At 55.4% G+C, this 56,526-nt stretch carries 56 protein-coding genes (2 of these 56 running past the window's edge); 34 read left to right on the top strand and 22 right to left on the bottom strand.

The window, feature by feature from the left end:
* The 3 genes in view from ulaD to araD are tightly spaced (at most 2 nt apart) and all read left to right on the top strand, a layout consistent with a single transcriptional unit that may run on beyond the window.
* Positions 1–37, top strand: partial view of a 3-keto-L-gulonate-6-phosphate decarboxylase UlaD gene (gene ulaD, locus AC2TE5_RS00810; RefSeq protein ID WP_484612495.1) — the end only. Its footprint begins 617 nt before the window's first position; the window shows 37 of its 654 coding nt (coding positions 618–654); its start codon lies beyond the left edge, outside the window; its stop codon occupies positions 35–37.
* A 2-nt stretch (positions 38–39) separates the two neighbouring features.
* A complete protein-coding gene (locus AC2TE5_RS00805; RefSeq protein ID WP_484612494.1) occupies positions 40–900 on the top strand; it encodes an L-ribulose-5-phosphate 3-epimerase in 861 nt (286 codons plus the stop codon).
* Complete coding sequence (gene araD, locus AC2TE5_RS00800) at positions 894–1,589, top strand: L-ribulose-5-phosphate 4-epimerase (protein ID WP_063145485.1); 696 nt, start codon at positions 894–896, stop codon at positions 1,587–1,589. Before AC2TE5_RS00805 ends, araD begins: the two co-directional genes overlap by 7 nt.
* Here araD and AC2TE5_RS00795 read toward each other — a convergent pair whose 3' ends face one another.
* Positions 1,590–2,399, bottom strand: a complete 810-nt coding sequence (locus tag AC2TE5_RS00795) for an AraC family transcriptional regulator (protein ID WP_032643746.1) — start codon at positions 2,397–2,399, stop codon at positions 1,590–1,592.
* Between the two features lie 225 nt (positions 2,400–2,624).
* Here AC2TE5_RS00795 and AC2TE5_RS00790 point away from each other — a divergent pair, with 225 nt between their 5' ends.
* Positions 2,625–4,025 (top strand): MFS transporter, encoded by a 1,401-nt coding sequence (locus AC2TE5_RS00790; protein ID WP_238460707.1) that lies wholly within the window; start codon positions 2,625–2,627, stop codon positions 4,023–4,025.
* Positions 4,026–4,035: 10 nt separating this feature from the next.
* On the top strand, positions 4,036–5,985 hold the full coding sequence (locus AC2TE5_RS00785) for a glycoside hydrolase family 127 protein (protein WP_484612493.1): 1,950 nt from the start codon (positions 4,036–4,038) through the stop codon (positions 5,983–5,985).
* Positions 5,986–6,040: 55 nt separating this feature from the next.
* On the opposite strand, the gene AC2TE5_RS00780 is transcribed toward AC2TE5_RS00785, so the two are convergent.
* Both AC2TE5_RS00780 and AC2TE5_RS00775 read right to left on the bottom strand, forming a co-directional pair.
* Positions 6,041–6,445 (bottom strand): type II toxin-antitoxin system HicB family antitoxin, encoded by a 405-nt coding sequence (locus tag AC2TE5_RS00780; protein WP_484612492.1) that lies wholly within the window; start codon positions 6,443–6,445, stop codon positions 6,041–6,043.
* Between the two features lie 291 nt (positions 6,446–6,736).
* The gene (locus tag AC2TE5_RS00775) at positions 6,737–7,477 is read right to left on the bottom strand and encodes a MipA/OmpV family protein (protein WP_159515264.1); all 741 of its coding nucleotides are present in this window, start codon (positions 7,475–7,477) and stop codon (positions 6,737–6,739) included.
* Between the two features lie 117 nt (positions 7,478–7,594).
* Here AC2TE5_RS00775 and AC2TE5_RS00770 point away from each other — a divergent pair, with 117 nt between their 5' ends.
* On the top strand, positions 7,595–8,560 hold the full coding sequence (locus tag AC2TE5_RS00770) for a LysR family transcriptional regulator (protein ID WP_484612491.1): 966 nt from the start codon (positions 7,595–7,597) through the stop codon (positions 8,558–8,560).
* Here the strand turns inward: AC2TE5_RS00770 and aldB are convergent.
* From aldB to AC2TE5_RS00740, 6 genes are all read right to left on the bottom strand, one after another.
* Positions 8,557–10,095, bottom strand: a complete 1,539-nt coding sequence (gene aldB, locus AC2TE5_RS00765; protein WP_023309928.1) for an aldehyde dehydrogenase AldB — start codon at positions 10,093–10,095, stop codon at positions 8,557–8,559. The two genes, AC2TE5_RS00770 and aldB, sit on opposite strands and share 4 nt — an antisense overlap.
* Before the next feature lie 86 nt (positions 10,096–10,181).
* Positions 10,182–12,029 (bottom strand): selenocysteine-specific translation elongation factor, encoded by a 1,848-nt coding sequence (gene selB, locus AC2TE5_RS00760; protein ID WP_484612490.1) that lies wholly within the window; start codon positions 12,027–12,029, stop codon positions 10,182–10,184.
* On the bottom strand, positions 12,026–13,411 hold the full coding sequence (gene selA, locus AC2TE5_RS00755; RefSeq protein ID WP_484612489.1) for an L-seryl-tRNA(Sec) selenium transferase: 1,386 nt from the start codon (positions 13,409–13,411) through the stop codon (positions 12,026–12,028). Before selA ends, selB begins: the two co-directional genes overlap by 4 nt.
* Positions 13,412–13,514: 103 nt before the next feature.
* Positions 13,515–14,123, bottom strand: a complete 609-nt coding sequence (locus tag AC2TE5_RS00750) for a glutathione S-transferase (RefSeq protein WP_032661863.1) — start codon at positions 14,121–14,123, stop codon at positions 13,515–13,517.
* Positions 14,124–14,213: 90 nt separating this feature from the next.
* Positions 14,214–15,350, bottom strand: coding sequence for an HlyD family secretion protein (locus tag AC2TE5_RS00745; RefSeq protein ID WP_213330135.1), 1,137 nt, complete (start codon positions 15,348–15,350; stop codon positions 14,214–14,216).
* Positions 15,351–15,352: 2 nt separating this feature from the next.
* Entirely contained in the window at positions 15,353–15,709 is a 357-nt protein-coding gene (locus AC2TE5_RS00740; protein ID WP_024906600.1) for a DUF3302 domain-containing protein, read from the bottom strand.
* A 656-nt stretch (positions 15,710–16,365) separates the two neighbouring features.
* Here AC2TE5_RS00740 and AC2TE5_RS00735 point away from each other — a divergent pair.
* The 9 genes from AC2TE5_RS00735 (at position 16,366) to trmL (ending at position 26,452) form a co-directional block, all read left to right on the top strand.
* The gene (locus AC2TE5_RS00735) at positions 16,366–18,273 is read left to right on the top strand and encodes a PTS mannitol transporter subunit IICBA (RefSeq protein WP_213330133.1); all 1,908 of its coding nucleotides are present in this window, start codon (positions 16,366–16,368) and stop codon (positions 18,271–18,273) included.
* Positions 18,274–18,373: 100 nt separating this feature from the next.
* Positions 18,374–19,522, top strand: a complete 1,149-nt coding sequence (mtlD, locus tag AC2TE5_RS00730) for a mannitol-1-phosphate 5-dehydrogenase (protein ID WP_395305077.1) — start codon at positions 18,374–18,376, stop codon at positions 19,520–19,522.
* On the top strand, positions 19,519–20,109 hold the full coding sequence (gene mtlR, locus AC2TE5_RS00725; protein WP_038417732.1) for a mannitol operon repressor MtlR: 591 nt from the start codon (positions 19,519–19,521) through the stop codon (positions 20,107–20,109). Before mtlD ends, mtlR begins: the two co-directional genes overlap by 4 nt.
* Before the next feature lie 58 nt (positions 20,110–20,167).
* Positions 20,168–20,530 (top strand): YibL family ribosome-associated protein, encoded by a 363-nt coding sequence (locus tag AC2TE5_RS00720; RefSeq protein WP_063145475.1) that lies wholly within the window; start codon positions 20,168–20,170, stop codon positions 20,528–20,530.
* 271 nt (positions 20,531–20,801) lie between these two features.
* Positions 20,802–22,457: an L-lactate permease gene (gene lldP / locus AC2TE5_RS00715; protein WP_484612488.1), complete on the top strand. Its 1,656-nt coding sequence runs from the start codon at positions 20,802–20,804 to the stop codon at positions 22,455–22,457.
* Complete coding sequence (lldR, locus tag AC2TE5_RS00710) at positions 22,454–23,227, top strand: transcriptional regulator LldR (protein ID WP_121426006.1); 774 nt, start codon at positions 22,454–22,456, stop codon at positions 23,225–23,227. The genes lldP and lldR overlap by 4 nt, the downstream gene beginning before the upstream one ends.
* Positions 23,224–24,411: a quinone-dependent L-lactate dehydrogenase gene (gene lldD / locus AC2TE5_RS00705; RefSeq protein ID WP_045328547.1), complete on the top strand. Its 1,188-nt coding sequence runs from the start codon at positions 23,224–23,226 to the stop codon at positions 24,409–24,411. Before lldR ends, lldD begins: the two co-directional genes overlap by 4 nt.
* A gap of 181 nt (positions 24,412–24,592) precedes the next feature.
* Positions 24,593–25,933 carry an MFS transporter gene (locus AC2TE5_RS00700; protein WP_484612487.1) on the top strand — a complete coding sequence of 447 codons (1,341 nt, stop codon included), beginning with the start codon at positions 24,593–24,595 and terminating at the stop codon, positions 25,931–25,933.
* 45 nt (positions 25,934–25,978) lie between these two features.
* A complete protein-coding gene (trmL, locus tag AC2TE5_RS00695; RefSeq protein ID WP_033147028.1) occupies positions 25,979–26,452 on the top strand; it encodes a tRNA (uridine(34)/cytosine(34)/5-carboxymethylaminomethyluridine(34)-2'-O)-methyltransferase TrmL in 474 nt (157 codons plus the stop codon).
* On the opposite strand, the gene cysE is transcribed toward trmL, so the two are convergent.
* The 5 genes from cysE to AC2TE5_RS00670 form a co-directional block, all read right to left on the bottom strand.
* Entirely contained in the window at positions 26,449–27,270 is an 822-nt protein-coding gene (gene cysE / locus AC2TE5_RS00690) for a serine O-acetyltransferase (RefSeq protein ID WP_008502718.1), read from the bottom strand. The genes trmL and cysE overlap by 4 nt on opposite strands.
* 74 nt (positions 27,271–27,344) lie before the next feature.
* The gene (gene gpsA, locus AC2TE5_RS00685) at positions 27,345–28,364 is read right to left on the bottom strand and encodes an NAD(P)H-dependent glycerol-3-phosphate dehydrogenase (RefSeq protein WP_023309915.1); all 1,020 of its coding nucleotides are present in this window, start codon (positions 28,362–28,364) and stop codon (positions 27,345–27,347) included.
* On the bottom strand, positions 28,364–28,831 hold the full coding sequence (gene secB / locus AC2TE5_RS00680; protein WP_003860835.1) for a protein-export chaperone SecB: 468 nt from the start codon (positions 28,829–28,831) through the stop codon (positions 28,364–28,366). Before secB ends, gpsA begins: the two co-directional genes overlap by 1 nt.
* Positions 28,832–28,863: 32 nt before the next feature.
* A complete protein-coding gene (gene grxC, locus AC2TE5_RS00675; protein ID WP_023309914.1) occupies positions 28,864–29,115 on the bottom strand; it encodes a glutaredoxin 3 in 252 nt (83 codons plus the stop codon).
* 11 nt (positions 29,116–29,126) lie between these two features.
* Positions 29,127–29,558: a rhodanese-like domain-containing protein gene (locus AC2TE5_RS00670; protein WP_023309913.1), complete on the bottom strand. Its 432-nt coding sequence runs from the start codon at positions 29,556–29,558 to the stop codon at positions 29,127–29,129.
* 247 nt (positions 29,559–29,805) lie between these two features.
* Here AC2TE5_RS00670 and gpmM point away from each other — a divergent pair, with 247 nt between their 5' ends.
* Genes gpmM through AC2TE5_RS00655 form a run of 3 tightly spaced genes read left to right on the top strand, consistent with a single transcriptional unit; the run spans position 29,806 to position 33,579 of the window.
* Positions 29,806–31,350 carry a 2,3-bisphosphoglycerate-independent phosphoglycerate mutase gene (gene gpmM / locus AC2TE5_RS00665; RefSeq protein ID WP_213330129.1) on the top strand — a complete coding sequence of 515 codons (1,545 nt, stop codon included), beginning with the start codon at positions 29,806–29,808 and terminating at the stop codon, positions 31,348–31,350.
* A gap of 33 nt (positions 31,351–31,383) precedes the next feature.
* Positions 31,384–32,643, top strand: coding sequence for a murein hydrolase activator EnvC (gene envC, locus AC2TE5_RS00660; RefSeq protein ID WP_229231479.1), 1,260 nt, complete (start codon positions 31,384–31,386; stop codon positions 32,641–32,643).
* A gap of 3 nt (positions 32,644–32,646) precedes the next feature.
* The gene (locus tag AC2TE5_RS00655) at positions 32,647–33,579 is read left to right on the top strand and encodes a divergent polysaccharide deacetylase family protein (protein WP_484612486.1); all 933 of its coding nucleotides are present in this window, start codon (positions 32,647–32,649) and stop codon (positions 33,577–33,579) included.
* A gap of 3 nt (positions 33,580–33,582) precedes the next feature.
* On the opposite strand, the gene AC2TE5_RS00650 is transcribed toward AC2TE5_RS00655, so the two are convergent.
* Positions 33,583–34,383, bottom strand: a complete 801-nt coding sequence (locus AC2TE5_RS00650; protein WP_484612485.1) for a glycosyltransferase family 2 protein — start codon at positions 34,381–34,383, stop codon at positions 33,583–33,585.
* A gap of 205 nt (positions 34,384–34,588) precedes the next feature.
* Between AC2TE5_RS00650 and AC2TE5_RS00645 the strand changes: the two genes are divergently transcribed.
* Both AC2TE5_RS00645 and AC2TE5_RS00640 read left to right on the top strand, forming a co-directional pair.
* The gene (locus AC2TE5_RS00645) at positions 34,589–35,794 is read left to right on the top strand and encodes a glycosyltransferase (protein WP_484612484.1); all 1,206 of its coding nucleotides are present in this window, start codon (positions 34,589–34,591) and stop codon (positions 35,792–35,794) included.
* A gap of 15 nt (positions 35,795–35,809) precedes the next feature.
* Positions 35,810–36,724, top strand: coding sequence for a hypothetical protein (locus tag AC2TE5_RS00640; protein WP_213330121.1), 915 nt, complete (start codon positions 35,810–35,812; stop codon positions 36,722–36,724).
* Positions 36,725–36,751: 27 nt separating this feature from the next.
* On the opposite strand, the gene tdh is transcribed toward AC2TE5_RS00640, so the two are convergent.
* Together tdh and kbl are read right to left on the bottom strand one after the other, a co-directional pair.
* A complete protein-coding gene (tdh, locus tag AC2TE5_RS00635) occupies positions 36,752–37,780 on the bottom strand; it encodes an L-threonine 3-dehydrogenase (protein WP_032650737.1) in 1,029 nt (342 codons plus the stop codon).
* A gap of 9 nt (positions 37,781–37,789) precedes the next feature.
* Entirely contained in the window at positions 37,790–38,986 is a 1,197-nt protein-coding gene (gene kbl / locus AC2TE5_RS00630) for a glycine C-acetyltransferase (protein WP_484612483.1), read from the bottom strand.
* Positions 38,987–39,201: 215 nt separating this feature from the next.
* Here kbl and rfaD point away from each other — a divergent pair, with 215 nt between their 5' ends.
* The 6 genes from rfaD to AC2TE5_RS00600 are packed head-to-tail and all read left to right on the top strand — an operon-like array spanning position 39,202 to position 45,319.
* Complete coding sequence (rfaD, locus tag AC2TE5_RS00625; RefSeq protein WP_219322142.1) at positions 39,202–40,134, top strand: ADP-glyceromanno-heptose 6-epimerase; 933 nt, start codon at positions 39,202–39,204, stop codon at positions 40,132–40,134.
* A gap of 2 nt (positions 40,135–40,136) precedes the next feature.
* On the top strand, positions 40,137–41,183 hold the full coding sequence (rfaF, locus tag AC2TE5_RS00620) for an ADP-heptose--LPS heptosyltransferase RfaF (RefSeq protein WP_032661897.1): 1,047 nt from the start codon (positions 40,137–40,139) through the stop codon (positions 41,181–41,183).
* 3 nt (positions 41,184–41,186) lie between these two features.
* Positions 41,187–42,170, top strand: a complete 984-nt coding sequence (gene rfaC / locus AC2TE5_RS00615) for a lipopolysaccharide heptosyltransferase RfaC (protein WP_213330120.1) — start codon at positions 41,187–41,189, stop codon at positions 42,168–42,170.
* 3 nt (positions 42,171–42,173) lie between these two features.
* On the top strand, positions 42,174–43,262 hold the full coding sequence (locus tag AC2TE5_RS00610) for a glycosyltransferase family 9 protein (protein ID WP_213330118.1): 1,089 nt from the start codon (positions 42,174–42,176) through the stop codon (positions 43,260–43,262).
* A 49-nt stretch (positions 43,263–43,311) separates the two neighbouring features.
* Positions 43,312–44,169 (top strand): sugar glycosyltransferase, encoded by an 858-nt coding sequence (locus tag AC2TE5_RS00605; protein WP_249665973.1) that lies wholly within the window; start codon positions 43,312–43,314, stop codon positions 44,167–44,169.
* A complete protein-coding gene (locus AC2TE5_RS00600) occupies positions 44,156–45,319 on the top strand; it encodes an O-antigen ligase family protein (RefSeq protein WP_484612482.1) in 1,164 nt (387 codons plus the stop codon). The genes AC2TE5_RS00605 and AC2TE5_RS00600 overlap by 14 nt, the downstream gene beginning before the upstream one ends.
* A 15-nt stretch (positions 45,320–45,334) precedes the next feature.
* On the opposite strand, the gene AC2TE5_RS00595 is transcribed toward AC2TE5_RS00600, so the two are convergent.
* A complete protein-coding gene (locus AC2TE5_RS00595; RefSeq protein ID WP_484612481.1) occupies positions 45,335–46,297 on the bottom strand; it encodes a polysaccharide deacetylase family protein in 963 nt (320 codons plus the stop codon).
* Between the two features lie 150 nt (positions 46,298–46,447).
* On the opposite strand from AC2TE5_RS00595, the gene rfaQ reads away from it, so the two are divergent.
* The 7 genes from rfaQ (at position 46,448) to coaD (ending at position 53,340) form a co-directional block, all read left to right on the top strand.
* Positions 46,448–47,518, top strand: coding sequence for a putative lipopolysaccharide heptosyltransferase III (gene rfaQ / locus AC2TE5_RS00590; protein ID WP_484612480.1), 1,071 nt, complete (start codon positions 46,448–46,450; stop codon positions 47,516–47,518).
* The gene (locus AC2TE5_RS00585) at positions 47,515–48,642 is read left to right on the top strand and encodes a glycosyltransferase family 4 protein (protein WP_484612479.1); all 1,128 of its coding nucleotides are present in this window, start codon (positions 47,515–47,517) and stop codon (positions 48,640–48,642) included. The genes rfaQ and AC2TE5_RS00585 overlap by 4 nt, the downstream gene beginning before the upstream one ends.
* Before the next feature lie 2 nt (positions 48,643–48,644).
* A complete protein-coding gene (locus AC2TE5_RS00580) occupies positions 48,645–49,745 on the top strand; it encodes a glycosyltransferase (protein ID WP_121426023.1) in 1,101 nt (366 codons plus the stop codon).
* Positions 49,746–49,756: 11 nt separating this feature from the next.
* Positions 49,757–50,746, top strand: coding sequence for a glycosyltransferase (locus AC2TE5_RS00575; protein ID WP_484612478.1), 990 nt, complete (start codon positions 49,757–49,759; stop codon positions 50,744–50,746).
* 66 nt (positions 50,747–50,812) lie between these two features.
* Positions 50,813–52,087, top strand: a complete 1,275-nt coding sequence (waaA, locus tag AC2TE5_RS00570; RefSeq protein WP_159515243.1) for a lipid IV(A) 3-deoxy-D-manno-octulosonic acid transferase — start codon at positions 50,813–50,815, stop codon at positions 52,085–52,087.
* Positions 52,087–52,857, top strand: coding sequence for a glycosyltransferase family 2 protein (locus tag AC2TE5_RS00565; RefSeq protein WP_484612477.1), 771 nt, complete (start codon positions 52,087–52,089; stop codon positions 52,855–52,857). The genes waaA and AC2TE5_RS00565 overlap by 1 nt, the downstream gene beginning before the upstream one ends.
* 3 nt (positions 52,858–52,860) lie before the next feature.
* On the top strand, positions 52,861–53,340 hold the full coding sequence (gene coaD / locus AC2TE5_RS00560; RefSeq protein ID WP_032661930.1) for a pantetheine-phosphate adenylyltransferase: 480 nt from the start codon (positions 52,861–52,863) through the stop codon (positions 53,338–53,340).
* A gap of 2 nt (positions 53,341–53,342) precedes the next feature.
* Here the strand turns inward: coaD and mutM are convergent, their stop codons facing one another.
* The 4 genes from mutM to radC all read right to left on the bottom strand — a co-directional run bounded on the left by mutM (position 53,343) and on the right by radC (position 55,538).
* Positions 53,343–54,152, bottom strand: a complete 810-nt coding sequence (mutM, locus tag AC2TE5_RS00555) for a bifunctional DNA-formamidopyrimidine glycosylase/DNA-(apurinic or apyrimidinic site) lyase (protein WP_023309890.1) — start codon at positions 54,150–54,152, stop codon at positions 53,343–53,345.
* Positions 54,153–54,224: 72 nt separating this feature from the next.
* Positions 54,225–54,392: a 50S ribosomal protein L33 gene (gene rpmG, locus AC2TE5_RS00550; protein WP_003024094.1), complete on the bottom strand. Its 168-nt coding sequence runs from the start codon at positions 54,390–54,392 to the stop codon at positions 54,225–54,227.
* 22 nt (positions 54,393–54,414) lie between these two features.
* Positions 54,415–54,651, bottom strand: a complete 237-nt coding sequence (gene rpmB, locus AC2TE5_RS00545) for a 50S ribosomal protein L28 (protein ID WP_002436699.1) — start codon at positions 54,649–54,651, stop codon at positions 54,415–54,417.
* A gap of 218 nt (positions 54,652–54,869) precedes the next feature.
* Entirely contained in the window at positions 54,870–55,538 is a 669-nt protein-coding gene (gene radC / locus AC2TE5_RS00540) for a RadC family protein (protein ID WP_213330103.1), read from the bottom strand.
* 172 nt (positions 55,539–55,710) lie between these two features.
* Between radC and coaBC the strand changes: the two genes are divergently transcribed.
* Positions 55,711–56,526, top strand: partial view of a bifunctional phosphopantothenoylcysteine decarboxylase/phosphopantothenate--cysteine ligase CoaBC gene (coaBC, locus tag AC2TE5_RS00535; protein ID WP_484613378.1) — the 5' portion only. The gene runs 396 nt beyond the window's last position; 816 of the gene's 1,212 nt are visible here — the first part of the coding sequence; its start codon is at positions 55,711–55,713; the stop codon falls past the right edge of the window.

The following is a 56,526-nucleotide window of genomic DNA, read 5'->3' as shown; positions in this document are numbered from 1 at the left end:
ATTCCACTCGCAAATTCGCGACATCTGGGGAGCGTAACTATGCGTCAGCATCCGTTAGGGATTTACGAAAAAGCACTGCCAAAAGATCTCTCCTGGCCGGAACGCCTGGTACTGGCGAAAAGCTGCGGGTTCGATTTTGTTGAGATGTCGGTTGATGAAACCGACGAGCGCCTATCACGCCTCGACTGGAGCACCACGCAGCGCGCTTCGCTGGTTGAAGCGATGCTGGAAACCGGGGTGTCTATCCCGTCCATGTGCTTGTCTGCCCACCGTCGCTTCCCGTTTGGCAGCCGCAATGAAACCGTGCGCGAACGCGCCCGCGAGATCATGACCAAAGCCATCAGGCTGGCGCGCGATCTGGGCATTCGCACCATCCAGCTTGCCGGGTATGACGTCTATTACGAAGAGCACGATGAGGGGACGCAGCAGCGCTTTGCCGAAGGGCTGGCGTGGGCGGTAGAGCAGGCCGCCGCCGCGCAGGTGATGCTGGCGGTGGAGATCATGGATACCGCGTTTATGAACTCCATCAGCAAATGGAAAAAGTGGGACGATATGCTCGCCTCGCCGTGGTTCAGCGTTTACCCGGACGTTGGCAACCTGAGCGCGTGGGGCAACGACGTCACCGCCGAGCTGACGCTGGGCATTGACCGCATTGCGGCTATTCACCTGAAAGATACCCAACCCGTCACCGCGCAAAGTCCCGGGCAGTTCCGCGACGTGCCGTTTGGCGAAGGCTGCGTGGATTTTGTCGGTGTGTTTAACACGCTGAATAAGCTGAACTATCGCGGCGCGTTTCTGATTGAAATGTGGACTGAAAAAGCAAAAGAGCCGGTGCTGGAAATCATCCAGGCGCGCCGCTGGATTGAAGCCCGTATGCAGGAAGGAGGCATGACATGTTAGAACAACTCAAAGCCGAGGTGCTGGCAGCAAACCTGGCGCTGCCCGCCCACCAGTTGGTGACCTTCACCTGGGGCAACGTCAGCGCGGTTGACCGTGAAAGCGGCCTGATGGTGATCAAGCCCTCCGGCGTGGAGTACGACGTGATGACGGCGGAAGATATGGTGGTGGTGAATATCGCCACGGGCCAGGTTGTCGAGGGTAATAAAAAACCCTCTTCAGACACGCCCACCCATCTTGCGCTGTACCGTCGTTACCCGGAGATTGGCGGCATCGTGCATACGCATTCTCGCCACGCTACCATCTGGTCACAGGCGGGGCAGGATTTACCCGCCTGGGGCACAACGCACGCGGACTATTTCTACGGAACCATTCCCTGCACGCGCCTGATGACCACGGCAGAGATTGCCGGGGAATACGAATACCAGACGGGTGAAGTGATCATCAAAACCTTCGAGGAGCGCGATCTCAGCCCGATGCAGATCCCGGCTGTGCTGGTCCACTCCCACGGCCCGTTCGCCTGGGGTAAAGACGCTGCCGATGCGGTCCACAATGCCGTAGTTCTGGAAGAGTGCGCGTACATGGGTCTGTTCTCACGCCAGCTCGCACCGCAGCTACCGGTTATGCAGCAGGAGCTGCTCGACAAGCATTATCTGCGCAAGCACGGGGCGAATGCCTATTACGGCCAGTGATCAGCCGGAATTGATATGCTCTTTACAGTACCGCCGTTTCCAGACGGCGGGGGTTAGCCCGGTATGCTTTGAAAAGATCTGCCGAAAATACCCCACGTCATTAAAGCCGCAGCGGGTTGCCACTTCGGTGAGCGAGGCAGAGCCATCCAGCAACAGCTTTTCTGCCGCCCTGACGCGCTGGCGATGTATCGCCTCCGTCAGGGTTAAATGGAAAGTCCGGCGAAATACGCGCCCGAGATAATCGGCATTGCAGTGCAACGCTTTTGCCAGCTGCGAGGTTGAAAGCGGTAAATGAAACTGCGTGCGAATGAGCTGCTTCGCCTTCCACGCCATCGCCGCACCGGCTTCATCAGCATTATCTTCATATCCTGATGAAATGGAAATTTGCTGTAAAATCAGTAATAAAATGATTTCCAGCGCCACGCTTCGCTGTAATTTTTCCTGCTCACTCAGGAACTGGCGAAAAAGAGAAATCACATACTGTGCATCCCTCACTCGGCAATGTTGTTCTATTGCCAAATTTGGCAACCGGGGCGGGTGATGCTCAACCTCAAAATGCAGCCAGTAAAATTTAAGATCGGCCGGAAAGTCGCCCACGCCCACATGGCGTCGGTCTGGCCAAAGCAGCAAACTCTCTCCTGCTTTTACCTCAAATAACGTGCTTTCTTCCTGGATCGTTAATGTCCCTTTTTCGACAAAAATAATCTCCCACGACGTTAATTTTCGCGCAGGATGGCGGCCCACTCCCCGGGAGATAAATAACCCGCCATTTTGGACCTTAATCGGAAGCGCTATGGATAATTCAAGCATGGATATTCACCATTCCGCTTTTATTGCCATTAGTATTCAACTTACGCTTTGATTATTAATCAATATTCGAATAACTGTCCGATCGGAATCACATTTTTATCATCAGGTCGGAATCGTCATCTTTTTATACTTTTCCCTTCCCTTGTTGGCCTTTCCGTTCGGTGCAGAATAAATGAGTACCTTGCACAAATACGATAATAAATTCGATTACTGAGGAGTTACTTCATGACTTCCACACCGATTACAGAATCAGACGTGACACAAGGGGCAACAGATAGCCACTTGTCCGTCCGCGAAAAAATTGGCTACGGCCTGGGTGATGCGGGCGGGACGGTGATTACCTGCCTGATCATGAATTTTCTGACCTTCTTCTATACCGATATTTTTGGTCTGACGCCTGCGCTCGTTGGCACGCTCTTTATTGCCTTGCGCGTATTTGACGCCATTTCCGATCCGGTAATGGGTATTATTGCCGACCGCACGCAAAGCCGCTGGGGGCGCTTTCGCCCGTGGCAGCTGTGGGTCGCCTTCCCGATCGGAATTATCGGCGTGCTGACTTTCACCGTTCCGGAAGCCAGCATGGGCGTGAAAATCGCCTGGGCGTTCGGTACCTATTTGCTGTTGTCTGTGGGCTATACGGCCATCAACGTTCCCTACTGCGCGCTGATCAACACCATGACCACCCGTCACAATGAGGTGATCTCCTGCCAGTCATGGCGCTTTGTACTCTGCGGCGTTGCGGGTTTCCTGGTCTCAGTGGGTCTGCCGTGGCTCGTCGAGGCGCTGGGTCAGGGCAATGCCGCAAAAGGTTACCAGCTTGGCGTTGGGGTGCTGTGCGCTGTCGCCGTGGTGATGTTCCTGTGCTGCTTCTTCTGGGTGCGGGAGCGCGTCCCGCTGGCGCTGATGGGCAAATTCACCCTGCGCGAGCATCTGGCCGGGTTGCGTAAAAACGATCAGCTGCTGCTGATGCTGGTGATGTCGTTCCTGCTGATCAATGTCTTCAACATTCGCGGCGGCGGGTATATGTACTTCATCACCTACGTGCTGCAGGGCAGTACCGCGTATACCTCGCTGTTTTTCACCATGGTGACCTTTGCCGCCATTCTGGGCGCGGTGATCGTTAGCCCGCTGTCGCGCCGTATTGATACCGTCAAACTCTACTATTACACCAACCTGGTGCTCGCCGCGCTCGCAGTGGGAATGTGGTTCCTGCCAGGCGGCCCGGCACACCAGACGCTCTGGCTGATCGTTATTTTGAGCAACGGCGTCATTCTCGGGTTTACCCTGCCGCTGCACTTCTCGCTGATGGCGTTTGCCGACGACTATGGCGAGTGGAAAACCGGCGTGCGTTCGTCGGGGATGAACTTCGCCTTCAACCTGTTTTTCATCAAGCTCGCGTGGGCGTCTAGCGCCGGGATCATTAGCCTGGTGTTTATTGCCGTGGCCTATCAGCCAGGTGCGGGCAACCAGACACCTGCTTCGCTGCAGGGCATCACCGCCATGGAGACGCTGCTCCCCGCCCTTTTCCATCTGCTGCTGGCCGTCTCTATCCGCTGGTGCAGACTCAACAACCCTATGATGTCGCGCATTGCCACCGACCTGCGCCAGCGTCACGTACCCTCCTGAGGAGAACACGATGTCTATTATGGAAGCCGATCTGCATAAACTGAAAATTAACGACCCGTTTCTCGGGCAGTATCAACGGCTGGTACGTGAGGTAGTGATCCCCTACCAGTGGGATGCGCTAAACGATCGTGTGACGGAAGCCGAACCCAGCCACGCCATCACCAACTTCCGCATTGCGGCGGGCCTGGAGCAAGGTGAATTCTACGGCATGGTGTTCCAGGACAGTGACGTGGCGAAATGGCTGGAAGCTGTGGCGTGGTCGCTGTGCCAGAAACCGGATGCTGAACTGGAAAAAACCGCCGACGAGGTCATTGAACTGATTGCCGCAGCGCAGTGTGAAGATGGCTATCTCAACACGTACTTTACGGTGAAAGCCCCCGAGGAGCGCTGGACGAATCTGGCCGAATGTCACGAGCTGTACTGCGCCGGACATATGATTGAGGCTGGCGTGGCATATTTTCAGGGAACCGGAAAACGCCGTCTGCTGGAGGTGGTGTGCAGGCTGGCGGACCATATCGACAGCGTGTTTGGCCCTGGTGAGAACCAGCTATACGGCTATCCGGGCCATCCGGAAATCGAGCTGGCGCTGATGCGGCTTTACGACATCACGCAGGAGCCCCGCTATCTCACTCTGGTGAAATATTTCATCGAACAACGCGGCGTGCAGCCTCACTTCTACGATATCGAATACGAGAAGCGCGGCAGAACGTCATACTGGAACACCTATGGCCCGGCCTGGATGGTCAAGGACAAAGCCTACAGCCAGGCGCATGAGCCACTTGCTGAACAACAAACGGCCATTGGACACGCGGTGCGTTTTGTCTACCTGATGGCGGGCATGGCGCATCTGGCGCGCCTGAGTCATGACGAGGGTAAACGGCAGGACTGTCTGCGGCTGTGGACAAATATGGCGCAGCGCCAGCTGTATATTACCGGTGGAATCGGGTCGCAAAGCAGCGGCGAGGCGTTCAGCAGTGATTACGATCTGCCCAACGATACGGTCTATGCTGAAAGTTGTGCCTCCATCGGTCTGATGATGTTTGCCCGCAGGATGCTGGAAATGGAGGCCGACGGCCACTACGCCGACGTGATGGAGCGCGCATTATACAACACGGTACTGGGCGGGATGGCGCTGGACGGTAAGCATTTCTTTTATGTGAATCCGCTGGAAGTGCACCCGAAAACGCTGGCGTTCAACCATATCTACGATCACGTGAAACCCGTCCGCCAGCGCTGGTTTGGCTGCGCCTGTTGCCCACCGAATATCGCCCGCGTGCTGACGTCGCTGGGGCATTATATTTATACCGTCCGCCAGGATGCGCTTTTTATTAACCTTTACGTGGGCAACGATGTCGCCATACCGGTTGGCGACGAAACCCTGGCGCTGCGAATTAGCGGTAACTATCCGTGGCAGGAAGAGGTGAACATTGAGATCGTCTCGCCTGTGCCGGTGAGGCACACCCTGGCCCTGCGGCTCCCGGACTGGTGCGCGGCACCTGGCATGTCGTTGAACGGTGAAGCGGTTGCGGGTGAAATCTCCCGGGGATATATCTACCTGATCCGTACCTGGCAAGAAGGGGATGTCGTCACGCTGACGCTACCGATGCCAGTTCGGCGCGTGTATGGGAACCCGCAGGTACGCCAACAGGCGGGCAAAGTCGCCCTGCAGCGTGGCCCGCTGGTCTACTGCCTGGAAGAGGCCGATAACGGTGCGAACTTACATAACCTCTCCCTGCCTGCTGACAGCGAGTTTCGGGTCTTTGAAGGGCGCGGGATTTTCGCGCACAAGATGCTGATACAGGCAGAGGGGATTGGGTGTCACGTGAAGGACACGGATGCGCTGTGGCAATACGACCGCTCGCCGGTACAACGTCAGCCCCAGACGCTGACCTTTATACCCTGGTTTAGCTGGGCTAACCGGGGAGAAGGGGAAATGCGGATATGGGTGGATGAAGGCTGAATATCTGCGGTCTGTTGCCCTCACCCCAACCCTCTCCCACGGGAGAGGGAGAACGTTAAGGCAGCACGCGACGTGCTGCCTCGGCCAGAAATGCGCTTCGATTACCGAACTGAGGATGCTCGCTGACAAAGGAATCAATTTTTACCAGCAAACGTCGAGGCATCGTGATGTTGATACGCTCGGCCCTGCCGTCGAACTGTTTCATATTAATATCTACCAACAGCCATTGCCCGCCTGTGAAATCCTCAGGACGATTTTCCAGATGCGCTTCCACATTACCCGGAAGAGGCAGTGCATTATCCATTTCAAATAGCGCTTCGAAGTGTGCTGTGAGCGCATCACGCGCATCCTGAAAAGCGTCGTCCAGGGAATCACCTGCAAAAAAACAGCCTGGAACGTCAGGGAAAAAGCCGCTGGCGCTACCGTCGGAGTCAGAATGAATGTAAGCCGGATAAAACATAACTACTCCTGATATCAGTGTTTAATTCCCGCCTGTCGCCAGATCTGGGCGAGAGTGCCCGGTTTAATTTTCTTTTAATAATTATACACATGATACACACTTTTATTGATGGCGCGGATCACATTAGCGTATCAGGAATATTAATGGGGAGGTCATTACGGGAAAGGAAAACGGGAGATCGGTACTATCAAAAAATGCCCGGCGGCGCTTCGCTTGCACGGGCCTACGTAAATCTGCGATGGCAGTCCATGTAGGCCGGGTAAGGCGAAGCCGCCACCCGGCTTTACCGCATCAGAAACGCCAGGTCAGGCCGGTCATCAGCGCGAAGCTGTCGTCGCGGTCGATCATCGGGCTGTTCTTCACGTCGTCAGGCAACACGGTGTAGACCGCGCTGGCGTTGAGGTACAGCTTCTGGGTTAACTGATATTTAGCCGCCAGGCCAACGTATGGCGTCCAGCTGTCACCGGCGGTGTATTGCTCCAGACCTGAGCGGCGAGACTCGCTGCCGGATACGCCGTAGTAGTAGTCGTTATAGCTTTCGTCGCTGTAGAACACACCAACAGAAGGCGTCAGGGTCAGGCGCTCCATTCGGATCGGACGGAAGTACGATACCTCGCCCACTACGCCACCACTTTCATCCATCGCATCACCCGAGACCGCCACCTTCAGCGAACCCCAGCTTTCATGGCGGTAGTACGCGCCGCCGAGGAAGGCTGACGCTTTACGCTCATCAAGCTGCTTCATCTGATGGTCGTCGTTGTCATCAGGATCGAAGTGCAGCGGCATCCATGACGCGGTCAGGCTGAATTCATTTTTTGGGTCTTTCCACAGGATCCATCCTCCGGTGGTCTGGCGAACGTAAAAGCGATCGCCTTCGTAGCTAATTAACGGTACTGCGGTCGTATTTTCGTTATAGCCTTTGTAAGGAGACTCATTAAATACAGCCCCCGCTCCAAGTGAAAAGTCTCCGGCCATTGCTGAGGATGTTGCAAATAACGTGGCAGCGATGAGTAAATTGTATTTAATAGTCATTACATGTAATCCATTAAAATGCCAAACAAGCGAGGCGCATAATAATGGTTACAAATTTGCCAATGCAACGCTGCGGTTTATATAATATTATATATAAAATCATATAGATGGGTGTGCATGATGAATAAATTACAGCTAAAGCCACGCGAATTAAAAATTATATCCGTCATCGCAGCCACCCACAGCATTGGTGATGCCGCCGCCCTGCTCGGCATGGCGCAGGCCAACGTCAGTAAATATCTGTCTGATTTTGAAACGCGGGTTGGACTGAAGGTTTTTGAGCGCACCACGCGCCAGCTGGCCCTGACCCAGTTTGGTGAAGCGTTACTCCCTTACGTTAATGCCACGCTGGATAAAAACAGTCAACTCGTTAATTTCATTGCTGATTATAAGCATGAAAAGCGCGGAAAGGTTACAATCTATGCCCCTACAGGTATCGTAACCTATCTCGCGCGCCACGTGATCCATCAGATAGAAGACATCGGTGACATTCGCATATCGCTGAAAACCTACAACCTGGACCGGAATGAATTTTCAGAAGGCGTTTCCTTTCCGGATGACTGCGACATTTTAATTACCTATGCGCAACCGAAAGACGAAAGCCTGGTCGCCAGCGTGTTGACAAAATATTCCGTTACGGCATTCGCAACCGTGGAGTATTTAAATAAACATCCCTTAATGGGACCTGAAGATTTAATTAACCACTCCTGCATTCTCATTGACTCCATGCTGGTCGATGATGCGAACATCTGGCGTTTTCGCGTGCACGGCAGTGATAACGTGCATGACTACCGGGTGACCGGTAATTATATTTGCGACAATACGCAGACGGCCCTGGAGCTGGCAAGAAATAATCTCGGGATTGTTTTTGCGCCAAAAGAGAGTCTGAAGAAAGAATTAACAAACGGGATGCTGGTTCCCTGCTTCCCGCATCAGGAAGAGTGGTGGCTCGATCTGACGGCCATCTTCCGCAAACGTGAATACCAGCCCTGGCGCGTGCAGTACGTTCTGGATGGCGTTCTTAACTGCCTGCGCCAGCAAATTGCTCAGGCCGCCCATGGACGGCCTGAGCTGGGCGATTAGAACAGCCCCAGCGGTTTATCGGAGTAGCTGACCAGCAAGCATTTCGTCTGCTGGTAATGCTCCAGCATCATCTTGTGGGTTTCACGCCCGATGCCCGACTGCTTATAACCGCCAAAGGCCGCGTGTGCCGGATAGGCGTGGTAGCAGTTGGTCCAGACGCGCCCGGCCTGAATGCCTCTGCCCATTTTATAGGCCAGATTACCGTTGCGGCTCCAGACGCCTGCCCCCAGGCCATACGGCGTGTCGTTGGCAATCTCCAGCGCCTCCTCCATGGTTTTGAAGGTGGTCACGGCCAGCACCGGTCCGAAAATTTCCTCCTGGAAGACGCGCATGTTGTTCTGACCGAACAGGATCGTCGGTTCAAGGTAATACCCTTCCTGCAGATCCCCTCCCAGCACCTTACGGCGACCACCGGTCAGAATATCCGCCCCTTCTTTCTTGCCGATATCAATGTAGTTGAGGATAGTTTCAAGCTGTCCGTGTGAGACCTGCGCGCCCATCTGCGTGACGTTATCGAGCGGGTTACCGCTGCGGATAGACTCAACGCGGCGAATAGCCCGCTCCATAAAGCGCTCATAGATGGACTCCTGCACCAGCGCGCGGCTTGGGCAGGTGCAGACTTCGCCCTGGTTAAACGCAAACAGCGCAAACCCTTCCAGTGCTTTATCGAAGAAGGCATCCTCTTCCTCCATCACGTCCGCGAAGAAGATGTTCGGGGATTTCCCGCCCAGCTCCAGGGTCACCGGAATAATATTCTGCGTGGCGTACTGCATGATCTGCTGGCCCACTTCCGTCGACCCGGTAAACGCCACTTTGGCGATCCGTTTCGAGGTAGCCAGATATTCCCCTATCTCACCGCCCGCCCCGTTGACCACGTTAATCACGCCCGGCGGCAGAAGATCGCCAACGATTTCCATCAGCAGCAGCACCGAGAGCGGGGTCAGACGCGCCGGTTTCAGCACAATGCAGTTCCCGGCCGCCAGCGCGGGCGCCATTTTCCAGCTCGCCATCAGCAGCGGGAAGTTCCACGGAATGATTTGCCCGACGACGCCCAGCGGTTCGTGGAAATGATACGCCACGGTGTCGCTGTCTACCTCGCTTATCCCGCCCTCCTGAGCGCGAATGCAGGAGGCAAAATAGCGGAAGTGGTCGATGGCCAGAGGCACGTCTGCCGCCATCGTTTCCCGGATCGGCTTGCCGTTATCCCAGGTTTCCGCCGTCGCCAGCAGCTCCAGATTCTGCTCCATCCGGTCGGCGATTTTGAACAAAATGGCCGCGCGGTCCTGAACGGAGGTATGGCCCCATTTATCTTTCGCTTTGTGCGCCGCATCCAGCGCCAGATCGATATCGCGCTTGCCGGAGCTGGCTATCTCGCACAGCGGCTGGCCGGTAACGGGGGTCAGGTTGGAATAGTATTCGCCGTCGACGGGAGCCACCCAGTCGCCGCCAATAAAGTTGTCATAACGAGGCTTCAGCTTGAGGGGAAAACCATACTCGCCGGGCTGGATACGCGATGAGGGAGGATTGTTTGTCATGACCGTCTCCTTGCTGTTGGTGTACAACAAGGGTAGTTCCGGCTGGCGATTTTCTCGCCAACCGGTAACGGCGTTTACGACGGGGGTCACGGAGTTTCAGGAAATAATAACGAATCTCGCAATAAATGATCGTTACCGCGACGGCGGGTAAAGCCGATGCGGTTGAAATACTCCAGGATCTGAATCGCCAGCTTGCGGCCCACGTTCAGCCGGTCGCGGAAATCGGCCGCGCAGGTAGAGCCCCGCTCCTGATCCAGCTCGCGGATCAGGTTGGCAAACGCCACAATACGATCGTTACGGTAATAACGATCTTTCACGATCGCGACTATCAGCCCCTGCTGCGCCGCATGGCGCAATACCTGACGCATCACCTGCTCGTCAGTGCTCGTTTCGCGGGCCAAATCGCGAACCCACCACGACTCATCGCCAAACAGCGAGGCCACTTTTTGCCATACTGCCTCTTGCTCTGCGGTAAACCCGGCCTTGTGATCCGGCAGATGCAGCCAGCCGTGGTGGCTTTTGATCGCCCCGCTTTCGCGCATGTTTTCAATCAGCAGCAGCACCAGCGCATCGTCTTCCATCGGCAGCGCCATGCGTCGCAGACGCTCACGTCCCGGGCCAGGCTCGTCCTGATGCTGTTCATGGTACGTCGCCAGCGTGTTCAGTATCTTACGCTGCCAGTGTGCCGCAACCGGGGCATTAAGCAGGCTATTCCCAGCCTGAATAAAGCCCGGCTGCTGGGTGAGCTGGCGTAAGCCTTCCCCGCTCAGCTGGCGTGCCCATGCAAAATCACTCAGGCTCACCGCACCGCGATCGAGATGAACCCGCAGCGCGGCGCTATCATCGCTGGCCTGCGCCAGCGCTGCCAGCCACTGCAGATATTCAGGTTTACGCTTGCCGCGTCGCGGTGGATTCAGCGCGACGACCCGTGCCCCGGCCAGCGTTTCCCGCGCGGAAATATCACGCAGTACCAGACGATCGTTGTCTGCAAGCCAGAGCGGAGAATCGAATACCAGTTCGGCAAGGTCGTTTTCCAGCAGCGACACGCGCCCGGTGATATGGCTCGCCGCATGGTGAATATGCAGCGGCTGCCATTGGGTCAGGGGCACGTTTGTCTGAAGGGAGACAATGACGCGTTCAGAGGGTTCAGGTGGGGCATCGGCCAGCAGCCAGTCGCCGCGGTTAAGCTGCTCTTTTTCCGCATCCCCGGCAATGTTCAGCGCGATCCGCTGCCCGGCATGAGCGCGCTCTGCGGGCTGGTTTTGCGCATGTAAGCCGCGCACGCGCATCGGTTTGTTAACGCCCGTCAGCCACAGGCTGTCCCCCACTTTTACTTCACCGCTCAGCGCCGTACCGGTAACCACCAGGCCCGCGCCTTTGACGGTAAACGCCCGGTCAATGGCCAGACGGAAGCGGTGATGGCTGGCGTGGTCACGCGACGAAAGTTGCTGTAAGTGGTGGCGAAGTTCATCGATACCGCGCCCTTCTGTCGCCACGGTGACAAAAAGCGGCGCATCGGCAAAACCATATTCCCGCAGGGTCGCCTGTACCGTTTCGCGCACCTCGCTGACGCGTGCGTCATCCACGCGATCGGCTTTGGTCAGCGCCACGGTCAGCTGCGGGTTGCCGGTCAGTTGCAGGATCGCCAGGTGCTCACGGGTTTGTGCCATAACGCCATCATCGCAGGCCACCACCAGCAGGGCATGATCGATGCCCCCCACGCCCGCCAGCATATTAGACAGAAACTTTTCATGCCCCGGAACATCTATAAAACCCAGTACGCGGCCATCAGGCTGGGGCCAGTAGGCATAGCCCAGATCGATGGTCATGCCGCGCTTTTTCTCTTCCGGCAGGCGGTCGGCGTTTATGCCGGTAATCGCCTGCAGTAACGTGGTTTTTCCGTGGTCGACATGACCGGCGGTGGCAATAATCATTTCAACAACATCTCCAGAAATCGCTCTTCATCTTCAAGGCAGCGCAGATCCAGCCACATTCGGCCATCGTAAATCCGCCCGATAACCGGCGCAGGCAGGCCACGCCAGCGCGACGACAGGGCTTCAAGGTCGCTGCCGCGCCCGTCACGCGGGGTGAACGTGAGCGCTTCACTCGGCAGCCTGTCCACCGGCAGCGAACCGCTGCCAATCTGCGACTGGCAGGGCTCAATGCGAACGTCAAAATCGGGGTAGTGTGGGGCAATGCGCGGCAGCAGCAGTTCGGCCTGGGTGCGAATCGAGGCGGCATCGCGGCTTAACAAACGCAGCGTGGGCAGGCGGTCGGCCAGTTTCTCCGGATGGAGATAGAGCCGCAGCGTCGCGTCCAGCGCGGCAAGCGTCATTTTATCGGCTCGCAGGGCGCGCTTGAGCGGATGCTGCTGCAGCTTCGCAATCAGCTCGCGCTTGCCGACGATAATCCCGGCCTGCGGCCCGCCCAGCAGCTTGTCGCCGGAAAAGCTGACCAGGCTGACGCCCGCGGCAATCATCTCTTGCGGCATCGGCTCCTTCGGCAGCCCGTAAAGGCTCAGATCCACCAGCGAGCCGCTGCCGAGATCGGCAATCACCGGTATATTCAGTTCGCGGCCCATCGCCGCCAGCTCCGCCTCTTCAACCGTTTTGGTAAAGCCTTCAATATGGTAATTGCTGGTGTGGACCTTCATCAGCAGGGCGGTATTTTCATTCACCGCCGCGCGATAATCTTTCGCATGGGTGCGGTTGGTGGTGCCCACTTCATGTAGCGTGCAGCCCGCCTGGCGCATCACGTCCGGAATGCGAAACGCCCCGCCAATCTCCACCAGCTCGCCGCGGGAAACCACTACCTCTTTGCCGCTGGCGGTGGCCGCCAGCATCAGCAGCACCGCCGCGGCGTTGTTATTCACAATGCAGGCATCTTCCGCGCCGGTCAGTTGACACAGCAGGTCCGCCAGCGCCCGGTCACGATGCCCGCGTCCGGCACCGTCCAGATCGTACTCCAGCGTCACGGGCGCTCGCATGGCCTGCGCGACCGCAGCAACCGCCTCTTCCGCCTGCTGCGCGCGGCCCAGATTGGTATGCAGTACGGTACCGGTCAGGTTAATCACCGGGCGTAACGCGCTTTGCGCTTTCTCATCCAGCCGGCGTTCAACTTCTTGCTCCCACGCCGCGCACCAGCTGGGCAAGGCGTTTTCTGCCTGAATTGCGCATCGGGCTTCGTCCTGAAGCAGGCGTAACATCTCCACCGTCGCGGTATGGCCGAAGCGTTCAACAGCAGCATGCATGCGGGGCTCACGAAGGAGACGGTCGGTAGCGGGGATCTGGCTGTACAGCGAATGATGAGTAGTCATGAAAGCGCCTGGCGAGTAAATATCTTCCCCCCTCCCGACGGGAGAGGGAGTTAACATGTGGAGGGATTGTACCGCCTCCGACGCCGAAGTGTTATAACCCGCGTCAAGCCTTTGGCGGTTCTGTCCGGGCAAAGCTCTCGCGGCTAAAAAGGGTGTCGGCCAGTTTCACCAGCAGCGGACGGTCGACGCACCAGCCAGGGGAAACGCGGCGGAAGTTGAGATATCCGATGGCGCAGGCGATAGCGATGGTCGCCAGATTCAGGCTGTCGGTTTGAATCTTTCCCTCCTGGATAAGCTGCTCGCACCTGTCCAAGCTGCGGCTGATTTTTTCCCGCTGGCGTAACAGTTCCGTCTCCGACTGCTGGGCGGCGGGCCTTGCCTGTTCACGCACGGAGGTTAACGCCGCATCCATAATGCCATCGGCCAGGGCTTCGATTTGCTTCACTGCCAGCGCCGCTTTTGGGTCAGCCGGAAGCATGGCCGGGGCAACGCCCAGCAGCTCGATATACTCCGCAATAATCGGGGAATCGAACCAGTATTCGCCCTCGTCCGTCACCAGCGCCGGGACTTTCCCCAGCGGGTTGTACTGCGCGACGCCGTTTTCAGCGTTGTAGGGCTGTTCATTGATGAATTCAAATTCAATCCCTTTCTCCAGCAGGAGAATCGAGATTTTTCGCACGAAGGGACTGGTGTAGCTACCGATGAGTTTCATTGCCTGATCCTTGATGCCGGAAAAAAGTCAGTATGGATCAAGCGATGAAAAAAGGGCAGGTATGCGTGTCGCATTCCTGCCCTGGAAGAATTAGTGATCGAGGTAGAGGTAGTGCATCCAGCTGGTCATGCGCAGCAATACTTTACGCATCACCGAGACGTGGGCGAAATGGTCCGAGTAGACCGCCACCTGGGCATAAATACCGTCCGGCAGCGCATCGACTTCCGCATTCGGATCCAGTTCGATAGTGCCCAACACGCCGTCCGTTCCCGGCACCACCGTCAGCGACTGCAGCGCGCCCTGCGCCTGATAGGAGCCTCCCGGCACCACCGGCAGAATCGCGGTGAGCTTCCCGGAGAACACCTGACCCGGCAGCGCGTTAAACACCACTTCCGCTTCATCGCCCGGCTTCAGACGCAGCAGCGAGTTCTGACGGAACTGGGCCACGATCTGACGCTTCTGTTCAGGAATAAAGACCATCACCGGACGCAACGGCAGCGCGGCGGCGTACGTCCCCGGACGGATCAGCACCTGGGTGACGTAACCATCGCTTGGCGCACGTACCACGGTCTGATCCAGGTTGTATTTGGCTTCGGCGAGCTGAGCGCGTAAGGAGGCAATCTGCGACTGCTCGCCGTTCACCATGCTGTCCAACTGGCTTTGAATCTGCGTCTGTTCAGCAACGGAGCCTTTTACCAGCGCATCCTGCGCGAGATAGTTCTGCCGCGCGTTGTCGATATCGCTCTCAGAGAACGGATTCACCTTCGCCTGGCTGCCTTTCAGGTAGCGCTGATAATCTTTATACAGGCGGTCACGCTCTGCGGAGACGCGCGTCGTATTGGCGACGGCCTCCACCAGCTGCGCTTTCAGATTGTCGATATTGTGCGTCGCGGTCACCAGGTCAGCCTGGAGTCTGTCGACGCGCGCCTGGTAGCGGCCTGGATCAAGTTTAAATAACACTTCGCCTTTTTTAATAAGCTGGTTATTTTTATCGGTCACTTCACTGACCACCCCGGTAACCTGCGGCGTAATCGGAATAGAAATAACCGCTTTTTGCGCCGTAAACGTATACGGGTGGTTATAATTCATTAACAGAATAAGACCGGCAACAATAAACACCCCGCCTAATGTCGCGGTGGCAAGCGTCCACTGGTTTACCGGAATACGGAATATTTTAAAAATCACCCAGGCAAATGCCACATAGGTCAAAATAATTAACAGATCCATGATTAGCGCTCCAGCGTGTTCTTATCAGCAGCAGGCTTTACCGCGGCCAGCTTTTGTTCGAGTTCCGCCACGCGTTTGGCGAGCGCATCCATGCCCGGCACCTCATCAGGCTTTGTGATGTGGTTCTGCATACCCCAGCCGCGATCTTCACGGTACAGCGTGGCCCAGATCCACAGGAACGGCCAGATGGCATGGAGCGTAAAAAGGCTAATCCAGCCTGCCGTATGAATCGCATCGGCATGGGGATGGTTACGCTTTTTGGCCATATTATAAGGGATGTCATGGATGGCGATGATTCCGTAAAAGAGAACCAGAAATACAAAAATCAATACGCCCAGCGCAAAATAGTTGAGAAACATATTCTCCTCACTTAAACAACGTCAACTCATTAAATTAATATAATGGTATGCAACCTAATTAATTTTTATAAGCACGGGGTTGTGCTTACTATTTCCGAGCCGGGGAGTATGGGTTTTTATAATATCTCCATGCAAGTTTATAAGCGTGTCAAAATATATCCTGAATAATAATAGACTTAACCTTACAATATGAGCGTAATCCACCTTTTAACTTTTCGCCATACCACACATCAAAAGTGGTTTTTTAGCTTAACGTGTCGCGCCAGGTCATCCTGGCACCGAATCGCCAGGCAGAGTTTGCCGCCGATCGCAGCCGGAGAAATCTGCATAAAAATATTTTGTGAAATCAGTCACAATCCGGAAACAAACACACAAAACCAAAACGTGAACACCATCACAGAAAAGGGTGGTTTTTGCTTTATTTCTCGCCATCGTATTTTTTTTGTCCATTCGTTTTGTGATTCAGATCACCTCATTGATATCCACACCCCCTACATTTACGTGACATGTGTCACACAAATTTTCGCTGTCTGGACAGTTGAACGATTCAGTGCCAGATTTCACAGCATCAGAACAGGGTCCGGCTACCTCTGCCGCCTCATTAACAATAAACCTCGGGCCGCAAGCCTAAGCGCAAACAGAAGAAGGGGTGTTTTATGTCATCCGATTTCAAGATCAAAGTTCAAAGCTTTGGTCGTTTCCTCAGCAACATGGTGATGCCAAATATCGGCGCGTTTATCGCGTGGGGTATCATCACTGCATTGTTCATTCCGACAGGGTGGTTGCCTAACGAAACGCTGGCGAAACTTGTTGGCCCAATGATTACCTATCTCCTGCCGCTGCTCATCGGTTTCACCGGTGGTCGTCTGGTGGGCGGTGACCGTGGTGGCGTAGTGGGTGCTATCACGACCATGGGTGTTATCGTCGGCGCGGATATGCCGATGTTCCTCGGTGCAATGATTGCCGGTCCTCTGGGCGGCTGGGCGATTAAGAAATTCGACGTCTGGGTTGATGGTAAGATTAAATCCGGCTTCGAAATGCTGGTGAACAACTTCTCTGCGGGCATCATCGGGATGATCCTCGCGATTCTGGCGTTCCTCGGCATTGGCCCTGCGGTTGAAGTGCTGTCCAAAATTCTGGCGGCAGGCGTTAACTTCATGGTTGCGCACGACATGCTGCCGCTGGCGTCTATCTTCGTAGAACCGGCGAAAATCCTGTTCCTGAACAACGCCATCAACCACGGCATCTTCTCGCCGCTGGGTATTCAGCAGTCTCACGATCTCGGCAAGTCCATCTTCTTCCTGATTGAAGCGAACCCGGGTCCGGGTATGGGCGTACTGCTGGCGTACATGTTCTTTGGTCGCGGCAGCGCGAAGCAGTCTGCTGGCGGTGCGGCAATCATTCACTTCCTGGGCGGTATTCACGAAATTTACTTCCCGTACGTGCTGATGAACCCACGTCTGATCCTGGCCGTTATCCTTGGCGGTATGACCGGCGTGTTCACCCTGAGCGTGCTGGGCGGCGGTCTGGTGTCTCCGGCCTCTCCGGGTTCTATCCTGGCGGTACTGGCGATGACGCCAAAAGGGGCGTACTTCGCGAACATCGCGGCCATCTGTGCGGCCATGGCCGTCTCCTTCGTGGTCTCTTCTATCCTGCTGAAAACCAGCAAAGTGAAAGAGGACGACGATATTGAAGCGGCGACCCGTCGTATGCACGACATGAAAGCCGAATCCAAAGGCGCAACTCCACTGACCGCGGGCGATGTGTCTAACGACCTGAGCCACGTGCGTAAAATCATCGTTGCCTGTGATGCCGGTATGGGTTCCAGCGCAATGGGTGCAGGCGTGCTGCGTAAGAAAGTGCAGGATGCGGGCCTGACCAACATCTCCGTGACCAACAGCGCCATTAACAGCCTGCCGCCGGATGTTGACCTGGTCATCACGCACCGCGACCTGACTGAACGCGCCATGCGTCAGGTGCCGCAGGCACAGCACATCTCGCTGACCAACTTCCTCGACAGCGGCCTGTACACCAGCCTGACCGAACGTCTGGTTGCGGCGCAGCGTCACGAAGACAACGAAGTGAAAGTGCGCTCCAGCCTGCAGGACAGCTTTGACGAGAGCAACGCCCACCTCTTCAAGCTGGGTGCGGAAAACATCTTCCTCGGTCGTACAGCGGCAACCAAAGAAGAGGCGATTCGCTTTGCCGGTGAGCAACTGGTGAAAGGCGGTTACGTTCAGCCTGAATACGTTGACGCGATGCTTGAACGCGAAAAACTGACGCCAACCTACCTGGGCGAATCCATCGCGGTGCCGCACGGTACGGTTGAAGCGAAAGATCGCGTCCTGAAAACCGGCGTCGTATTCTGTCAGTATCCGCAGGGCGTGCGCTTCGGTGAAGAAGAAGACGACATCGCCCGTCTGGTGATTGGTATCGCCGCCCGCAACAACGAGCACATTCAGGTGATTACCAGCCTGACCAACGCGCTGGACGATGAGTCTGTTATCGAGCGTCTGGCACAGACTGAAAGCGTTGAAGAAGTTCTGGCACTGCTCAACAAATAACGATACTCCTCCCTCTCCCCCATGGGGAGAGGGCTAGGGTGAGGGGAAACGTTCCTCACCCCAGCCCTCTCGGGTAAAAACATTGATGAAGGTTAACACTATGAAAGCATTACATTTTGGCGCAGGTAATATCGGTCGTGGTTTTATCGGTAAACTGCTGGCAGACGCGGGCATTACGCTGACATTCGCCGATGTGAATCAGGTTGTCCTGGATGCCCTGAATGCGCGTCATAGCTATCAGGTCCACGTGGTCGGTGAAAACGAGCAGGTTGAGACGGTATCCGGCGTCAACGCGGTCAGCAGCATCGGTGAAGACGTTATCGACCTTATCGCCAGCGTCGATCTGGTGACCACGGCGGTAGGCCCGGTTGTCCTTGAGCGCATCGCTCCTGCGGTCGCGAAAGGCCTGGCAAAACGCAAAGCGCAGGGCATCGACACCCCGCTGAACATCATCGCCTGTGAAAACATGGTGCGCGGCACCACGCAGCTGAAAGGCCACGTTCTTAACGCTGTTGCGGACGAAGACAAAGCCTGGGTTGAAGCGCACGTCGGGTTTGTGGATTCCGCCGTGGATCGCATCGTTCCGCCGTCTGAATCCGCCACCAACGACCCGCTGGAAGTGACCGTGGAAACCTTCAGCGAGTGGATCGTTGATAAAACCCAGTTTAAAGGCGCCCTGCCGACCATTCCGGGAATGGAATTAACCGATAACCTGATGGCATTTGTCGAACGCAAACTCTTCACGCTGAACACCGGGCATGCTATAACCGCGTACCTCGGAAAATTGGCCGGTCATCAGACCATTCGTGACGCGATCCTCGATGAGAAGATCCGCGCGGTGGTAAAAGGGGCAATGGAAGAGAGCGGCGCGGTGCTGATCAAACGCTACGGTTTTGATGCTGAAAAACACGCAGCATACATCCAGAAAATCCTCGGTCGCTTTGAAAACCCGTATCTGAAAGATGACGTTGAGCGCGTGGGCCGTCAGCCTCTGCGCAAACTGAGCGCGGGCGATCGCCTGATTAAGCCGCTGCTGGGCACGCTGGAATACGGCCTGCCGCACGCCAACCTGGTGAAAGGGATTGCCGCTGCGATGCACTACCGCAGCGAGCAGGACCCACAGGCGCAGGAACTGGCTCAGCTGATTGATAACAAAGGCGCGCAGGCTGCGCTGGCGCAGATTTCCGGTCTGGACGCCAACAGCGACGTGGTTGTGGAGGCGGTTAACGCATACAACGCAACCAAATGATGCACAGTGAGGCGCAGGTTAACCTGCGCCCAGATAATAGATTGTCAGATATGCAGGCAATAATGGAACAAACCCAGGCCTTTGAAAATCGTGTGCTTGAGCGTCTGAATGCTGGCAAAACCGTACGAAGTTTCCTAATTGCCGCCGTCGAGCTGTTAACCGAGGCGGTGAATATCCTGGTGCTTCAGGTGTTTCGCAAAGACGACTACGCGGTAAAATATGCTGTAGAACCGTTACTGGACGGAGACGGACCGCTGGGCGATTTATCCGTGCGTCTGAAGCTGATTTATGGTCTTGGCGTGCTGAACCGGCAAGAGTATGAAGATGCGGAGCTATTAATGGCGCTGCGCGAAGAACTCAATCATGACGGTAATGAGTACACCTTTACCGATGATGAGATCCTGGGTCCCTTTGGCGAGCTGCACTGCGTCACCGCGCTGCCCCCTGCTCCCCATTTTGATAACAGCGACCCTGAGCTCTACGCGATGCAAAAGCTGCGTTATCAACAGGTTGTCCGTTCCACCATGGTTCTCTCCCTGACTGAGCTGATTTCCCGAATCAGCTTAAAAAAAGCGTTTCAGAAGTAAGCCTGCTCACATTGGTGTATCCTTCCCTGTAAATTCCCCGTTTTCAGAGTTATTTGTCATGAAAGAAGTCGAAAAGAACGAAATTAAACGCCTGAGCGACCGCCTGGATCTGATCCGCCACCAGATGGCTGGCCTGTCACTGGTCGATTCCGCCGAGAAGTACGCCGAGCTGGAAAAAGAAGCCGCCACGCTGGAAACAGAAATCGAGCGCCTGCGCGAAGTGAAAGGCCAGAAGCTGAGCAAAGAAGCGCAGAAGCTGATGGATATGCCGCACCGCCGTGCGATCACCAAAAAAGAGCAGGCCGACATGGGCAAGTTGAAGAAAAGCGTCCGTGGTCTGGTGGTGGTACACCCGATGACCGAGCTTGGCCGCGAAATGGGCCTGAAAGAGATGACGGGCTTTTGTAAGACGGCGTTCTGATTTCATGCCGGGTGGCGCTGCGCTTACCCGGCCTACTCTTTTCCTCTTCGCGTGAATTGGTCCAACCAATAGCGCAATCAATCCTCCCCCGGTTCACAATTCCATTATTTCCGCTCACAAAACCATTGCTAGCTCATAACATCTGGTTAACCATTCATTGTCATTAACCCTACAACACAATATTGGCAGGACCACTTTTACACAACCTGTGACGCAGAGTTGAGCGGAGACTCACCCGCAGCGCAGGCTGTCTGGTCCCCAGGAGACCTGCATGAGCCTCTGGCAACAAAACTACGACCCGGCCGGTAATATCTGGCTGTCGAGCCTGATCGCATCGCTTCCGATCCTGTTCTTCTTCTTTGCGCTGATTAAGCTCAAGCTGAAGGGCTACCTCGCCGCGACGTATACCGTTGCTATCGCCCTGATGGTGGCGCTGTTCTTCTATAAAATGCCGGTCGATCGCGCGCTGGCCTCCGTCGTCTACGGTTTCTTCTACGGCCTGTGGCCGATTGCGTGGATCATCATCGCGGCGGTCTTTGTCTATAAAATCTCGGTGAAAACCGGGCAGTTCGACATTATCCGCTCGTCGATTCTCTCCATCACGCCGGACCAGCGCCTGCAGATGCTGATTGTCGGCTTCTCCTTCGGGGCGTTTCTGGAAGGTGCGGCAGGCTTTGGCGCACCGGTGGCGATCACCGCCGCGCTGCTGGTCGGTCTGGGCTTTAACCCGCTCTATGCCGCGGGCCTGTGTCTGATTGTGAACACCGCGCCGGTGGCGTTTGGCGCGATGGGTATTCCGATTCTGGTGGCCGGACAGGTCACCGGGCTGGACAGCTTCGAGATCGGCCAGATGGTCGGCCGACAGCTGCCCTTCCTGACCATTATCGTCCTGTTCTGGATCATGGCGATTATGGACGGCTGGCGCGGCGTGAAGGAGACCTGGCCTGCGGTGATGGTGGCGGGCGGTTCGTTCGCCATTGCCCAGTACCTCAGCTCCAACTTCCTCGGCCCGGAGCTGCCGGATATCATCTCTTCGCTGGTGTCGCTGGTCTGTCTGACGCTGTTCCTGAAGCGCTGGCAGCCGGTACGTATTTTCCGCTTCGCCGACGTGGGCGCCTCGCAGGTTGATCAAACCCTGGCCCGCACGGGCTATACGGCAGGACAGGTGATCCGCGCCTGGTCGCCGTTCCTGTTCCTGACCGCAACGGTCACCCTGTGGAGCATCCCGCCTTTTAAAGCCCTGTTCGCGCCGGGCGGGGTGCTGTACGACATGGTGATTAATATTTCCGTACCGTTCCTCGACAAGATGGTCGCCCGTATGCCGCCGGTGGTGCACGCTGCCACGCCGTATGCCGCGGTCTATAAATTCGACTGGTTCTCCGCCACCGGTACCGCCATCCTGTTTGCCGCTATCCTTTCCGTGGTGTGGCTGCGCATGAAGCCTGCAGCCGCGGTGCAGACCTTTGCGGCGACCATTAAAGAGCTGATGCTGCCGATTTACTCCATCGGCATGGTGCTGGCGTTCGCGTTTATCTCGAACTACTCCGGCCTGTCATCGACGCTGGCACTGGCGCTGGCCCATACCAGCCACGCCTTCACCTTCTTCTCGCCGTTCCTCGGCTGGCTGGGGGTGTTCCTGACCGGTTCCGATACCTCGTCTAACGCCCTGTTTGCCGCGCTGCAGGCAACGGCAGCCCAGCAGATTGGCGTGTCGGACGTCCTGCTGGTGGCCGCGAATACCACCGGCGGCGTGACCGGGAAAATGATCTCTCCACAATCCATCGCCATTGCCTGTGCGGCGGTGGGACTGGTCGGTAAAGAGTCGGATCTGTTCCGCTTTACCGTGAAACACAGCCTGATATTCACCTGCATGGTGGGGGTGATCACCACCCTGCAGGCCTATGTCTTAACCTGGATGATCCCATGATAGTGATGCCCAGACGCCTGTCCGACGAGATTGCCTCTCGCGTGCGGGCGCTGATTGAAGAACAACAGCTGGAAGCGGGCATGAAGCTGCCCGCCGAACGCCAGCTTGCCGCCCAGCTTGGCGTGTCGCGCAATTCACTGCGCGAGGCGCTGGCGACGCTGGTCAGCGAAGGGGTGCTGCTGAGCCGTCGCGGCGGCGGCACCTTTGTGCGCTGGCAGCATGACGACTGGTCCGAGCAAAACATCGTTCAGCCGCTGAAGACGCTGATGGAGAACGACCCGGACTACAGCTTCGACATCCTTGAAGCACGTCACGCCATCGAAACCAGTACCGCCTGGCACGCGGCCATGCGGGCAACCGACGCCGACAAAGAGAAACTCATCGCCTGCTTTGAGGCCACGCAGAGCAGCGACCCGGATATCGCCTCACAGGCGGACGTGCGTTTTCACCTGGCGATTGCCGAGGCGTCGCACAATGTGGTGCTGCTCCAGACCATGCGCGGGTTCTTCGACCTGCTGCAATCCTCCGTTAAACAGAGCCGCCAGCGCATGTATCTGGTTCCGCCGGTGTTTGCCCAACTGACCGAACAGCACGAGGCGGTGCTCAAGGCCATTCTGGCCGGTGATGCCGAGGCCGCACGCAAAGCGATGATGGCGCATCTCGGCTTCGTGCACACCACCATTAAACGATTCGATGAAGACCAGGCCCGACAGGCGCGTATTACCCGTCTGCCTGGCGACAGTGATATTTCCAGGGAGAACAAAGCATGATTATTTCAGCAGCCAGTGACTATCGCGCCGCGGCGCAGCGCATTTTGCCCCCGTTCCTGTTCCACTATATCGACGGCGGGGCGTATGCCGAATACACCCTGCGCCGCAACGTGGAAGATCTGTCGGAGGTGGCTCTGCGCCAGCGCGTGCTGAAGAATATGTCTGACCTGAGCCTTGAGACGAAGCTGTTCAACGAAACGCTCTCCATGCCGGTGGCGCTCGCGCCTGTAGGCTTATGCGGGATGTATGCCCGCCGTGGCGAAGTGCAGGCCGCCGCTGCGGCGGATGCCAAAGGCATTCCGTTTACCCTTTCCACCGTGTCCGTCTGCCCGATTGAAGAGGTCGCCCCGACCATCAAGCGCCCGATGTGGTTCCAGCTGTACGTTCTGCGGGATCGCGGCTTTATGCGTAACGCGCTTGAGCGCGCCAAAGCGGCGGGCTGCTCCACGCTGGTCTTTACCGTCGATATGCCGACCCCCGGCGCGCGCTATCGTGATGCCCACTCCGGCATGAGCGGCCCGAACGCTGCGCTCCGTCGTTACTGGCAGGCCGTGACCCACCCGCAGTGGGCGTGGGATGTCGGCCTGAACGGTCGGCCTCACGATCTGGGTAATATCTCGGCTTACCTCGGTAAACCGACCGGGCTGGAGGATTACATCGGCTGGCTGGCGAACAACTTCGATCCGTCGATCTCGTGGAAGGACCTGGAGTGGATCCGTGAGTTCTGGGACGGCCCGATGGTGATCAAAGGGATCCTCGATCCGGAAGATGCCCGCGACGCGGTACGCTTTGGCGCAGACGGGATTGTGGTTTCTAACCACGGCGGACGCCAGCTTGACGGGGTGCTCTCCTCCGCACGCGCCCTGCCGGCCATCGCCGATGCGGTGAAAGGCGATATTGCCATCCTGGCCGACAGCGGCATCCGCAACGGGCTGGACGTGGTGCGAATGATTGCGCTGGGCGCTGACAGCGTACTGCTGGGGCGTGCGTATCTGTATGCGCTGGCGACGGCGGGCCAGGCGGGCGTGGCGAATCTGCTCAACCTGATCGAAAAAGAGATGAAGGTGGCGATGACGCTGACCGGCGCGAAAACGATCGGTGAAATCAGTAAGGATTCACTTGTACAGGAGTTAAGCAAATTACCGGCGGCGCTGGCTCCCCTTGCTCAGGGAAACGCGGCCTGACCTTCTCCGGTTCCCCCCCCTTTCTCATGCGCCCGATCTCCCCCTCGGGCGCTTTTTTATGCCAAAAATAACATCCAGATAACATATTGAATAAGAAAATTTGACATCTACCCGCCGTCCGCAATTGTATAGACAAGCAAATACAAGAACACAAAAACAACATCAGATCGGAGTGGAGCGTATGGCGTATTCAGGTAAGGTGGATATTCAGCAGGTGATCGATGAGAGCCCCTTTTCAGGGTTTCACTGGCTGCTCATTGTGCTGGGCTTTCTGGTTCTGGCGATCGATGGTTTTGATACGGCAGCGATGGGTTACATCGCGCCTACGCTGTCGGCAGAATGGGGGATACACAAACAGGATCTGGGGCCGGTGCTGAGCGCAGCGCTGCTGGGGCTGTCGCTGGGCGCGCTGATTGCCGGTCCGGTGTCTGACCGGATGGGGCGCAAGCGGGTGCTGGTCTTTTCGTGCCTGTTCTTTGGCCTTGCGAGCCTGGGAACGGCCTGGGCGCAAAGTCTGAATACCCTGACGCTGTGGCGCTTTCTGACGGGCCTGGGCCTCGGCGCCGCAATGCCTAACGCCATCACGCTGATCTCCGAGTTTGCCCCCCAGCGCTGTCGCGCCATGGCGATTAATACCATGTACTGCGGCTTCCCTCTGGGCGCGGCGGGCGGCGGCGCGATCTCTTCCTGGCTTATCCCCCACCACGGCTGGCGAAGCGTGCTGCTGACTGGGGCAATTGCTCCGCTGATTTTAACGCTGCTGCTGGCGCTGTTTTTACCGGAGTCCGTGAAGTTTCTGGTGCAGCGTGGGAAGGACGTCATGCAGGTCCACCGCATCGCCAGCCGGTTCGCCCGCAGCACGCTGGATAGCGTCACGGGCTTTTTCCTCGCGGAGGAGAAAGTCGCGTCTAAAAAAGGGAGCGTGTCGCAGCTGTTTTCCATGCCCTGGCTGCCCGGCACCCTGATGCTGTGGGTGACCTATTTTATGGGCCTGGTCATTTACTACGTCCTGCTGAGCTGGATGCCAACGCTAATGCAGGGGATGGGTTATGCGCTGGCGGAATCCGCCTGGCTCACCTCGCTGTTCACCTTCGGCGGCACCGCAGGCATTCTGCTCGCGGGCTGGATGATGGACCGCTGGGAAGCGCACAGGGTGGTCGCGTGTGGTTTCGTGCTGACGATGGGCCTTATTCTTTTGCTTGGCATTGAGCATAACCATATCGCCCTGTTTGGCGGGTTGATTTTCCTGATGGGGATCGCGATGAACGGCGCGCAGTCGGGCATGCAAACCCTTGCCGCCACCTTTTACCCTACCGAGTGCCGCGCGACGGGCATCGCCTGGATGCAGGGGATCGGCCGCTTTGGCGGCGTGGCGGGAACCATGACCAGCGCCCAGCTTCTTTCTATGCAGTGGCAGGCAGACAGTATTTTAATGATCCTCAGCGTGCCCGCTCTGGTGGCCGCGGCGGCAACCGTCTACAAAATGCGGTACAGCCGCTCGCAGGAACCCGGCGTCGCGTAGTTCCTCTCTTTTCTGCTATTCTGCCCCCGCAATTAAGGGGGCAGCATGCTTAACATCGTTTTATTCGAACCAGAAATTCCGCCGAATACCGGCAATATCATCCGCCTGTGTGCGAACACCGGTTTTCGTCTGCATATCATTGAGCCGATGGGCTTTACGTGGGACGACAAACGTCTGCGTCGCGCAGGGCTGGATTATCATGAATTTACCGCCGTCGTTCGCCATCACGATTACGCCGCGTTTCTGGAAGCAGAGAAGCCGCAGCGCATGTTCGCCCTGACTACCAAAGGCACGCCAGCGCATAGCGCCGTGAGCTATCAGGCAGGTGACTATCTGATGTTTGGCCCGGAAACCCGCGGCCTGCCGGCCACGATCCTGGATGCCCTGCCCGCCGAGCAGAAAATCCGTATTCCGATGATGCCGGACAGCCGCAGCATGAACCTGTCGAACGCGGTGTCGGTGGTGGTGTATGAAGCCTGGCGCCAGCTGGGTTACCCGGGCGCCATTCTCAGAAGCTAAATGCCGTCACCATACTCGAAGGTATGGTGAATGCCGTTGAAGTGCTGATCCATGTCCATGGACGGCTTATCGCTGTCTGGTTTACCGACGATGCGCGCCGGTACGCCAGCGGCGGTGGTATGCGGTGGCACAGGCTGGAGCACCACGGAGCCTGCGCCGATCTTCGCGCCGCGCCCGACTTCGATATTGCCGAGGATTTTGGCACCCGCGCCAATCATCACCCCTTCACGAATTTTCGGATGGCGATCGCCGCTGGTTTTACCGGTACCGCCCAGGGTAACCGACTGCAGGATCGAGACATCATCTTCAATGACCGCCGTTTCCCCGACGACAATCCCGGTGGCGTGGTCGAGCATGATCCCACGGCCAATCTTTGCCGCCGGGTGAATATCGACCTGGAACGTCACGGAAACCTGGTTTTGCAGGAAGATCGCCAGCGCGCGGCGGCCTTCATTCCACAGCCAGTGGCCGATGCGGTAAGCCTGCAGGGCGTGGAAGCCTTTCAGGTACAGCAGCGGCGTAGAATATTTATCGACCGCCGGGTCACGCGTGCGCACGGCCTGGATATCGCAGGCGGCAGAGGCGATCATTTCCGGGTCTGCGGCGTAAGCCTCTTCCACCACTTCACGGATGGCGATAGCAGGCATGATCGAGGAAGCCAGCTTGTTGGCGAGCATATAGCTCAGCGCGCTGCCGAGATTTTCGTGCTTGAGTAGCGTCGCGTGGTAGAAACTGGCCAGCATAGGCTCGCAGTCGGCCAGCGCCCGGGCTTCGGCTTTAATATTGTTCCAGACGATATCCAGTTCTTCACACGGCATTGCTTACTCCAGACGATAGTTAATGACCAGCCAGTTCTGCGCTGGCTGGGTCATTCAGGTGACAACGGTTCCGACTAGTTACTGCTGCGCTCGTCCTTGCGCGCACGACCTAATAAGGTCAATGCTGCCTCGCGCGCATTTTTTCCGCAATACAATACCTGATAAATTTCCTCGGTTATTGGCATTTCGACACCGAAACGGTGCGCCAACTCGCGGACTTCTTTGGTATTGCGGTAGCCTTCAACCACCTGACCAATCTTCTCCTGCGCGCCTTTTACATCGCTGCCCTGTCCGAGCATCATGCCAAAGCGGCGGTTACGAGACTGGTTGTCGGTACAGGTCAGCACCAGGTCGCCCAGGCCAGCCATTCCCATAAAGGTGGCCGGATCGGCGCCCAGCGCTTCGCCCAGGCGGGACATTTCGGTCAACCCTCGGGTGATCAGCGCCGTACGCGCATTGGCACCAAAGCCAATGCCGTCTGACATCCCAGCACCAATCGCAATCACGTTCTTCACCGCACCGCCCAGCTGCACGCCGATAAAATCGGGGTTGCTGTAGACGCGGAAGCTCTTGCCGCAGTGCAGCAGCTGTTGAAGATCGTCGGAGAAAGCCTGATCGGTGGAGGCCAGCGAAATCGCCGTCGGCAGGCCAGCAGCCAGCTCTTTGGCAAAGGTCGGGCCGGAGATGACCGCCAGTGGGATCTCATCACCCAGCGCTTCGCGGGCAACGTCCTGCAGCAGGCGTCCGGTTTCGGCTTCCAGTCCTTTTGTCGCCCAGACAATGCGCGCATCCGGTCGCATCAGCGGCTTAATCTGACGGAGCACGTCGCCAAATACATGGCTCGGGACCACAATCAGAATGTTGCGGCTGGCCGCCAGCGCGGTCGCAAGGTCGCTTTCAAGGTGCAGGGAGTCAGGGAACGGAACGTCCGGAAGAAACGCCACGTTACAACGGTCGCGTTGCAGCGTTGCGATATGTTTTGGATCGTGGCCCCAGAGAACCACTTCGTGACCATTTCTTGCCAGCGTGATGGCAAGAGCGGTGCCGTATGAGCCGGCACCGATCACAGTCATTGACGCATTAACAGTGCTCATCAGGCATCCTGATGTTGTTCAGCACCTTCGCCAGCTTGCTGCTGCAGATAGTTCATGAACAGCGCATCAAAGTTAACTGGCGCAAGGTTCAGTTGCGGGAATGTACCGCGGGAAACCAGGCTGGTGATGCATTCACGCGCATACGGGAACAGAATGTTCGGGCAGTACGCACCCAGGCAATGCGCCATCTGGTTGCCTTCGATACCGCCGATAGAGAAGATGCCGCCCTGCTGTACTTCACACAGGAATGCAGTTTCTTCGCCCAGAGACGCGGTAACGGTCACACGCAGCACGACTTCATACACGTCATCTGCCAGTTGGGTAGATGCGGTATCCAGATCAAGTTTAACCTCTGGCTGCCAATCTTTCTGGAAAACATGTGGCGCATTTGGCGCTTCGAAAGAGACGTCCTTGGTGTAGATACGCTGGATCTGGAAAGTCATTTCGGTGTTGTTTTGTTCTGACATGGAAATACCCTTTTTAATTGTCCTAAAGTCTCTTAGCTCAGCAGCGGATCGAGTCCACCACGGGCGTCGAGCGCATACAAGTCATCACAGCCGCCAATGTGCTGCGCATCAATAAAAATCTGCGGAACCGTCGTACGACCACTACGTTTGATCATCTCTTCGCGTTTAATCGCGTCACCGTCAATCGGCAGTTCCTGGAACGTGACGCCTTTGCTGTTCAGCAGCGCTTTCGCACGATGACAGAACGGGCACGTCGCTTTGGTATAGATCTCAATATTGGCCATGACTGAACTCCTTATTTACCGCGAACCAAAGGAAGATTTTCCCCGCTCCAGCCGGAAATACCTTCTTTCAGCACCGTTACGTTTTCGAAGCCTGCTTTATGAAGCGCACTGGCAGATTCCTGTGCCTGCATACCGGTCGCATCGACAACGATAATCGGCTGGGCTTTGTGTTTCTCAAGCTCACCGACGTTGTTCGCTTTGATTTCAGCTGGCAACAGGTTGATTGCGCCCGCAATGTGACCTTTACGGAAATCGTCACGCTGACGCAGATCGACCACGACGGCATCTTCTTTGTTAATCAGACGCGTCGCTTCACCACGGGTGATAACCTTAATTTTAGACGTCAGGCTCTTAAATGTGGTGAACAGCACAGCAGCCAGCAGGCCAATCCACGCGATGCTCAGAACCGGATGGCGGCTAACGAATTGCATAATTTCTTGCATGGAGGGTAACTACTCCCGACTAAGTGATAAAAAAAACCAGGACAGGAGTATACCTGTGCGTTCTGGCAAATACAGCCAGCGACCATAACCTAATCCATTTTCTGCGGCATGCCACCTAAAAAAATGCCTCAAAATGGTCTGGTCAGCACCTTGCCCCTGCGCTTTCTTTGATCTTCTGCGGCTATTTGATCGATTCAGCTGTAGTAAAATTACGCAAATTTTGACTCTTGAGCATGAGGTTGTCGCAATGTCGGTTTCTAAAAAACCTATGGTACTGGTGATTCTGGATGGCTATGGCTACCGTGAAGACAGCCAGGATAACGCTATTTTCAACGCCAAAACCCCGGTCATGGATGCGCTGTGGGCAAAACGTCCGCATACGCTGATTGACGCGTCTGGCCTGGAAGTAGGCCTGCCGGACCGCCAGATGGGCAACTCCGAAGTCGGTCACGTAAACCTGGGCGCCGGGCGTATTGTGTATCAGGATCTGACGCGTCTGGACGTTGAAATCAAAGAACGCACCTTCTTCTCCAACCCAACGCTGGCTGGCGCGGTCGATAAAGCCGTTGCCGCGGGCAAGGCCGTACACATCATGGGCCTGCTCTCTGCGGGCGGCGTTCACAGCCACGAAGATCACATCATGGCGATGGTTGAACTGGCCGCCGAGCGCGGTGCGGAAAAAATCTATCTGCACGCCTTCCTGGACGGTCGCGATACGCCACCACGCAGCGCAAAAGGCTCTCTGCAAGCCTTCGAAGAGAAATTCGCCGCGCTGGGTAAAGGCCGCGTAGCGTCCATCATCGGCCGTTACTACGCCATGGACCGCGACAACCGCTGGGATCGCGTTGAACAGGCCTATGACCTGATGACCCTGGCAAAAGGTGAGTTCCAGTTCGCGACCGCCGTTGAAGCCCTGGAAGCGGCTTATGCACGTGATGAAAACGACGAATTCGTGAAAGCGTCCGTGATCCGTGCTGAAGGCCAGGCTGATGCCGCCATGGAAGATGGCGACGCGCTGATCTTCATGAACTTCCGCGCTGACCGCGCGCGTGAAATCACCCGCGCGTTCGTCAACAGCGACTTCGACGGTTTTGCCCGCAAGAAAGTGGTAAACCTCGATTTCATCCAGCTGACTGAATACGCCGCAGACATCAAAGCGCCTTGCGCGTATCCACCAGCGTCGCTGGCAAACACCTTTGGCGAGTGGATGGCAAAGAACGACAAAACGCAGCTGCGTATTTCCGAAACTGAAAAATATGCACACGTGACCTTCTTCTTTAACGGCGGCGTTGAAGAGCCGTTCAAAGGCGAAGACCGCATTCTGATCAACTCCCCGAAAGTGGCCACCTACGATCTGCAGCCAGAAATGAGCTCTGCCGAACTGACGGAAAAACTGGTTGCGGCCATCGAGAGCGGTAAGTACGACACCATCATCTGTAACTACCCGAACGGCGACATGGTGGGGCATACCGGGGTGATGGAAGCGGCAGTGAAAGCGGTTGAAGCGCTGGACAACTGCGTTGAGCAGGTAGCAAAAGCGGTTGAATCCGTTGGCGGCCAGCTGCTGATCACCGCTGACCACGGTAACGCTGAACAGATGCGCGACCCGGCGACCGGCCAGGCGCACACGGCCCATACCAACCTGCCTGTTCCGCTGATTTATGTGGGTGATAAATCACTGAAAGCAGTGGAAGGCGGCAAGCTTTCCGACATCGCGCCAACCATGTTGACGCTGATGGGTATGCCGATCCCTGAAGAGATGACTGGTAAGCCGCTGTTCATCGTGGAATAATCGCTCCCCATGAGGGGAAAGGCGATTTTTTCAATCACATGGGTCGTGAAGCCGCTTAGGTTATCAGTCAGACCTCTGTTTTACGCCAGCGCACTCAGCGCTGGCGTATTGCTGTGCGCCGCATCCGCCCACGCGGATGACCGCGACCAGCTGAAATCCATTCAGGCCGATATCGCCGCCAAAGAGCGTGCGGTACGCCAGCAGCAGCAGCAGCGCTCCGCCCTCCTCGCCCAGCTTAAGCAGCAGGAAGAGGCGATCTCCGCCGCCACGCGCAAACTCCGAGAAACGCAAAATACCCTCGCCCAGTTGAATAAACAGATCGACGAGATGAACGCGTCGATTGCCAAACTCGAGCGCCAGCGTGATGCGCAGGAGCGCAATCTTGCCGCACAGCTTGATGCCGCATTCCGCCAGGGTGAACATACCGGTCTCCAGCTGATCCTCAGCGGTGAAGAGAGCCAGCGCGGCCAGCGCCTGCAGGCCTACTTTGGCTATCTCAACCAGGCGCGTCAGGAGACTATCGCGCAGCTGAAGCAGACGCGCGAAGAGGTCTCCACGCAAAAAGCCGAGCTGGAAGAGAAGCAGAGCCAGCAGCAGACGCTGCTCTACGATCAGCAGGCCCAGCAGGCGAAGCTTGAGCAGGCTCGCAACGAGCGTAAGAAAACCCTTTCCGGCCTTGAATCCTCCATTCAGGAAGGTCAGAGCCAGCTGAGCGAAATGCGCGCCAACGAATCAAAACTGCGTAACAGCATCGCCCGTGCGGAAGCGGCGGCGAAAGCGCGCGCCGAAAAAGAGGCGCGCGAGGCGCAGGCCGTTCGCGACAAGCAGCAGGAAGCGTCCCGCAAAGGGACCACCTACAAGCCAAGCGAGAGCGAACGTTCTCTGATGTCGCGTACCGGCGGTTTGGGCTCTCCTCGCGGTCAGGCTTTCTGGCCCGTTCGCGGTTCAATTCTGCATCGCTATGGCGAACAGCTGCAGGGTGAGCTACGTTGGAAAGGGATCGTTATCGGTGCGTCTGAAGGTAGCGAAGTGAAAGCCATCGCCGATGGCCGCGTAATTCTGGCCGACTGGCTGCAGGGTTACGGACTGGTGGTGGTGGTCGAACACGGTAAAGGTGACATGAGCCTTTACGGCTACAACCAGAGCGCGCTGGTCAGCGTCGGCACGCAGGTGCGCGCCGGCCAACCCATCGCCCTTGTGGGCAGCAGTGGCGGTCAGGGCCGCCCGTCACTCTATTTCGAAATTCGTCGCCAGGGTCAGGCGGTCAATCCACAGCCGTGGTTGGGAAGATAAGTTTTGCTTCAATTTCGTCGAATGGTTTTCTCCGTCGTCAGCGCGCTGGCGCTGGCTGCACCGGTATACGCAGGTAAACTCGCTATCGTGATTGATGACTTCGGTTATCGTCCACACTATGAAAATCAGGTGCTGGCGATGCCGTCGGCCATCTCGGTCGCCGTCCTTCCGAATGCCCCCCACGCGCGTGAGATGGCGACCAAAGCCCACAGCAGCGGTCATCAGGTGCTGATCCACCTGCCCATGGCCCCGCTCAGCAAGCAGCCGCTGGAAAAAGACACTCTGCGCCCGGATATGAGCAGCGAGGAGATCGAGCGCATCATCCGCGACGCCTACAACAAAGTGCCGTATGCCGTAGGGCTGAACAACCATATGGGCAGCGCGATGACATCAAGCCTGTACGGGATGCTCAAAGTGATGCAGGCGCTGGAACGCTACAACCTCTACTTCCTCGACAGCATGACCATCGGCAACAGCCAGGCGATGCGTGCCGCTCAGGGAACGGGTGTAAAGGTGATTAAGCGTAAGGTGTTCCTGGACGATACCCAGAACGAAGCCGATATTCGCATGCAGTTTAATCGCGCGGTACAGCTGGCCCGCCGCAATGGCTCAGCGATTGCCATCGGTCACCCGCACCCGTCTACCGTTCGCGTCCTGCAGCAAATGCTGCCGACCTTGCCTGCCGATATCACGCTGGTGCGCCCGAGCGATCTGCTGAACGAGCCGCAGGTGGATACCTCCACACCGAATTCTGCGCAGCCCGTCCCGACGGCACCGCGTAATCCGTTCCGCGGCGTGAAGCGCTGTGCACCGAAGCAACCGCTTGAACCGGTCTATGCGACCCGCTTCTTCTCCGTCATCGGAGACAGCATCAGCAACAGCACGCTGGTGAAATACGTCCAGCAGCAGTGGCAGGGATGGGGCAAGAAAGCCTGACGCTTATTTCGCAATCTGAGAGTCCGTCTGCTCGTTGGCAACGGGCTCTTTTTTTTCCTGATGTTGATACCAGGATTTGAAATACTTCAAAAAGCTATAGGCTGTGGCATACAGTCCTGTCGCCACCCCCACTTTGCCCTGACGCCAGGCGCCGCTAAACAGATACCATTTGAAAAAAGCGCCGATGGCGCTGATTACGCCGCGTCCAATTGAGGGCCGTATTTTTTGATGCTGAACCAGGCGGGTTGAATAACAGTTTAATTTGTTAAAAAGCTCATGCAGCGTGGGAAACGTATCATGTTTTACATAGCCCGGAATACGCGCACAACGGAGAAAACCTTCGACCTGATCGTCTACCGGCCTGTTATTAAACCGGGACTGTTTACGGTTAAAAAGACGCACAGGATAATCAGGTGATGAAACAGGATAGATCGTCCGGACCTCTTCACCCAGAACAAACCAGTGGCGGCATATTCGCCATGCCATTCCGGGGTCTGGCTCATCGCCTGCTTTTAACGTTAAAACGGCATTGACCGTTTCCTGGTCAAGAATTTCGTCGCTGTCAATGCACAGGACCCAGTCATGGCTGGCTAAGGATATGGCATGGTTCATCTGCTCGCCATGCCAGCCAAATTTTTTATAGACGGGTAGCAGTCCAAAGCTCTCACAAATATATCGTGTTTTGTCCGTACTGCCGGAATCGACCACGACAACTTCATCCGCTATTTTTAAAAGAGGCGGGATAACATCGTGCAATAATCTTTCAGAATTAAACGTTAATAAGCAGACCGTTATTTTAAACATTTTTCCACTCTCAATAGCAGCCTAAATTAATATTATTAATACTATATAAATGAGTAGAGACGATTAAAGTCCAGAATCACACTTTCCAAATAAGCACGCTTGAAATTTTGTCTAATCCTGAAGCGCCATAAAATAGAAAAATCTATTTTATTTCAGCAGATTCTTTATAATGCAGTCAGATGAAGGGTAGCACACGGATTCAGACATGCCGCACAAAAGTAAAATTCTCCTCCTGGATACGGGTAAAGAATGGGGGGGAGGCACCAACAGTATGCTTGAGCTCCTGAAGCGAATCAATCGCGATAAATTCGATATTACCTGTTGTTTTTACAGTGATTATAGTCGTGCTGAAGGTGAGACAATTGGCCAGGTGCTCAACGGCATCGGCATCCCGCTCATCGCGATCCCTCAACGTCCGCAGCCGCTCTGGGCCAAATTGCTGAAGGAAGCGGGACGTAGCCTGCTGTTTTTCTCTCGCAGCGCCCGCAAGGCATTAACACGTCATGTGGATATCATGTGGCGCATCAGGCCTAACGTCAGCAAAATCGAAACCCTTTTTACGCAGGGCGGTTTCGATACGCTCTATATGAATAACCAACCGGGCTCAAATGAGGAAGGCTATCTCGCGGCGGCAAAGCTGCAGGCGCGGTTGATTCAGCACTGCCGTATTGAACCCGTTTTGACCCCACCGCTGGTGAAGCTGGTTAATGCCCATGCCACAAAAATCATCGCCGTCTCGCACGGCGTTGAACGCGTGTTGCTTCAGCATGGCGTCCGGCCCGAACTGTGTACGACGGTCAATAATGCCATCGACATCCACCAGCCTTTACCTGACCGACGCGCGATGCGCCAGCGCCTGAACATCGATGACGACACGTTTGTGTTCGGCAGTATTGGGTCGTTAATCCCTCGCAAAGCCAACCACCACACGCTGGAGGCGCTGGCGCAGTTCAGCCAGAAGCATCCCCAGGCGAAATGGAAAATGGTGCTGGTCGGCGAAGGTGGCGAACGCCGCGCTTTAGCGGAACAGGCCCGAGCGCTGGGAATTGAACACCACGTCATTTTCACCGGCTTTCAGAATACCCCGTTTGATTACCTCGCAACGTTTGACGCCTTTATTCTCGCCTCAAAAAGCGAAGGGCTGCCGCGCGTGGTGCTGGAAGCGATGCTTCTCAATATCCCCGTGATTGGCTCTCAGGTGACCGGCACGGCGGAGTTGATTGATCATGATTCGACAGGGCTGCTCTTCCCCTGGAGCGATGTTTCACAGCTTGCACAGCATCTGGACAATATCTGGGCAGATGCGGATCTGCGGGCTCGGCTGGCTGCGGCTGCATACCAGAACGTCTGTCATACCTATGCCATCGAAAACTATGTCAGCGGTGTCGAAGCCGTGCTTGGCGCGCACTAACCAAACGAGATAACTATGTTTAAATTTCTTAATGCTCGCTATCGTCATATCACCGGGCGACACAATATTCCTTACAGCTCTCTGCCCGTGACGGGCGCGCTTGCTGCGGTGGATTCTATTGTGATTCCGTGTACCGGCGCAGATTTCGTCGAAGAAGCATTACTCTCTGCCACCTTCGCGGAACGTTATGCCACCGGGGTGAACGAAATCGTCATCGTCAGCGATCAGCCTGAATCCGCCTTTGGGGTACTGCCGCCGAAAACCCGCGTAGTGACGCTTAACCTTCCCGTTCGTGAGGAAGGTTACCGCTATAAGCAGATCTACCTCAGCCGTCTGGTGAAGCTTAACGCCCCACTGCAGGCGCGCGGTGAAGGGATACTGATGATCGACTCCGATCTCAACCTGTTGAAAATGCCCGAGATCGGCATGGCCGATATGCACATCTACTCCAGCTTCCGTCAGGGCAAAATGATTGCCAAGCTGGACGGTGCGCCAGCGGAGAAAGTGCCGGCGTATTACAAAGAGACGGTACGCCCGTATCTGGTCGATCACGTTAACGGCGCGTTTCTTGCGGCCACTAAAAAGACCTGGCGCCGTATCTGCCCGCTGTGGCTGACGCTGTTCCAGGATACCTGGGAGCTGATGGACGACACGCAGCCGCCGACCGATCAGCTGCCGCTCGCCGCGCTGCTGGACATGCTGGATCTAAAAACGGTTAACCTGGGCGACTGGATGAACTGGCCGGTCTCGAAGAAGATCGGCGGTCAGGAAGCCGTTGTACCGAAAGAGGTGATTGGCGCACACGGCGGTTTCCCTCTCTCCGAATGGCAGAAGTATCTTGAATCGCCGGATAACACGCTGCTGTTCAAAGGTCAGGACTACACCCGCAAGGTGCGTTACCTGACGGACGAAGAGAAAAAGAATCAATGAAAAAAGGGGCCACAGGCCCCTTTTTGATTACTTATCCCAGCTCAGGATCACTTTCCCTGACTGGCCGGAACGCATCGCGTCGAAGCCCTGCTGGAACTCATCGATGGAGAAGCGGTGAGTAATAATCGGGGACAGATCCAGACCGGACTGGATCAGCGCCGCCATCTTGTACCAGGTCTCGAACATCTCGCGGCCATAAATGCCCTTGATGAACAGCCCCTTGAAGATGACTTTGTTCCAGTCGATAGACATGTCTGACGGCGGAATACCCAGCATCGCGATACGGCCACCGTGGTTCATGGTGTCAAGCATGGTGCGGAACGCCGGCGGCGCGCCGGACATCTCCAGACCCACGTCAAAGCCTTCGGTCATGCCCAGCTCTTCCATCACGTCGGTCAGGCTCTCTTTCGAGACATCCACCGCGCGGGTGACGCCCATTTTGCGCGCCAGCGACAGACGGTATTCGTTCACGTCGGTGATCACAACGTTGCGCGCACCCACGTGCTTCGCTACGGCTGCCGCCATAATGCCGATTGGGCCCGCGCCGGAGACCAGCACGTCTTCACCGACCAGGTCGAAGGAGAGCGCCGTATGCACCGCGTTGCCGAACGGGTCGAAGATGGAGGCCAGATCGTCAGAGATATTGTCCGGGATTTTGAACGCGTTAAACGCCGGGATCACCAGGTATTCCGCGAAGCAGCCCGGACGGTTTACGCCCACGCCAATGGTATTACGGCACAGGTGCGTACGTCCGCCGCGGCAGTTACGGCAGTGACCGCAGGTAATATGGCCTTCACCGGAGACGCGGTCGCCAATTTTGAAGCCTTTTACTTCCTGGCCGATACCCACCACTTCGCCGACATATTCGTGACCGACAACCATCGGTACCGGAATGGTTTTCTGCGACCACTGGTCCCAGTTGTAGATGTGAACGTCAGTACCGCAGATAGCCGTTTTACGAATTTTGATCAGCAGATCGTTATGACCGACTTCCGGCTCCGGCACGTCGGTCATCCAAATCCCTTCTTCCGCTTTCAGTTTGGATAACGCTTTCATCACACGTCCTCAGGCAATTACGCCCAGCTGTTTGCCGATGCGGGTGAAGGCTTCCACCGCACGCTCAATTTGTTCAGGCGTATGCGCCGCAGACATCTGGGTGCGGATACGCGCCTGACCTTTTGGCACCACCGGGAAGAAGAACCCGGTGACGTAAATCCCTTCTTTCTGCAGCTCGCGGGCAAACTTCTGCGCAACGACCGCATCGCCCAGCATGACCGGAATGATCGCGTGGTCAGCACCGGCCAGGGTGAACCCTGCGGCGCTCATTTTTTCACGGAACAGACGGGCGTTGGACCACAGACGGTCGCGCAGCTCAGCGCCGGACTCCACCATCTCCAGTACCTTGATGGAGGCGGCAACAATGGCTGGCGCCAGGGAGTTGGAGAACAGATACGGGCGAGAGCGCTGGCGCAGCCACTCAACCACCTCTTTACGCGCGGCGGTATAGCCGCCGGACGCGCCGCCGAGCGCTTTGCCCAGCGTACCGGTGATGATGTCCACGCGGCCCATCACCTCGCAGTATTCGTGCGAGCCACGGCCGTTTTCGCCGACAAAGCCGACCGCGTGAGAGTCATCGACCATCACCAGCGCATCGTATTTATCCGCCAGGTCGCACACGCCCTTCAGGTTGGCGATCACGCCGTCCATGGAGAACACGCCGTCGGTGGCGATCAGCACGTGGCGAGCACCCGCTTCACGGGCCTCTTTCAGGCGCGCTTCCAGCTCAACCATGTCGTTGTTGGCGTAGCGGAAACGCTTCGCTTTGCACAGGCGTACGCCGTCGATGATGGAGGCGTGGTTCAGGGCGTCGGAGATAATCGCATCTTCTGCACCAAGCAGGGTCTCAAACAGACCGCCGTTGGCATCGAAGCAGGAGGAGTACAGAATCGCGTCTTCCATTCCGAGGAAGCTCGCCAGCTTTTGCTCAAGCTGCTTGTGGCTGTCCTGCGTACCGCAGATAAAGCGTACGGAGGCCATGCCGAAACCGTGGGTGTCCATGCCGTTTTTTGCAGCGGCAATCAGCTCAGGGTGATTCGCAAGACCCAAGTAGTTGTTCGCACAAAAGTTGATCACATGGCTGCCGTCGGCAACGGTGATGTCCGCCTGCTGGGCAGACGTGATAATACGCTCTTCCTTGAACAACCCTTCCGCACGTGCGGTGTCGAGGTCGCTGTTTAACTGTTTGTAAAAATCACCACGCATTGCAATTCTCCAGACTCGGCAAATTTCGGGACATATTACCCAAACCTATAGTTCATGACGAGATGACACGTCATCTCTTGTCGTTTTTGCAGCATAAATCACGCGTACCCCTGCGCTGTGAAGGTGAATGGCTGAAGGGCAGCCATACTAATGATATGATAGAGACATTAGCGTCCGGGATTGTCCCCGGGCTTCACACTTCAAAGGTTACAGTTATGATCATCGTTACCGGCGGCGCGGGCTTTATCGGCAGCAATATTGTTAAGGCTCTCAATGACAAAGGCATCACCGACATCCTGGTGGTTGACAACCTGAAAGACGGCACCAAGTTCGTCAACCTGGTGGATCTGAACATCGCTGACTACATGGATAAAGAAGACTTCCTTATCCAGATTATGGCAGGCGAAGAGTTTGGCGAGATCGAAGCTATCTTCCACGAAGGTGCGTGTTCTTCCACCACCGAGTGGGACGGTAAGTACATGATGGACAACAACTATCAGTACTCAAAAGAGATCCTCCACTACTGCCTGGAGCGTGAAATTCCGTTCCTGTACGCCTCCTCCGCGGCAACCTACGGCGGCCGCACCTCGGACTTTATCGAGTCCCGCGAATATGAGCAGCCGCTGAACGTCTACGGCTATTCTAAATTCCTGTTCGACGAGTACGTGCGTCAGGTTCTGCCAGAAGCGAATTCGCAGATTGTCGGCTTCCGCTACTTCAACGTCTACGGACCGCGTGAAGGCCACAAAGGCAGCATGGCAAGCGTAGCGTTCCACCTGAACACCCAGCTGAATAACGGCGAAAGCCCGAAACTGTTCGAAGGCAGCGACGGCTTCAAGCGCGACTTCGTTTACGTGGGCGACGTTGCCGCAGTGAACCTGTGGTTCTGGGAAAACGGCGTATCCGGCATCTTCAACCTGGGTACGGGCCGTGCGGAATCCTTCCAGGCGGTGGCTGACGCAGCGCTGGCGTACCACAAGAAAGGCAGCCTTGAGTACATTCCGTTCCCTGACAAGCTGAAAGGCCGTTATCAGGCGTTCACGCAGGCCGATCTGACCAACCTGCGCGCCGCAGGCTACGACAAGCCGTTCAAGACCGTTGCCGAAGGCGTAACGGAATATATGGCCTGGCTGAACCGCGACGCGTAAGTATGAAGATTCTGGTGATCGGCCCGTCATGGGTGGGCGACATGATGATGTCGCAAAGTCTCTATCGCACGCTCAAGGCGCGTTATCCCCAGGCGATAATCGACGTGATGGCACCCGCGTGGTGCCGTCCGCTGCTATCGCGTATGCCGGAAGTGAATGAAGCCATCCCGATGCCGCTCGGCCACGGGGCGCTGGAAATCGGCGAACGCCGCAAGCTCGGTCATAGCCTGCGCGAGAAGCGCTACGATCGCGCGTATGTGCTGCCAAACTCCTTTAAATCCGCCCTGGTACCTTTCTTTGCGGGTATCCCGCACCGTACCGGCTGGCGCGGCGAAATGCGCTACGGCCTGCTGAACGACGCGCGGGTGCTGGATAAAGAGGCCTGGCCGCTGATGGTGGAGCGCTATGTGGCGCTGGCCTACGACAAAGGCGTGATGCGCAGTGCGAAAGACCTGCCGCAGCCGCTGCTCTGGCCACAGCTTCAGGTTAACGACGGTGAAAAATCCCAGACCTGTAACGCGTTTGGTCTTTCGTCTGAACGCCCGATGATTGGCTTCTGCCCTGGCGCCGAGTTCGGCCCGGCAAAACGCTGGCCGCACTACCACTATGCGGAGCTGGCGAAACAGCTGATTGACGAAGGCTACCAGATCGTCCTGTTCGGTTCGGCAAAAGACCACGAGGCTGGCAACGAAATTCTCGCGACGCTCAGTAATGAACAGCAGGCCTGGTGCCGCAACCTGGCAGGCGAAACGCAGCTTGAGCAGGCGGTTATTCTGATTGCCGCCTGCAAGGCCGTGGTCAGCAACGACTCTGGCCTGATGCACGTCGCTGCCGCGCTCAACCGCCCGCTGGTGGCGCTGTATGGCCCAAGTAGCCCGGACTTCACGCCCCCGCTTTCACATAAAGCGCGCGTCATCCGCCTGATCACCGGCTACCACAAAGTGCGTAAAGGCGATGCCGCAGAAGGCTACCATCAGAGCCTGATCGACATAACGCCAGAGCGCGTTCTCGAAGAGCTTAACGAACTGCTGTTGAGCGAAGAAGGATAACGAATGCGGGTACTGATCGTTAAAACTTCTTCGATGGGCGATGTTCTGCATACGCTGCCGTCGCTGACGGACGCCATGCGGGCCATTCCCGGCATTCGTTTTGACTGGGTGGTGGAGGAAGGCTTCGCGCAGATCCCCACCTGGCATGAAGCGGTGGACCGCGCGATCCCGGTGGCGATTCGCCGCTGGCGCAAAGCGTGGTTCTCCGCGCCGATTAAAGCCGAACGCAAAGCCTTCCGCGAGGCGGTGCAGGCACAGCGTTACGACGCGATTATCGACGCCCAGGGGCTGGTGAAAAGCGCCGCGCTGGTCACGCGTCTGGCACACGGCGTAAAGCACGGCATGGACTGGCACACCGCCCGCGAACCGCTGGCGAGCCTGTTCTATAACCGCCGCCACCACATCGCAAAGCAGCAGCACGCCGTCGAACGTACCCGCGAGCTGTTTGCAAAGAGCCTGGGCTATGCGAAACCGGAAACCCAGGGCGACTACGCCATCGCGCAGCACTTTTTGCGCAATACAGATCCCTGTGCTCAGCCTTATCTTGTCTTCCTGCATGCCACAACGCGCGACGATAAACACTGGCCGGAAACGCACTGGCGAAGCCTGATCGAACTGATGCAACCCACCGGCATCCATATTAAACTCCCGTGGGGCGCCGAACATGAGCGGCAGCGCGCAGAGCGTCTGGCAGCAGGCTTTTCGCACGTCGAGGTATTGCCGAAACTCACGCTGGCGCAGGTCGCAGCGCAGCTGGCGGGGGCGAATGCTGTTGTTTCCGTTGATACTGGCTTAAGCCATTTAACCGCGGCGCTGGATCGTCCGAATATTACGATTTTTGGTCCGACCGATCCTGGATTGATCGGGGGTTACGGTAAAAACCAGCATCAGATGGTCAGCCCGACCCAGCAAACGAAGGATATCAGCGCAGATGCTATTTTTTCATTTTTACAGGGCAGCCGTTGGCTTTCCAACAGGGATATCTAACGCATGAGTTACGTATTTCTGCTGATTTTACTCTTTCCGGTGAAACTCATCCGGAAGCTGTTCCGCAAAGAGACGGGTAAAAACCTGGTCATTCAGACAGCAAAAATCGGCGATTTTGTTAATGCCACGCCCCTCCTGGCATACCTGCAAAAAAGCGACGTGCTCGTCAGTCGTAGCGTGGGTGCATTGGCGAAGCATGATGAGACGATCGACGAGATTTTTTTTATCGAGCAGCATAAGCGTAACCTGTGGCGAAAGCTGGTCTTTGCCTGCCGGATCATGAACCGCTATGACAATGTCTATCTCCTGCAACCTAACAGCGTGAACCTCTTTTTTGCCTCCGTGTGTAATGCTAAAAACAAACAGTTTTTAAGCACTTACACGCGCAGGTGGTATCACGGTATTTTCTATGCAACGGCAGACGGGACTGTTGAACACGGTAGAAAGACGCTGTCGGTCACGAACTATCTGAAACTGGCCGATCGCGCTCTGAGCTGGCAAGACTCTCCCAAGCACGCCACAAAGCCACTGTTTAAACCCGCAACCTATCCGGCAATCCTTGATAAACCGGGCGTTATCCGCATTGGCATCAGCGTAGCCGCCGGGAATAAAGCGAAAACCGTTCCGCCGGTCATCTGGAAGCAAATTGCCGATCGTCTCGCCGACCTGCCCTGCGAATTTTATGTGTTTGGCGCCCCGAATGAACAATCGTGGATGGATGATATCACCCGCGCCTATGGTGAACTGCCCAACTTTATTAATCTGATTGGCAAAATCTCGCTTGAAGAGCTGCCGTGGGCCATTTCTAAAATGGATTGCTATATCGCGTCAGACTCGGGGAATATCTACATTGCCGATGCAGTGGGGGTGCCGGTAGTTATGTTATTTGGACCTTGCTGCCATTATGAACAACGCCCTCTTGGTAACGTTCTGTTGATTGGTAATGATGAAAACATTAACTCCTACGTTTTTGAAACACGTTATTACTTCAGCCAGCCGAAAGAAAAACTTTTTGCTATAGACGACGTTGATATGGATAACATAGTGAGTTTATTAACGACCATAAATAAAAAAGCATTACCAGAGGCGTAAAATGGGCTCTCTAACCAAACAAATCTACCGATACACGCATAAGCGAAATATGCGCCACAATGAAAATTTGTGGCCCTTTATTAAATTATCTCGCAATGAAACCGGGGAGATTTGTGATTTAAAATATAAAGGCCAGAACATCAACCTCACTACGCTTACCTCGCTTCAGGATCGGTTTGAGGGAGAGGTTCTTATAGCTGCGACCGGCCCTTCAATCAAAAAGATTAATTTTGATAACCTGTCATCCACGATAGTGACTGCAGGTGTGAACGGCGCATGGCATCTTAATAACAAGCTGCATTTTAGCCTCTATTTTGTGGTCGATATGACATTCATCGACCGTCAGACTGCCCTTTTAAAGCAGGTTATTGGCTGTAAACATGTCATTTTGTTTACGACCGTAATGGGAATCGTTAAGCTCATAAACCGTTTTTCATATGAAAATATCCAGTGCGAAATATGCATCATCGAAGATATTTGTTATGAGACCTATAAACCCTCTATCAAAATGGCTAATTTGCACCAGGCATTAGCGGGTAGGCCAGAGATCGTCTTTTCCGATACACACCCCAACATTGCCTTTAGCCGTGATGCGAGGCGCGGTGTGGTAGATGCTGGTACCGTAATGTATTGGGCACTACAGGTAATTTATTTTTTGAGATTCAATAAGATTTACATCGCTGGTCTGGATATGAATAATTTCAACCAACCGCGATTTTATGAAAACGGTAACACCATGTTGCCTTCATTCCTTGGAGACAAAGTACATAATATTGTGATCCCCGCGTTCACACTGGCAAGTACTGTTTTGAAAAAAGATAACATCACTGTTATTAATCTATCACCTCAAAGCGCTATACCTGACTTTGTTTTCCCCAGAAAGGATTTTACTGATGTTTTCAATTAATTACCAACGCATTCCGTTCTATCCTTTTACGCTTTTTGTATTTTTAAGCATGATTTTTTGCGGAATTTCTCGCGTAAACACCTTATTTCATCTTGCACTCGGGCTATTTATCATTGCCACAATTATCAGCAATGAATTCAGAGTACGTTTTATCAACGACCGTACCTTTCTTCCCGCTCTGGGCATTACCGGTGCCTTTTTAATATATTTTTCACTTTCGAATCTTTGGGCGGAGTCGTCTCAGGTAAGCTCTGCCTTAACACATTCATTTTATTTATTTATTTTCATATGTCTTTACCGTCAGTGTGAACTGCAGGGAAAGAAAAAATTCGTCATTGGCGCAGCTTATGCAGGTATTGTCGCACTCGCCATACTCACCCTGATTTATGTTGATAAAGCGAACATTTTCAATAACAGACTTTCGAGTGCCTTTCCTTATGCACCTGACAATGTAATTGATCTCGGTGGATACATGGCGTTAGGAATTCTATTAAGCGCGATACTGGTTCGTGAAACTCGTAACATCTGGTTTTATCTTCCCGTCCCGTTGCTGCTGGCCTGCTTAGTTTTGACTCAAAGCCGCGGGCCATTTCTTTCACTCGTGGTGGCCGCGACAGTGGCGTTTCTTTGTAAACCAAAGTGGAATGTTAAGCTGCTGCTGGGTTCGGTAGCTATATTGCTATTAATCGGTCTCGCTTTCTATTTTAGCGGCTCGATCGATATATTTATCAATCGAGCAGAAGAGTCTTCTCGTGCAGGTACCGTGCGTTTTGGCATCTGGCAACACGCTGTTGAAGTGGCAAAACAGAAAGCGATTTTCGGATGGGGCTTCAACAAGGAGCTTCAGTTCATTAACGGCTATGGCCAGACCATTTCCACAACGCACAGCCTCTATTTAGCTACCTTCCTTAAGGGGGGGATCGTGGGGCTTCTGCTACTCGCCGGTATGATTTTATACGCCGCCAGACAGTCTCTTCGCCACCTCGCGGCCGACCATAAGGCCGAGATCGCTGTCCTTGTCTTCGCGCTGATGTTCTATATCACCCAGGGTATGTTTATTATCAGTAACCCACGGGAATATTGGGTACTATTCTGGCTGCCTTTCGCCATTATTTTCAGCACCCCCGTTAAAACGCTGCTGAAAAAATAAATCTTACAGCGCCGATTACCCGGCGCTTTTTTTATGGGAATAAAACTCCGCCAGCGTCATCCCCACCGCCTTATCGGATAACCAGCTAAAGAGCGTTTCTAAATCCTGATACAGCCCTTCGATCGCCGCCTCATCTTTGAACGTGGGGCTTCCACCAGGCATAAATTCCGACGAATGAAGCATAAACTCCACGTACTCACTTCCCTGAGACAGGCATTGCTGTGCGACCTGAATCATCTGCGCCGCATTCCCCCGGGACGGTCTTAGCCAGTTGACCGAGGGTGAGCGGTATTTTCCGCGAAGCCTGTCGTAACCCTGTTTGATCGTGTTCAACCAGGCCGGGTGTTTATACTGAATGCTCATTGGCACTTCGAGTAATGGGCTATTGCCCGCCCGGGAAATATTATCTAAATCCATAAAATAGGCGTGGTCGGGGAAATGCTGGTAATTCGTTCCGCCATTACCCTGCGGCGCACCTTTCGCATTGCGCCAGTTCACCCGCGGCGTCACGGAGCAATCAACCTGGTAACCCAGTTCAACGAGCAATTTTGCGTAGCGACTGTCAAATGCCCAACGTCCGGCACGGTGGCTTAACATTTTGGTCTGGAATGTCTCTTCCAGCAGGCGGGTCATGAACAGCACTTTCTCGCGCATCACCTCATCCGAAAATTCAATCAAATAAGGCTGCCAGCGCCAGTCGTCTCCCGTGAGATCGTGTTCCGGTGGGCTATTCCATGCGTGAAGGTGCATTCCCACCTCCCCCTGACCGCGGGCGATCGCGTCCCTGGCGAATTCAATGAAAACGGGTTCGATCGCCATCTCGTAATTGGTCAGCCACACGGGCTTAAAACCGAAACGCTCACAAAGCGTCTGGAACCGCGCCAGATAGCGCGCGTTTTCCGTTTTAATGACGCGGTGATTTTGCCAGAGATTATCGCCCTCAGTATCAATCGTGATGATAAACGCTGGTTTGTTCATAATGAGTCCGCAAGACAGGAAAGTTAGCGCTATGTTACGCACTCTCCAAAGCATGAGTAAACCCTTCCAGGGAAATTCCTGAGATTATGGAGAAAGAGTGCAAGTCGCTATCAGGTCTATTAGAATTGCCATCAGTACAACGCCGATAAGATGATGATGAATAACTTACCTGACACGCCTGATTTGCGCATTTTACTTATCAAACTCCGCCATCATGGCGACATGTTGCTGACCACTCCCGTCATTGATTCGTTACGTCAAAAATGGCCGCAGGCGCAGATTGATGTCCTGCTGTATGAAGAAACGCGCGATATGCTCGCCGCGCATCCGGCGATCGGTACAATTTATGGAATCGATCGTAAATGGAAGCAGCTGGGCACGCTGAAGCATCTTCAAAAAGAGTGGCAGCTGCTGTGCGCGTTAAGAAATCAGCATTATCATCTGGTCATTAACCTTGCCGATCAATGGCGTAGCGCTATCGTCACCCGTTTTACCGGCGCACCCGTTCGCCTCGGATTCGCGTTTAACAAACGCAAAAGTGCATTATGGCGTTTTTGTCATACCGATCTGGTCTCTGTCGACGGCCACAAATCCCTGCATACGGTCGAGCAGAATCTCTCCATTTTGAAGCCATTACCGGTCGCGCCGCAGCCTGCCGTCACCATGGCCTACACCGCAGACGACTGGGATTATGCCCGTCAAAGATTGACGCAGGCGGGTGTGGGCGAGCGCTATATCGTGATCCAGCCGACGTCCCGCTGGTTCTTTAAATGCTGGAGCGAAGACAAAATGGCGCAAACCATTACTGCACTGCAGCAGGATGGTCATACGGTTGTACTCACCGCGGGCCCGGATAAAAAAGAGCTGGCGATGATCGATCGCATTCTCGCTGCCGCACCGAAGACCGGTGTCGTTTCGCTCGCGGGCCAGTTGACGCTGCGCCAACTGGCGTCGCTTATCGATCACGCCTCTCTGTTTATTGGTGTCGACTCCGTGCCGATGCATATGGCCGCCGCGCTGCAAACGCCCTGCGTGGCGCTGTTTGGTCCTTCTAAACTGACGTTCTGGTCTCCATGGCAGGTTAAAGGGGAAGTGATCTGGGCCGGCGATTACGGTCCGCTCCCCGATCCGGATGCCATTGATACCAAAACGAAAGAACGCTATCTCGACGCCATTCCCGTTGATGCTGTCGTCTCCGCCGCAAGGAGATATCTGTCATGAAACCCCATCGCCTGGCCATTGTTCGCCAAAAGTATCGCCCTGATGGCGGAGCAGAACGCTTCGTTTCGCGCGCCCTCACCGCGCTGAGCAATCAGAACCTTGAACTCAACGTCATCACGCGTGAGTGGCAGGGAGAGAAGCAAGACGACTGGCATATTCACATTTGCAACCCTCAAAAATGGGGTCGCATCAGTCGTGAGCGCGGATTTGCACAGGCCGCCCGCGCGCTATGGCAGCAACAGCAGTTTGATATTGTTCAAAGCCATGAGCGCATCCCGGGTTGTGATATCTATCGTGCGGGTGATGGAGTGCATCACCGCTGGCTACTGCAGCGCGCGCGCATTTTACCTGCCTGGCGTGCGCAAATGCTGATGTATGACCGCTATCACCGCTACGTGATGCGTGCGGAACGGGAAATGTATCAGGCGCCTGAGTTAAGAGCCGTAATTTGTAATGCGGAGATGATCAAACGCGAAATCGTTGAAGACTTTGATATTGACGCAAATAAAATTCATGTGATTTATAATTCTATTGATTCCAGCCGCTTCATTCCGGCCCAGGAGTCACAGCGTGCGATTTTGCGCCAACAATTTGGTTTGCCAGCCGATGCCGTTGTGTTCTGTTTTGTCGGCTCAGGGTTTGAACGAAAAGGATTGGCCAGCGCCATACGCGCTATCGCGGGAACATCAGCGTGGCTGATTGTGGTTGGACAAGATAAAGCAGAAAGTCGTTATCGCGACCTCGCCCGTTCGTTAGGCTGCGAGGGGCAAATCCGTTTCCTGGGGGTGCAAAAAGAAACTCTGCCTTTTTATCAGCTATCCGATGGTTTACTGTTGCCAACGCTGTATGATCCCTTTCCTAACGTCATTCTTGAAGCGATGGCCTGCGGCTTACCCGTCATTACTTCAGAGAGTTGCGGTGGTGCAGAATTTATTCAACAAGGCCAGAACGGATTTTTTTGTGACGCACTTGATATCAGTACATTGAAGGAAGCGGTAGCAGCCATCCCTTCTCTGGAAAAAAATAACAACATGGGACGAGCGGCACGTGAACGTGTAAAAGACGCCACTCCCGAAAAACTGTCAAGTCAGCTTATTACGCTTTATCAAAAATTACTGGATTAAAAATGCGCATCCTAATGATTATTGATGGTTTACCCGGTGGAGGAGCTGAAAAAACGGTTCTTACACTCTCCCGCGGGCTAATAGAAATGGGGCATCAGGTCTCTCTATTCTCTCTGCGGAAAGTGTGCGACTACGCCATCCCGGAAGGCATTGATTATCAGGTTGTTCAGGACACATGTAAAAAACCGTGGCGAAAGCTGACGGAGATCCCACGCCGTGCCCAATTGCTGGATCAGGCGATTGAACGGGCTGAGCGCAGCGGCAAATTTGATGTGGTTTTCTCTCATTTGCACAAAACCGACCGCATTGTGGCGCACTGCCGCGCGCTGGAACGTGACAAAGTCTGGTTCTGCGTGCACGGCATGTTCTCGTTCTCCTATCTTCGCCATCGCAGCGGACTTTCACGCTGGTTTAAACACCTTAAAATTCGTCATACCTACGAAAACCGAAACGTTGTCGCCGTCTCAGGCGCCGTGTTGAAAGATCTTTCCGAGACGCTGGCACTCAATCTTCGACGCAAAGCGGTTATCCACAATCCTTTCGATATTCCTGAAATTCAGCGTCTGGCGGATGCTCCCTTCGAGATGCAGGGAAAGGATTATATTATTCATGTTGGCCGCTTCCATGAGCACAAACGCCACGACCGTCTCTTACGTGCGTTCGCCCTGAGTAAAATTGACACAACGCTGGTCATGATGGGCAATGGATCCGAAGCGCAAATTCAAAAGCTCAAGCAGCTTGCTGCCGAGCTGGGTATTGAAAACAAAACGGTTTTCCGCCCGTTTGATTCCAATCCCTATCCGTGGATTAAAGGGGCACGCCTTTTAGTGTTAAGTTCTGACTGCGAAGGTTTTGGTAATGTGCTGGTTGAAGCCATTATCTGCCAGACGCCACCGGTCAGTACAAATTGCCCCGGTGGCCCCGCCGAAATCCTTACCGGAGCCTTAGCGCGCGGGCTGGCAGAGTTAAATGACGCGTCACTGGCAAAAACGCTGGCGGATATTTATACCGCCCCGCCGGTCGTTGGCGATGCAACCATCGCATCGTTCGGTATCAGCGCCATTTGCCAGCAATATATTGCTCTGGTCGACAATCAAAAATAATCAGGTTTCTTATGCAAAATTCAGCCCCATTGTTGAGCGTGGTGGTTGCCGTTTATAACGGTGAAGCTTTCCTGGATCAGTTCTTTACCTGCCTTGTGAATCAACGCATCGACAGCATGGAAGTCATTATTGTCAATGACGGCTCTACTGACCGCTCGATGGAGATCGTCGAAAACTGGCGAGAAAAACTGCCGCAGCTGCAGGTCATAGAACAGCAAAACCAGGGCGTATCCATCGCGCGTAACACCGGTCTGGCCGTTGCGACGGGTCAATATCTCTCTTTCCCGGATATTGATGATGTCTTTAAACCCGGCATGTACCAGCGCCTGCTGGAGATGGCCGTCACGCAGGATCTGGATGTCGCCACCTGTAACGGGAACTACGTCTGGGAGAACAACAAGAAGCCCTCACGCCCGATCTTCCCAGAAGACAAACTGGCTTCGACAGGGGTCATGGCTGGCCCGGCGTGGTTAAAAATGGCGCTGGATTCGCGTAAGTTCCTTCACGTCACCTGGTTGAACATCTATCGCCACGACTTTATCCGTAAACACAATTTCCATTTCGAACCCGGTCTGCGCCATCAGGATATCCCGTGGACCACCGAAGTCCTGCTCGCGGCAGAGCGGGTGCAGTACACCAGTGAGCGTTATTACGACTACTACATTCACTCCGCATCGGTGTCCCATATGCCGGACAATGACGACACGCTGATTCGCTCGGCGCGCCACTACATGAAAATCCTGCAGCTGCTCGATGCCATCAATCAGCGTTACCCGGATAAAGTGAAAGGGATCCCTGCCTGCCACTGGCAAATTGCCAAAGAGGGGCTGGGAATTATTCACACCTTCGACAACATGAAGGATGAGAAGAAGAAATCAATGATTATTAAAGAGTTCTTCGACACAGGCATCTGGAAACTCATCTGGAAAAGTGCAAAAAGTCCGCGTCTGCGCTGGCGGCTGGGTCGACGTTATTTCCGTTTGAAACGGTATCTGGCATAAGAGATAGCTTTACCTGGCCTAAATGCTTAGAATTTGCCCGCCGAAACTAAAAAAACGGATAATCGCTTGGAATTGTTGTATACCGCTCTGCTCTACATCATTCAGCCACTGGTGTGGCTGAGACTGTTGCTTCGTAGCCGGAAAGCGCCTGCGTATCGTAAACGCTGGGCTGAACGCTATGGCTTCTGCCGCAATAAAGTCGTACCGGACGGTATTTTGCTGCATTCCGTTTCTGTCGGTGAAACGCTGGCGGCGATCCCGCTGGTTCGCGCCCTGCGTCACCGTTACCCATCGCTGCCGATCACCGTCACGACGATGACGCCGACCGGCTCCGAGCGCGCGTTATCCGCTTTCGGTAAAGACGTGCAGCACGTCTATCTTCCTTACGATCTGCCCTGCGCCATGAATCGCTTCCTCAACACCGTGCGCCCGAAGCTGGTGATCGTGATGGAAACCGAACTGTGGCCGAACATGATTTCCGCCCTGCATGCCCGTAAAATTCCGCTGGTGATTGCCAACGCGCGCCTGTCAGAGCGCTCGGCGAAAGGTTACGGCAAGCTGGGTAAATTTATGCGCCGCCTGCTCAGCAGGATCACGCTGATTGCCGCGCAGAACGAAGAGGACGCGGCGCGCTTTATCGCGCTGGGCCTGAAACGCAACCAGCTTGCGGTAACGGGCAGCCTGAAATTTGATATTTCCGTTACCCCTGAGCTCGCCGCCCGTGCGATCACACTGCGTCGGCAGTGGGCCCCACGTCGTCAGGTCTGGATTGCAACCAGTACTCATGATGGCGAAGAAGAGATCATCCTGCAGGCTCACCGCAAGCTGCTGGAAAAATTCCCTGATTTACTGCTGATCCTCGTGCCTCGTCATCCGGAGCGTTTTAAAGATGCCCGCGACATGGTGCAAAAAGGTGGCTTCAGCTATACCCTTCGCAGCAGCGGTGAAATCCCTTCCGGCAGCACCCAGGTGGTGATTGGCGATACGATGGGCGAACTGATGCTGCTGTACGGCATTGCTGACCTCGCGTTTGTCGGTGGCAGCCTGGTCGAGCGCGGCGGTCATAACCCGCTGGAGCCTGCAGCCCACGCCATTCCGGTGCTGATGGGGCCGCACACGTTTAACTTCAAAGATATCTGCGCGAAATTACAGCAGGCCGATGGTTTAATTACCGTGACCGATGCGGATTCGGTGGTCAAAGAGGTATCGACCCTTCTGACTGACGAAGATTATCGCCTGTGGTACGGGCGTCATGCCGTCGAAGTGCTGCACCAGAACCAGGGCGCACTGACCCGTCTGCTGCAGCTTCTGCAACCTTATCTGCCCCAGCGGAGCCACTAATGTCAACGCGTCTGTCGGTCGTGATGATCGCCAAAAACGCCGCCGACCTGCTTCCGGATTGCCTGGCGTCGGTTGCCTGGGCTGACGAGATAGTCATTCTTGACTCCGGAAGTACGGACAACACGGTGGACGTTGCCCGGGCAGCGGGCGCAAAAGTCTTTGTCGACGCTGACTGGCAGGGCTATGGCATCCAGCGCCAGCGCGCGCAGGGGTATGCCACAGGTGATTATGTCCTGATGCTCGATACTGACGAGCGCATTACGCCAGAACTTCAGCAGGCCATTCAGGCGGTGCTTTCCTCGCCCCAGCCTGGTGCCGTATACAGCATTGCCCGCCGCAACTACTTCCTTGGCCGTTTTATGCGCCACAGCGGCTGGTATCCCGATCGCGTGATGCGCCTCTACGAGCGCGAGCAGTATCAGTACAACGACAATCTGGTCCATGAATCCCTGAGCTGCGATAGCGCCCAGGTGATCCCCCTGACGGGCGACCTGTTGCACCTGACCTGTCGGGATTTCGCCAGCTTCCAGCGTAAACAGCTCAACTATGCCACCGCATGGGCGCAGGAGCGTCACCAGCGCGGCAAGAAAGCCTCGCTGACGGGTATCTTCACCCACACGCTGGGCGCGTTCCTGAAAACGCTGCTGCTGCGTGGTGGCGTACTGGACGGCAAACAGGGCTGGTTACTCGCGGTAGTAAATGCCCAGTATACTTTCAACAAATACACCGAGCTGTGGGCGCTCTGCCGCGGCTACTCAGAGAAAACGTGAGCCATGAGCACAAAAGCGATTTATCCGGGTACCTTCGATCCGATCACCAACGGTCATCTTGATATCATCACCCGTGCGGCGTGCATGTTCGACAAGGTGATCCTGGCCATAGCCGCCAGCCCCAGTAAAAAGCCGATGTTTGACCTCAACGAGCGCGTAAAGCTCGCCACCGATGCCATTTCGCACCTGCCGAACGTTGAGGTGGTCGGGTTTAGCGACCTGATGGCTAACTTCGCCCGCGCTCAGCAGGCAAACATTCTGATCCGTGGTTTACGCGCGGTGGCAGACTTCGAGTATGAGATGCAGCTGGCGCACATGAACCGCCACCTGATGCCGGAGCTGGAGAGCGTGTTCCTGATGCCCTCCAAAGAGTGGTCGTTTATCTCTTCTACGCTGGTAAAAGAGGTGGCGCGTCATCACGGCGACGTCACCCATTTCCTGCCGACGAACGTCCACCAGGCATTGATGGAAAAGCTAAAGTAACCCTATTTCTGGCACTGACGGCAGTAGAACGTGGCGCGCTGGGCGTGCTTCGTGGCAATAACGGGCGTGCCGCAGACTCTGCACGGTTCGCCTTTACGGCCATACACCTGAAGCTCCTGGGCAAAATAGCCCGGCTTGCCGTCACTCTGCAGGAAGTCCTTCAACGTTGTCCCGCCCTGCTCAATAGAGCGCAGCAGTACCGCCTTAATGACCCGGACCAGCAGCTCACACTCCTGCGCAGACAGCGAAGAGGCCAGCCGATCGGGATGGATCCCGGCCGCGAACAGCGATTCGCTGGCATAGATATTCCCCACGCCGACCACCAGCTTGTTATCCATCAGCCAGGGCTTAATCGGGCTTTTCTTCTTCGCACACTTCGCCTTGAGGTATTCCGCATTAAACGCGTCTGAAAGCGGTTCCGGGCCCAGATGTGCCAGCACGTTATGTCCTTCCAGCTCCTTCGTCCACAGCCACGCGCCAAAGCGCCGTGGGTCGGTGTAACGGAGCACTTTGCCGTTGCTCATCACCAGATCGACGTGGTCGTGCTTTTCAGCAGGCAGTTCTTCGGTAAGAATGCGCAGGCTCCCGGACATCCCCAGGTGGATAATAATCCAGCCGTCGGGCAGCTCCAGCAGCAGGTATTTCGCGCGACGCTGTACGCTAAGGACGGGTTTATCGCTCAGGGCATGGATCTCATCGGACACCGGCCAGCGCAGACGTCCATTGCGGACCACCGCGTGAAGAATCGTCGCGCCGACCAGATGGGGCTCAATGCCGCGACGGCTGGTTTCTACCTCAGGTAATTCAGGCATGGTTCCTCCGTTGAGATGCAGAATGCAAAAAACCCCGCAGTTGCGGGGTTTTTCGATACAAGGAGACTAAAATTATTTGATTTTAGCTTCTTTGTACAGTACGTGCTGGCGTACAACTGGATCGAATTTTTTCAGTTCCAGTTTTTCCGGCTTAGTACGTTTGTTCTTCGTGGTGGTGTAGAAGTGACCTGTACCAGCAGAAGAAACCAGCTTGATTTTCTCGCGAATACCTTTAGCCATGATTTATTTCCTCTTTAAGTACTTAGTACTTTTCGCCACGGGCACGCAGTTCGGACAGAACTGTATCGATGCCTTTCTTATCGATTACACGCATACCTTTAGCAGATACGCGCAGGGTGACAAAACGCTTCTCGCTCTCAACCCAGAAACGGTGAGAGTGCAGGTTCGGCAGGAAACGGCGTTTAGTCGCGTTCAGTGCGTGGGAACGGTTGTTACCGGTCACCGGACGCTTGCCAGTAACTTGGCAGACTCGGGACATGTCTATTCTCCAAAAATCAAATTAGCTCGAGCTTCGTATGGGGTATCGGCGCCTCGTCAGGCTTTACAGCCCGGTCATCGCATAGTTCTAAGTGAACTCTCGATTGCCAGGCCCAAATGCCAAACCCGAGATTCTCAAAGGTGGCGTAGTATACGCTGACTCGGCGGTGTGCTCAAGTCCCGAACAGACAAAGATCCCGATGGATCGCGAGAAATAGCCTAAATCCAGCCATGTTCTGCGAAAGAAATGTACTCACCGCGGCCAATTATCAGATGGTCCAGCACACGAATGTCCATGAATTGACAGCATTTGATAATGCGTTCGGTGATTTCTTTGTCCGCTCTGCTCGGTTCTGCACAGCCAGAGGGGTGATTATGCGCGAGGATCACGCCCGCTGCATTCACTTTTATCGCTTCCCGCACAATTTCTCGCGGATGCACCTCAACGTGGCTCAACGTGCCCGCAAAGAGACAGCTATGTTTCAGCACCCGATTTCTGTTATCGACAAAGATCACCATAAAGATCTCGCGTTCAATATCGGTTAACTGGCTTTGCAGGAATTCGCGCGTCATCGCGGGCGTCAGGATCGGCTCTTCCTTCTCCATGCGGACATTGTAAAAACGGCGGGCAAGTTCAGCAATGCCCCTCAACTGGGCATATTTCGCCACGCCGATCCCCTCAACGTGCTTAAACTGCGACAGATCGGCGGTCAGTAAACCGTACAGCGAACCGAAATGTGCTATCAGCTCTTTTGCCAGCGTAAATACCGTCTTTCCTGGCGTGCCGGTACGTAAAAAGAGCGCCAGCAGTTCATCGTCTTTTAACAGGGTGACGCCATAGCGCAGCAGTTTTTCGCGTGGCAGCAGCAGCTCATCCTCTTCTTCCATGCTCTTTCTCCCTTTTTTAACCTTATGCTGCCACAGGCCAACTCGTCGCTCGACGGCCACATTGCGTTCTTGCGTAGCGCCTCGCAAAGTGGTCGAAGGACAAAATCACCCCGCTTTGGGGATTGTGATAAAATGCCCGCTCTCTGGTGAAACCCAACAGGAAAGAATCATGATGAGCCTGGCCGGTAAAAAAATCGTTCTTGGCGTGAGCGGCGGCATTGCTGCCTACAAAGCGCCGGAGCTGGTGCGTCGTCTTCGCGAGCGCGGGGCAGATGTGCGGGTCGCGATAACCGAAGGCGGTAAAGCCTTTATCACCCCCCTGAGCCTGCAGGCCGTTTCAGGATACCCGGTATCTGACAGCCTGCTCGATCCGGCCGCCGAAGCCGCGATGGGCCATATTGAGCTGGGTAAATGGGCTGACCTGGTTATCCTCGCCCCCGCCACGGCTGATTTAATCGCTCGGGTGGCGGCCGGTATGACAAACGACCTGGTCTCTACCATTTGTCTGGCCACGCCTGCGCCTGTTGCCGTCGTTCCTGCCATGAACCAGCAGATGTACCGTAACGCGGCCACCCAGCACAATCTCGAGACGCTGGCTTCACGCGGCCTGCTTATCTGGGGTCCGGACAGCGGCAGCCAGGCCTGCGGCGATGTTGGCCCGGGTCGCATGCTTGACCCGCTGACGATTGTTGATATGGCCGCAGCCCATTTTTCGCCTGTCAACGATCTGCAACATCTCAACATCATGATTACCGCGGGCCCGACGCGCGAGCCGCTGGATCCGGTGCGCTACATCACCAACCACAGCTCCGGCAAAATGGGCTTTGCGATTGCCGCCGCCGCCGCAAGGCGTGGCGCGCACGTCACGCTGGTGAGCGGCCCGGTATCGCTGCCTACCCCTGCGTTTGTGAAGCGAATTGACGTTACCACCGCGCTGGAGATGGAAGCCGCCGTGCAGGCACATGCGCAAAGCCAGCAGATTTTTATC

It is taken from the genome of Enterobacter sp. N5-15, from assembly GCF_057221635.1.
The sequence above is the reverse complement of the archived record's forward strand: the minus strand, read 5'-3'. Positions and strand labels throughout refer to the sequence as shown.

What these genes read in the sequence shown, in the direction of transcription:
- AC2TE5_RS00805 (WP_484612494.1), top strand. Translation starts at nt 40, where the DNA reads ATGCGTCAGCATCCGTTAGGGATTTACGAAAAAGCACTGCCAAAAGAT.
- araD (WP_063145485.1), top strand. Translation starts at nt 894, where the DNA reads ATGTTAGAACAACTCAAAGCCGAGGTGCTGGCAGCAAACCTGGCGCTG.
- AC2TE5_RS00795 (WP_032643746.1), bottom strand. Translation starts at nt 2,399, where the DNA reads ATGCTTGAATTATCCATAGCGCTTCCGATTAAGGTCCAAAATGGCGGG.
- AC2TE5_RS00790 (WP_238460707.1), top strand. Translation starts at nt 2,625, where the DNA reads ATGACTTCCACACCGATTACAGAATCAGACGTGACACAAGGGGCAACA.
- AC2TE5_RS00785 (WP_484612493.1), top strand. Translation starts at nt 4,036, where the DNA reads ATGTCTATTATGGAAGCCGATCTGCATAAACTGAAAATTAACGACCCG.
- AC2TE5_RS00780 (WP_484612492.1), bottom strand. Translation starts at nt 6,445, where the DNA reads ATGTTTTATCCGGCTTACATTCATTCTGACTCCGACGGTAGCGCCAGC.
- AC2TE5_RS00775 (WP_159515264.1), bottom strand. Translation starts at nt 7,477, where the DNA reads ATGACTATTAAATACAATTTACTCATCGCTGCCACGTTATTTGCAACA.
- AC2TE5_RS00770 (WP_484612491.1), top strand. Translation starts at nt 7,595, where the DNA reads ATGATGAATAAATTACAGCTAAAGCCACGCGAATTAAAAATTATATCC.
- aldB (WP_023309928.1), bottom strand. Translation starts at nt 10,095, where the DNA reads ATGACAAACAATCCTCCCTCATCGCGTATCCAGCCCGGCGAGTATGGT.
- selB (WP_484612490.1), bottom strand. Translation starts at nt 12,029, where the DNA reads ATGATTATTGCCACCGCCGGTCATGTCGACCACGGAAAAACCACGTTA.
- selA (WP_484612489.1), bottom strand. Translation starts at nt 13,411, where the DNA reads ATGACTACTCATCATTCGCTGTACAGCCAGATCCCCGCTACCGACCGT.
- AC2TE5_RS00750 (WP_032661863.1), bottom strand. Translation starts at nt 14,123, where the DNA reads ATGAAACTCATCGGTAGCTACACCAGTCCCTTCGTGCGAAAAATCTCG.
- AC2TE5_RS00745 (WP_213330135.1), bottom strand. Translation starts at nt 15,350, where the DNA reads ATGGATCTGTTAATTATTTTGACCTATGTGGCATTTGCCTGGGTGATT.
- AC2TE5_RS00740 (WP_024906600.1), bottom strand. Translation starts at nt 15,709, where the DNA reads ATGTTTCTCAACTATTTTGCGCTGGGCGTATTGATTTTTGTATTTCTG.
- AC2TE5_RS00735 (WP_213330133.1), top strand. Translation starts at nt 16,366, where the DNA reads ATGTCATCCGATTTCAAGATCAAAGTTCAAAGCTTTGGTCGTTTCCTC.
- mtlD (WP_395305077.1), top strand. Translation starts at nt 18,374, where the DNA reads ATGAAAGCATTACATTTTGGCGCAGGTAATATCGGTCGTGGTTTTATC.
- mtlR (WP_038417732.1), top strand. Translation starts at nt 19,519, where the DNA reads ATGATGCACAGTGAGGCGCAGGTTAACCTGCGCCCAGATAATAGATTG.
- AC2TE5_RS00720 (WP_063145475.1), top strand. Translation starts at nt 20,168, where the DNA reads ATGAAAGAAGTCGAAAAGAACGAAATTAAACGCCTGAGCGACCGCCTG.
- lldP (WP_484612488.1), top strand. Translation starts at nt 20,802, where the DNA reads ATGAGCCTCTGGCAACAAAACTACGACCCGGCCGGTAATATCTGGCTG.
- lldR (WP_121426006.1), top strand. Translation starts at nt 22,454, where the DNA reads ATGATAGTGATGCCCAGACGCCTGTCCGACGAGATTGCCTCTCGCGTG.
- lldD (WP_045328547.1), top strand. Translation starts at nt 23,224, where the DNA reads ATGATTATTTCAGCAGCCAGTGACTATCGCGCCGCGGCGCAGCGCATT.
- AC2TE5_RS00700 (WP_484612487.1), top strand. Translation starts at nt 24,593, where the DNA reads ATGGCGTATTCAGGTAAGGTGGATATTCAGCAGGTGATCGATGAGAGC.
- trmL (WP_033147028.1), top strand. Translation starts at nt 25,979, where the DNA reads ATGCTTAACATCGTTTTATTCGAACCAGAAATTCCGCCGAATACCGGC.
- cysE (WP_008502718.1), bottom strand. Translation starts at nt 27,270, where the DNA reads ATGCCGTGTGAAGAACTGGATATCGTCTGGAACAATATTAAAGCCGAA.
- gpsA (WP_023309915.1), bottom strand. Translation starts at nt 28,364, where the DNA reads ATGAGCACTGTTAATGCGTCAATGACTGTGATCGGTGCCGGCTCATAC.
- secB (WP_003860835.1), bottom strand. Translation starts at nt 28,831, where the DNA reads ATGTCAGAACAAAACAACACCGAAATGACTTTCCAGATCCAGCGTATC.
- grxC (WP_023309914.1), bottom strand. Translation starts at nt 29,115, where the DNA reads ATGGCCAATATTGAGATCTATACCAAAGCGACGTGCCCGTTCTGTCAT.
- AC2TE5_RS00670 (WP_023309913.1), bottom strand. Translation starts at nt 29,558, where the DNA reads ATGCAAGAAATTATGCAATTCGTTAGCCGCCATCCGGTTCTGAGCATC.
- gpmM (WP_213330129.1), top strand. Translation starts at nt 29,806, where the DNA reads ATGTCGGTTTCTAAAAAACCTATGGTACTGGTGATTCTGGATGGCTAT.
- AC2TE5_RS00650 (WP_484612485.1), bottom strand. Translation starts at nt 34,383, where the DNA reads ATGTTTAAAATAACGGTCTGCTTATTAACGTTTAATTCTGAAAGATTA.
- AC2TE5_RS00645 (WP_484612484.1), top strand. Translation starts at nt 34,589, where the DNA reads ATGCCGCACAAAAGTAAAATTCTCCTCCTGGATACGGGTAAAGAATGG.
- AC2TE5_RS00640 (WP_213330121.1), top strand. Translation starts at nt 35,810, where the DNA reads ATGTTTAAATTTCTTAATGCTCGCTATCGTCATATCACCGGGCGACAC.
- tdh (WP_032650737.1), bottom strand. Translation starts at nt 37,780, where the DNA reads ATGAAAGCGTTATCCAAACTGAAAGCGGAAGAAGGGATTTGGATGACC.
- kbl (WP_484612483.1), bottom strand. Translation starts at nt 38,986, where the DNA reads ATGCGTGGTGATTTTTACAAACAGTTAAACAGCGACCTCGACACCGCA.
- rfaD (WP_219322142.1), top strand. Translation starts at nt 39,202, where the DNA reads ATGATCATCGTTACCGGCGGCGCGGGCTTTATCGGCAGCAATATTGTT.
- rfaF (WP_032661897.1), top strand. Translation starts at nt 40,137, where the DNA reads ATGAAGATTCTGGTGATCGGCCCGTCATGGGTGGGCGACATGATGATG.
- rfaC (WP_213330120.1), top strand. Translation starts at nt 41,187, where the DNA reads ATGCGGGTACTGATCGTTAAAACTTCTTCGATGGGCGATGTTCTGCAT.
- AC2TE5_RS00610 (WP_213330118.1), top strand. Translation starts at nt 42,174, where the DNA reads ATGAGTTACGTATTTCTGCTGATTTTACTCTTTCCGGTGAAACTCATC.
- AC2TE5_RS00605 (WP_249665973.1), top strand. Translation starts at nt 43,312, where the DNA reads ATGCGCCACAATGAAAATTTGTGGCCCTTTATTAAATTATCTCGCAAT.
- AC2TE5_RS00600 (WP_484612482.1), top strand. Translation starts at nt 44,156, where the DNA reads ATGTTTTCAATTAATTACCAACGCATTCCGTTCTATCCTTTTACGCTT.
- AC2TE5_RS00595 (WP_484612481.1), bottom strand. Translation starts at nt 46,297, where the DNA reads ATGAACAAACCAGCGTTTATCATCACGATTGATACTGAGGGCGATAAT.
- rfaQ (WP_484612480.1), top strand. Translation starts at nt 46,448, where the DNA reads ATGATGATGAATAACTTACCTGACACGCCTGATTTGCGCATTTTACTT.
- AC2TE5_RS00585 (WP_484612479.1), top strand. Translation starts at nt 47,515, where the DNA reads ATGAAACCCCATCGCCTGGCCATTGTTCGCCAAAAGTATCGCCCTGAT.
- AC2TE5_RS00580 (WP_121426023.1), top strand. Translation starts at nt 48,645, where the DNA reads ATGCGCATCCTAATGATTATTGATGGTTTACCCGGTGGAGGAGCTGAA.
- AC2TE5_RS00575 (WP_484612478.1), top strand. Translation starts at nt 49,757, where the DNA reads ATGCAAAATTCAGCCCCATTGTTGAGCGTGGTGGTTGCCGTTTATAAC.
- AC2TE5_RS00565 (WP_484612477.1), top strand. Translation starts at nt 52,087, where the DNA reads ATGTCAACGCGTCTGTCGGTCGTGATGATCGCCAAAAACGCCGCCGAC.
- coaD (WP_032661930.1), top strand. Translation starts at nt 52,861, where the DNA reads ATGAGCACAAAAGCGATTTATCCGGGTACCTTCGATCCGATCACCAAC.
- mutM (WP_023309890.1), bottom strand. Translation starts at nt 54,152, where the DNA reads ATGCCTGAATTACCTGAGGTAGAAACCAGCCGTCGCGGCATTGAGCCC.
- rpmG (WP_003024094.1), bottom strand. Translation starts at nt 54,392, where the DNA reads ATGGCTAAAGGTATTCGCGAGAAAATCAAGCTGGTTTCTTCTGCTGGT.
- rpmB (WP_002436699.1), bottom strand. Translation starts at nt 54,651, where the DNA reads ATGTCCCGAGTCTGCCAAGTTACTGGCAAGCGTCCGGTGACCGGTAAC.
- radC (WP_213330103.1), bottom strand. Translation starts at nt 55,538, where the DNA reads ATGGAAGAAGAGGATGAGCTGCTGCTGCCACGCGAAAAACTGCTGCGC.